Annotated in this window: 53 protein-coding genes and 2 tRNA genes (2 of these 55 only partly in view); 30 read left to right on the top strand and 25 right to left on the bottom strand. The window is 59.6% G+C overall.

Annotated features, from left to right (window positions below; all coding sequences use genetic code 11):
* Positions 1-121 carry the 3' end of a hypothetical protein gene (locus tag EGT36_RS14480; RefSeq protein ID WP_125270496.1) on the top strand. 221 nt of this gene lie to the left of the window's left edge, so 121 of the gene's 342 nt are visible here — the last part of the coding sequence; the start codon falls outside the window, past its left edge; the stop codon is at positions 119-121.
* Positions 122-191: 70 nt separating this feature from the next.
* The gene (locus EGT36_RS14475) at positions 192-2150 is read left to right on the top strand and encodes a L,D-transpeptidase family protein (RefSeq protein ID WP_479829297.1); all 1959 of its coding nucleotides are present in this window, start codon (positions 192-194) and stop codon (positions 2148-2150) included.
* Positions 2151-2449: 299 nt separating this feature from the next.
* Here the strand turns inward: EGT36_RS14475 and EGT36_RS14470 are convergent, their stop codons facing one another.
* On the bottom strand, positions 2450-3151 hold the full coding sequence (locus EGT36_RS14470) for an HAD family hydrolase (RefSeq protein ID WP_037093216.1): 702 nt from the start codon (positions 3149-3151) through the stop codon (positions 2450-2452).
* Positions 3152-3339: 188 nt separating this feature from the next.
* On the opposite strand from EGT36_RS14470, the gene rpiA reads away from it, so the two are divergent.
* The 3 genes from rpiA (at position 3340) to gor (ending at position 6148) form a co-directional block, all read left to right on the top strand.
* Positions 3340-4035 (top strand): ribose-5-phosphate isomerase RpiA, encoded by a 696-nt coding sequence (gene rpiA / locus EGT36_RS14465; protein ID WP_006697397.1) that lies wholly within the window; start codon positions 3340-3342, stop codon positions 4033-4035.
* Between the two features lie 16 nt (positions 4036-4051).
* Complete coding sequence (locus EGT36_RS14460; protein ID WP_006697398.1) at positions 4052-4618, top strand: DUF2059 domain-containing protein; 567 nt, start codon at positions 4052-4054, stop codon at positions 4616-4618.
* Between the two features lie 141 nt (positions 4619-4759).
* Positions 4760-6148, top strand: a complete 1389-nt coding sequence (gene gor, locus EGT36_RS14455) for a glutathione-disulfide reductase (RefSeq protein WP_125270495.1) — start codon at positions 4760-4762, stop codon at positions 6146-6148.
* Here gor and EGT36_RS14450 read toward each other — a convergent pair.
* Positions 6145-7050, bottom strand: coding sequence for a LysR family transcriptional regulator (locus EGT36_RS14450; RefSeq protein WP_037093220.1), 906 nt, complete (start codon positions 7048-7050; stop codon positions 6145-6147). The genes gor and EGT36_RS14450 overlap by 4 nt on opposite strands.
* A 527-nt stretch (positions 7051-7577) precedes the next feature.
* On the opposite strand from EGT36_RS14450, the gene EGT36_RS14440 reads away from it, so the two are divergent.
* Complete coding sequence (locus tag EGT36_RS14440; protein WP_125270494.1) at positions 7578-8954, top strand: class II 3-deoxy-7-phosphoheptulonate synthase; 1377 nt, start codon at positions 7578-7580, stop codon at positions 8952-8954.
* 166 nt (positions 8955-9120) lie between these two features.
* On the opposite strand, the gene EGT36_RS14435 is transcribed toward EGT36_RS14440, so the two are convergent.
* The 6 genes from EGT36_RS14435 to EGT36_RS14410 form a co-directional block, all read right to left on the bottom strand.
* Positions 9121-10854 carry a TadG family pilus assembly protein gene (locus EGT36_RS14435; RefSeq protein WP_034498925.1) on the bottom strand — a complete coding sequence of 578 codons (1734 nt, stop codon included), beginning with the start codon at positions 10852-10854 and terminating at the stop codon, positions 9121-9123.
* Between the two features lies 1 nt (position 10855).
* Complete coding sequence (locus EGT36_RS14430) at positions 10856-11278, bottom strand: TadE/TadG family type IV pilus assembly protein (protein WP_037093222.1); 423 nt, start codon at positions 11276-11278, stop codon at positions 10856-10858.
* 136 nt (positions 11279-11414) lie between these two features.
* Positions 11415-12248: a RadC family protein gene (gene radC / locus EGT36_RS14425; protein WP_004441977.1), complete on the bottom strand. Its 834-nt coding sequence runs from the start codon at positions 12246-12248 to the stop codon at positions 11415-11417.
* A 13-nt stretch (positions 12249-12261) separates the two neighbouring features.
* Positions 12262-13101, bottom strand: coding sequence for a type I methionyl aminopeptidase (map, locus tag EGT36_RS14420; protein ID WP_006697403.1), 840 nt, complete (start codon positions 13099-13101; stop codon positions 12262-12264).
* Positions 13102-13132: 31 nt separating this feature from the next.
* Positions 13133-13852 carry a DNA/RNA nuclease SfsA gene (sfsA, locus tag EGT36_RS14415; RefSeq protein WP_037093223.1) on the bottom strand — a complete coding sequence of 240 codons (720 nt, stop codon included), beginning with the start codon at positions 13850-13852 and terminating at the stop codon, positions 13133-13135.
* Between the two features lie 223 nt (positions 13853-14075).
* A complete protein-coding gene (locus EGT36_RS14410) occupies positions 14076-15935 on the bottom strand; it encodes a PHA/PHB synthase family protein (protein ID WP_004441971.1) in 1860 nt (619 codons plus the stop codon).
* 139 nt (positions 15936-16074) lie between these two features.
* Here EGT36_RS14410 and EGT36_RS14405 point away from each other — a divergent pair, with 139 nt between their 5' ends.
* Complete coding sequence (locus EGT36_RS14405) at positions 16075-16506, top strand: hypothetical protein (protein ID WP_234882047.1); 432 nt, start codon at positions 16075-16077, stop codon at positions 16504-16506.
* A gap of 468 nt (positions 16507-16974) precedes the next feature.
* Here the strand turns inward: EGT36_RS14405 and fnrN are convergent, their stop codons facing one another.
* Positions 16975-17700 carry a transcriptional regulator FnrN gene (gene fnrN / locus EGT36_RS14400; protein ID WP_004441967.1) on the bottom strand — a complete coding sequence of 242 codons (726 nt, stop codon included), beginning with the start codon at positions 17698-17700 and terminating at the stop codon, positions 16975-16977.
* A 212-nt stretch (positions 17701-17912) separates the two neighbouring features.
* Between fnrN and hemN the strand changes: the two genes are divergently transcribed.
* From hemN to EGT36_RS14360, 8 genes are all read left to right on the top strand, one after another.
* Entirely contained in the window at positions 17913-19262 is a 1350-nt protein-coding gene (gene hemN, locus EGT36_RS14395) for an oxygen-independent coproporphyrinogen III oxidase (RefSeq protein ID WP_125270493.1), read from the top strand.
* Between the two features lie 114 nt (positions 19263-19376).
* The gene (locus EGT36_RS14390; protein WP_003495848.1) at positions 19377-19661 is read left to right on the top strand and encodes an acyl carrier protein; all 285 of its coding nucleotides are present in this window, start codon (positions 19377-19379) and stop codon (positions 19659-19661) included.
* Positions 19662-19749: 88 nt separating this feature from the next.
* Positions 19750-20229 carry a 3-hydroxyacyl-ACP dehydratase FabZ family protein gene (locus tag EGT36_RS14385; protein ID WP_037092828.1) on the top strand — a complete coding sequence of 160 codons (480 nt, stop codon included), beginning with the start codon at positions 19750-19752 and terminating at the stop codon, positions 20227-20229.
* Between the two features lie 209 nt (positions 20230-20438).
* Positions 20439-21635, top strand: coding sequence for a beta-ketoacyl-ACP synthase (locus EGT36_RS14380; RefSeq protein ID WP_037092826.1), 1197 nt, complete (start codon positions 20439-20441; stop codon positions 21633-21635).
* Positions 21636-21646: 11 nt separating this feature from the next.
* Positions 21647-22927 carry a beta-ketoacyl-ACP synthase gene (locus tag EGT36_RS14375; protein ID WP_006697408.1) on the top strand — a complete coding sequence of 427 codons (1281 nt, stop codon included), beginning with the start codon at positions 21647-21649 and terminating at the stop codon, positions 22925-22927.
* Between the two features lie 140 nt (positions 22928-23067).
* On the top strand, positions 23068-24096 hold the full coding sequence (locus EGT36_RS14370) for a zinc-binding dehydrogenase (RefSeq protein WP_004441953.1): 1029 nt from the start codon (positions 23068-23070) through the stop codon (positions 24094-24096).
* A gap of 5 nt (positions 24097-24101) precedes the next feature.
* Positions 24102-25031, top strand: a complete 930-nt coding sequence (locus EGT36_RS14365) for a lipid A biosynthesis lauroyl acyltransferase (protein ID WP_172965648.1) — start codon at positions 24102-24104, stop codon at positions 25029-25031.
* 279 nt (positions 25032-25310) lie between these two features.
* Complete coding sequence (locus EGT36_RS14360) at positions 25311-26006, top strand: nitrogen regulation protein NR(II) (RefSeq protein ID WP_125270491.1); 696 nt, start codon at positions 25311-25313, stop codon at positions 26004-26006.
* A gap of 53 nt (positions 26007-26059) precedes the next feature.
* Here EGT36_RS14360 and EGT36_RS14355 read toward each other — a convergent pair whose 3' ends face one another.
* Entirely contained in the window at positions 26060-26863 is an 804-nt protein-coding gene (locus tag EGT36_RS14355; protein WP_022556201.1) for a TSUP family transporter, read from the bottom strand.
* A gap of 181 nt (positions 26864-27044) precedes the next feature.
* On the opposite strand from EGT36_RS14355, the gene EGT36_RS14350 reads away from it, so the two are divergent.
* From EGT36_RS14350 to recJ, 5 genes are all read left to right on the top strand, one after another.
* Positions 27045-28004, top strand: coding sequence for a nucleoside hydrolase (locus EGT36_RS14350; RefSeq protein WP_037092823.1), 960 nt, complete (start codon positions 27045-27047; stop codon positions 28002-28004).
* Between the two features lie 302 nt (positions 28005-28306).
* Positions 28307-29527 (top strand): LL-diaminopimelate aminotransferase, encoded by a 1221-nt coding sequence (locus tag EGT36_RS14345; protein ID WP_125270490.1) that lies wholly within the window; start codon positions 28307-28309, stop codon positions 29525-29527.
* Positions 29528-29588: 61 nt separating this feature from the next.
* Complete coding sequence (locus tag EGT36_RS14340; protein WP_125270489.1) at positions 29589-30899, top strand: homoserine dehydrogenase; 1311 nt, start codon at positions 29589-29591, stop codon at positions 30897-30899.
* A 187-nt stretch (positions 30900-31086) separates the two neighbouring features.
* The gene (locus EGT36_RS14335) at positions 31087-31308 is read left to right on the top strand and encodes a hypothetical protein (RefSeq protein WP_125270488.1); all 222 of its coding nucleotides are present in this window, start codon (positions 31087-31089) and stop codon (positions 31306-31308) included.
* 103 nt (positions 31309-31411) lie between these two features.
* Entirely contained in the window at positions 31412-33220 is a 1809-nt protein-coding gene (gene recJ, locus EGT36_RS14330) for a single-stranded-DNA-specific exonuclease RecJ (protein WP_081950688.1), read from the top strand.
* A 129-nt stretch (positions 33221-33349) separates the two neighbouring features.
* Here recJ and EGT36_RS14325 read toward each other — a convergent pair.
* The 6 genes from EGT36_RS14325 to EGT36_RS14300 all read right to left on the bottom strand — a co-directional run bounded on the left by EGT36_RS14325 (position 33350) and on the right by EGT36_RS14300 (position 38560).
* A tRNA-Glu gene (locus tag EGT36_RS14325) sits at positions 33350-33424 on the bottom strand.
* 447 nt (positions 33425-33871) lie between these two features.
* Positions 33872-33946: transfer RNA gene (locus tag EGT36_RS14320), tRNA-Glu, on the bottom strand.
* 342 nt (positions 33947-34288) lie between these two features.
* On the bottom strand, positions 34289-35062 hold the full coding sequence (locus EGT36_RS14315; RefSeq protein WP_004441935.1) for an amino acid ABC transporter ATP-binding protein: 774 nt from the start codon (positions 35060-35062) through the stop codon (positions 34289-34291).
* A 12-nt stretch (positions 35063-35074) separates the two neighbouring features.
* On the bottom strand, positions 35075-36232 hold the full coding sequence (locus tag EGT36_RS14310) for an amino acid ABC transporter permease (RefSeq protein ID WP_125270487.1): 1158 nt from the start codon (positions 36230-36232) through the stop codon (positions 35075-35077).
* A gap of 2 nt (positions 36233-36234) precedes the next feature.
* Positions 36235-37431 (bottom strand): amino acid ABC transporter permease, encoded by a 1197-nt coding sequence (locus tag EGT36_RS14305; protein ID WP_125270486.1) that lies wholly within the window; start codon positions 37429-37431, stop codon positions 36235-36237.
* Between the two features lie 106 nt (positions 37432-37537).
* The gene (locus tag EGT36_RS14300) at positions 37538-38560 is read right to left on the bottom strand and encodes an amino acid ABC transporter substrate-binding protein (protein ID WP_172965647.1); all 1023 of its coding nucleotides are present in this window, start codon (positions 38558-38560) and stop codon (positions 37538-37540) included.
* Positions 38561-38936: 376 nt separating this feature from the next.
* Between EGT36_RS14300 and EGT36_RS14295 the strand changes: the two genes are divergently transcribed.
* Positions 38937-40124 (top strand): cystathionine beta-lyase, encoded by a 1188-nt coding sequence (locus EGT36_RS14295; RefSeq protein ID WP_125270485.1) that lies wholly within the window; start codon positions 38937-38939, stop codon positions 40122-40124.
* 2 nt (positions 40125-40126) lie between these two features.
* On the opposite strand, the gene EGT36_RS14290 is transcribed toward EGT36_RS14295, so the two are convergent.
* Entirely contained in the window at positions 40127-41308 is a 1182-nt protein-coding gene (locus tag EGT36_RS14290; protein WP_125270484.1) for an FAD-dependent monooxygenase, read from the bottom strand.
* A 28-nt stretch (positions 41309-41336) separates the two neighbouring features.
* The gene (locus EGT36_RS14285) at positions 41337-41582 is read right to left on the bottom strand and encodes a zinc-finger domain-containing protein (RefSeq protein ID WP_004441925.1); all 246 of its coding nucleotides are present in this window, start codon (positions 41580-41582) and stop codon (positions 41337-41339) included.
* Between the two features lie 170 nt (positions 41583-41752).
* Between EGT36_RS14285 and EGT36_RS14280 the strand changes: the two genes are divergently transcribed.
* Positions 41753-42529: an alpha/beta fold hydrolase gene (locus EGT36_RS14280; protein ID WP_004441923.1), complete on the top strand. Its 777-nt coding sequence runs from the start codon at positions 41753-41755 to the stop codon at positions 42527-42529.
* Here the strand turns inward: EGT36_RS14280 and EGT36_RS30525 are convergent.
* Positions 42514-42660 (bottom strand): hypothetical protein, encoded by a 147-nt coding sequence (locus EGT36_RS30525; protein WP_160200347.1) that lies wholly within the window; start codon positions 42658-42660, stop codon positions 42514-42516. The two genes, EGT36_RS14280 and EGT36_RS30525, sit on opposite strands and share 16 nt — an antisense overlap.
* Positions 42661-42729: 69 nt before the next feature.
* Between EGT36_RS30525 and cysE the strand changes: the two genes are divergently transcribed.
* Both cysE and EGT36_RS14270 read left to right on the top strand, forming a co-directional pair.
* The gene (gene cysE, locus EGT36_RS14275; RefSeq protein WP_004441918.1) at positions 42730-43554 is read left to right on the top strand and encodes a serine O-acetyltransferase; all 825 of its coding nucleotides are present in this window, start codon (positions 42730-42732) and stop codon (positions 43552-43554) included.
* Positions 43555-43695: 141 nt separating this feature from the next.
* Positions 43696-43899, top strand: a complete 204-nt coding sequence (locus tag EGT36_RS14270) for a DUF3126 family protein (protein ID WP_003524869.1) — start codon at positions 43696-43698, stop codon at positions 43897-43899.
* Between the two features lie 49 nt (positions 43900-43948).
* Here the strand turns inward: EGT36_RS14270 and EGT36_RS14265 are convergent, their stop codons facing one another.
* Positions 43949-45343, bottom strand: a complete 1395-nt coding sequence (locus EGT36_RS14265; protein WP_037092814.1) for a cytochrome P450 — start codon at positions 45341-45343, stop codon at positions 43949-43951.
* Between the two features lie 111 nt (positions 45344-45454).
* Here EGT36_RS14265 and EGT36_RS14260 point away from each other — a divergent pair, with 111 nt between their 5' ends.
* Positions 45455-46111 (top strand): TetR/AcrR family transcriptional regulator, encoded by a 657-nt coding sequence (locus EGT36_RS14260; protein ID WP_037092812.1) that lies wholly within the window; start codon positions 45455-45457, stop codon positions 46109-46111.
* A gap of 86 nt (positions 46112-46197) precedes the next feature.
* Here the strand turns inward: EGT36_RS14260 and fdhA are convergent, their stop codons facing one another.
* Both fdhA and EGT36_RS14250 read right to left on the bottom strand, forming a co-directional pair.
* Positions 46198-47388, bottom strand: a complete 1191-nt coding sequence (gene fdhA / locus EGT36_RS14255; protein ID WP_004441915.1) for a formaldehyde dehydrogenase, glutathione-independent — start codon at positions 47386-47388, stop codon at positions 46198-46200.
* Positions 47389-47549: 161 nt separating this feature from the next.
* Complete coding sequence (locus EGT36_RS14250; RefSeq protein ID WP_045534977.1) at positions 47550-48422, bottom strand: ATP-binding protein; 873 nt, start codon at positions 48420-48422, stop codon at positions 47550-47552.
* Positions 48423-48629: 207 nt separating this feature from the next.
* Here EGT36_RS14250 and yajC point away from each other — a divergent pair, with 207 nt between their 5' ends.
* From yajC to EGT36_RS14225, 5 genes are all read left to right on the top strand, one after another.
* Positions 48630-48977 (top strand): preprotein translocase subunit YajC, encoded by a 348-nt coding sequence (gene yajC / locus EGT36_RS14245; protein ID WP_004441911.1) that lies wholly within the window; start codon positions 48630-48632, stop codon positions 48975-48977.
* Positions 48978-49057: 80 nt separating this feature from the next.
* Positions 49058-51622 carry a protein translocase subunit SecDF gene (gene secDF / locus EGT36_RS14240; RefSeq protein ID WP_125270483.1) on the top strand — a complete coding sequence of 855 codons (2565 nt, stop codon included), beginning with the start codon at positions 49058-49060 and terminating at the stop codon, positions 51620-51622.
* On the top strand, positions 51622-52014 hold the full coding sequence (locus EGT36_RS14235) for an Mth938-like domain-containing protein (protein ID WP_022556191.1): 393 nt from the start codon (positions 51622-51624) through the stop codon (positions 52012-52014). Before secDF ends, EGT36_RS14235 begins: the two co-directional genes overlap by 1 nt.
* A 23-nt stretch (positions 52015-52037) precedes the next feature.
* Positions 52038-52883 carry a phytoene/squalene synthase family protein gene (locus EGT36_RS14230; protein WP_125270482.1) on the top strand — a complete coding sequence of 282 codons (846 nt, stop codon included), beginning with the start codon at positions 52038-52040 and terminating at the stop codon, positions 52881-52883.
* A 126-nt stretch (positions 52884-53009) separates the two neighbouring features.
* Positions 53010-53468: a hypothetical protein gene (locus tag EGT36_RS14225; RefSeq protein WP_037092806.1), complete on the top strand. Its 459-nt coding sequence runs from the start codon at positions 53010-53012 to the stop codon at positions 53466-53468.
* 18 nt (positions 53469-53486) lie between these two features.
* Here EGT36_RS14225 and EGT36_RS14220 read toward each other — a convergent pair whose 3' ends face one another.
* From EGT36_RS14220 to lipB, 3 genes are all read right to left on the bottom strand, one after another.
* A complete protein-coding gene (locus EGT36_RS14220) occupies positions 53487-54425 on the bottom strand; it encodes a DMT family transporter (protein ID WP_037092846.1) in 939 nt (312 codons plus the stop codon).
* 72 nt (positions 54426-54497) lie between these two features.
* Positions 54498-55565 carry an NAD(P)-dependent alcohol dehydrogenase gene (locus EGT36_RS14215; RefSeq protein ID WP_037092804.1) on the bottom strand — a complete coding sequence of 356 codons (1068 nt, stop codon included), beginning with the start codon at positions 55563-55565 and terminating at the stop codon, positions 54498-54500.
* Between the two features lie 64 nt (positions 55566-55629).
* Positions 55630-55981, bottom strand: partial view of a lipoyl(octanoyl) transferase LipB gene (gene lipB / locus EGT36_RS14210; protein ID WP_037092803.1) — the end only. The gene runs 380 nt beyond the window's last position; the window shows 352 of its 732 coding nt (coding positions 381-732); the start codon falls outside the window, past its right edge; it ends in the stop codon at positions 55630-55632.

The following is a 55981-nucleotide window of genomic DNA, read 5'->3' as shown; positions in this document are numbered from 1 at the left end:
GCAGGGAAACCGGGCTTGTACCGGGGCGGGCGCTCAAAGCAAAGTAAATGAAATAAATAGAAATTTAACCATTCTCACCAATTCTGGAAATTACGTTTTTATGGCTTTGGCTGTATTATGAGGTTCATTTCGGCACGATTTTGGGCTTTGGGCGTTTTCTTTTCAACAGGCCGTTGATCGGCTAGACAGGCATGAAACTAATGCCCGCCGTTTTCCCGGTGGTGCTGGGTGCTACGAGGATCAAATTGCAAGTCACATCTGGAAAATCATCGGCAGCACTGGTGCTGGCTCTCGGTCTTTCCGTTTCCACCGCTCTTCCCGGCACCGCCGGTGCGGTGACCCTGATGGACCTCCTGCGCGGCGGGCCCGGCAAGATCGCGCGGGATCGCGGCGAGTTGCCGCCGGCCGGCATCGTCACCTCGCCATCCGGCTCCGGATCGGGCGCCGGTCAGAGTGCTGATGCTTCCGATCCCGAGCCTTTGCCCCGCGTTTCCGGCCCACGCTATTATGATTACAAGGCGGATGTAGCCCGGGCGGTGAACACCGCGAATTTCGGCGAAGGCCTTGCCAATCTCAAGTTCAGCGCAACGCCCGAGATCGCCAAGGCGCTTGAGGCTTATTATGGCGCTGGCGGAAAGACGTTGTGGGTATCCGGTGGCGAACTGACCGAGCGCGCCAACGCCGCCATCGCTTTCCTGGAGACGGTTGGCGAAAGCGGTCTCGATCCCGCCGATTACAGCATTTCCGCACCGGCCAAGGATGTGACTGCGAGTATCAGCAGCAATGTTGCCGGCACCACATCGAACGGCACACCGGTCGAGACGGCTTCGGCGCCTGTTTCCGATGCCTATCAGCGGGCGCAGATGCAGTTCGAGCTGGCGCTGTCCGCCAAGGTTCTCGCCTATGTGCAGGATACGACCCGTGGCCGCGTCGATCCGAACCGGCTGTCCGGTTACCATGATTTCAAGCGCAAGACGGTGAACCTCGCTCCCGTGCTGAAGCTTGCTGGCCTTAGCCCAGATGTGGCCGCTTATTTGCGCAGCCGCGAGCCCTCCAGCGCCGAGTATCAGGCGCTGAAGGCAGAGCTTGCCCGCCTGCGTGGCGAGGGCGATGCCGCCCATGTCGTTCGTGTTCCCGCCGATCTGGTGCTGAAGCCCGGCAACAGCAGCGCTGACATGGCGAGTGTCGTCAAGGCTATCGAACATCGGGCTTCTCCCGCCTTCAAGGCGGAACATGCCGCAACAATCTCCGCTTACCAGCAGACGCCGGATTACACGCCTGATCTCGTCGAGCTGGTGAAGGCGTTCCAGAGCGAAAATGGCCTGAAGGCGGATGGCGTCATCGGTCGTGCGACCGTGCGCGCCATGGTCGGCGAAAGCAACGACGCGAAGATCGCCAAGGTGCAGGTGGCCATGGAGCAGATCCGCTGGTTGCCGGCCGATCTCGGCCAGCGTTACGTCTTCATCAACCAGCCCGCTTTCATGGCCTATTACCACAATGAAGGCGTCGAACAGTTCGGCATGAAGGTCGTGGTCGGCTCCAAGGCCAATCAGACCTATTTCTTCCAGGATGAAATCCAGACGGTCGAGTTCAATCCCTATTGGGGCGTACCGCAGTCGATCATCATCAACGAGATGCTGCCGAAGCTGCGCCGTGACCCATCATACCTCGATCGCCTGGGTTACGAGGTGCAGGTGAATGGCCGTGCGGTATCGTCTTCCAGCGTCAACTGGTATGGCTCGACCAACGCCGTTTCCGTGCGCCAGCCGCCGAGCAGCGACAATGCGCTGGGCGACCTGAAAATCCTCTTCCCCAACGCACATGCCATCTACATGCATGACACGCCGGCCAAAAGCTTCTTCAACCGCGACATGCGGGCGCTGAGCCACGGCTGTATCCGCCTGGTCGACCCGCGCCGCATGGCGGCTGCCGTTCTCGGCACCAGCGTTGACAAGGTTGGCGAGCAGATTGCGTCAGGCAAGAACCGCGCCGTGCAGGTGCCGGAAAAGATTCCGGTTTATGTGGCCTATTTCACCGCCTGGCCGGATAGGGACGGCAAGGTCCAGTTCTTCGATGATGTCTATGATCGCGACAGCTACGTGCAGAAGGCCTTTGCGGTGACGACGAAGGCAAGGGCCAGCTCGATCTGATTGGGGTCTATTCAAAAGAAAAGCGCCGGAGACGGCGCTTTTTTTGTTTTATGGATCGGTTTTGGAGTAGTTCGGCTGCAGACCCTGTCAGGGATGTTGGGCGTAAATGGGTACTCCGTCACCCCGGACCTGATCCGGGGTCCAGCGCGATCAAGTCCTTGATTGCAAAGGCTCCTTTCACGGCGCAGACACGCCGTGGCTGGATGCCGGATCAAGTCCGGCATGACGGACGGCAGGGAAGTCGTTTAGCTCTCATTGATGTCGAAAATGCCGTTTCCTTGCGTTTGTCGCTCAGTCTCTCAAGCCGCGGCCGCACCCCTTGCAATCAGCTTCTCGAACAATGTCGGTGTCAGCGCATCAAAATTATCGATCACTACATCCGGCTTCAGCTCGGCCATCGGTACATCCGTGTAACCGAAAGTGACGCCGATGGAGGGCACGTTGGCGTTTTTCGCGGCGAGGATATCGTTGATGCTGTCGCCGATCATGACCGTGCGCCTGATATCGCCGCCGGCCCTTTCGATGGTCCCCAAGATATGGCGCGCGTCAGGCTTGCGGAATTCGAACGTGTCGCCACAGGTTATGGCCGCGAAATACGGCGTAAGGCGGAGTTTTTCGAGCAGCGGTACAGCGAGGACTGCGGTCTTGTTGGTGCAGACGGCAAGCGTGATGCCGGATTGCGAAAGCGCATCCAGCGTTTTGACGATGCCGGGGTAGGGGCGGCTTTCGCCGGGCATTTCAGCGCGGTAATGGGTGATGAAGCGTTCGTAGAGCGGATCGATTTCGGCTTCCGGCAGTTCCGTTTCGCGCAGTGCAAAGGCGCGCTTGATCATGACCCGTGCGCCCTGGCCGACGAGATGCGTCAGGTCGTCATAGGTGACGGGCGCAAGCCCGGCTGCGGCAATGGTATGGTTGAGGCTCGAGACGAGATCAGCGGCGGTATCGACCAGAGTACCGTCGAGATCGAAAATGGCGAGCGGGGCGAGCGGGCGGGATGTCACGGAAACGGCCTCTTGTAGAATGCGGGGCTGAGCTATTCATGCTTTCATTCGCGCCAAGCCTAGGCAAAGCCTCCTGTCTTTGCAACCGCATCACAACGTTCTGTTCGTTGCCTTGAAAAAGGCTTTCGTTTGGCTTTCGACCCGTGTAAACAGCACGGCGACGACAAAGCTACCGGAGTTTCAGGCACATGGATGCCCGCCAGATGAAGATCAAGGCCGCCGAGGCCGCATTGTCCCATGTACAGGATGGGATGCGGCTTGGTATCGGCACGGGTTCGACGGCCGAGGAATTCGTCCGGCTTCTGGCCGAGAAGGTCGCCGCCGGCCTCAAGGTCGAGGGCGTGCCGACATCAGAGCGCACCGCGCGTCTGTGCGTCGAGCTTGGCGTGCCGCTGAAATCTCTCGATGAATTGCCGGAACTGGATCTGACCATTGACGGTGCGGATGAGGTTGACCACGCGTTGCGGCTCGTCAAGGGCGGCGGCGGTGCACTGCTGCGCGAGAAGATCGTCGCGGCGGCATCCGCACGCGTGATCGTCATCGCCGACCAGAGCAAGGTTGTGGAGACGCTGGGCGCCTTTCCTCTGCCCATCGAGATCAATCCGTTTGGCCAGGTTGCGACCCGCATCGCCATCGAAAAGCTGGCATCGCGGTCAGGCCTGTCGGGTGAGTTGAAGCTTCGCTCTTCCGGTGACGGCGTCTTCATGACGGATGGCGGACACCTTATTCTCGACGCATCTTTTGGCCGTATTCCTGATGCAGAAGCGCTAGCACGCGAGCTGAACACGATTCCCGGTGTCGTCGAGCACGGACTTTTCATAAATTTGGCATCGCTTGCCATTATCGCTGGCCCTGAAGGCGCCCGCGTGATGCAGGCAGTATAACAGGAGCGAGATTTTCATGATCAAACTAGCGGGACTGGGCAAAGCTGCCGCTGCTTCGATCCTCATTTCCGGCATCGTGTTCGGTACTGCCGCACGCGCCCAGGAAATTTCCGAAGCGCATATTGCTGCCGCGCGGCAGGCGATCGCCTCTCTTGGCGTTACCGACCGTTTCGACGACATTCTGCCGGGACTGGCCGAGCGTCTGAAGGCCGAACTTATTCAGGCTTCGCCGAATGTTCAGGATGCGATCACCGCGACGGTTGACGCCAAGGCGCTTGAGCTTGCACCGCGCCGCGCCGATCTCGAGCGTGAGGCCGCGCTGACCTATGCACGTGCTTTTTCGGTCGAGGAACTGAACGCCATCTCCACCTTCTACAGCAGCGAAGCTGGCAAGAAGCTGTTGAAGGACGGCCCGATTGCGACCCGCGAACTGATGAAGGCTGCCGATATCTGGGCCGCCGGTATCAACCGCGATCTCAACGCTGCCAGCATGACCGAACTGCAGAAGGTCGCCGGCGCTGATCTGAAGCCGCTTCCGGCGGATCACAATGCCACGGGTGGCGCTCCGGCTGCCAAGCCATAAGGCGCTTTTCCAGGTTCAGAAATATTCAAAGCCCGGCCGCAAGACCGGGCTTTTCATTTGTGCGCCGCAGCACCTATATGTGGCGTGAATGCACCGCTGCCCGTTTGCGGCTGATGGCGGTTTTGATCAGGGGTTTTGACTATGACAGCTTATGACTACGATCTCTTCGTCATCGGTGGCGGTTCCGGCGGCGTGCGCAGCGGCCGTGTGGCTGCCTCGCTCGGCAAGCGCGTGGCGATCGCCGAGGAATACCGCTATGGCGGCACCTGCGTCATCCGCGGCTGCGTGCCGAAGAAGCTGTTCGTCTACGCCTCGCAGTTCCCCGAGCATTTCGAGGATTCCGAAGGTTTCGGCTGGAGCGTCGGCGAGCGCAGCTTCGACTGGAAAAAGCTGATCGCGGCGAAGGACAAGGAAATCACCCGTCTCGAAGGGCTCTACCGTAAGGGTCTGGAAAACGCCAAGGCCGATATTTTCGACAGCCGGGCGGAACTCGTGGATGCCCATACCGTCAAGCTGACGAAAACCGGCGAAACCTTCACCGCCGAGCGCATCGTCATCGCTGTCGGCGGCACGCCGAACGAACACAAGGCGCTGCCCGGCCACGAGTTGACGATTTCGTCCAACGAGGCTTTCGATCTCGAGGAGCTGCCGAAATCGATCCTGATTGCCGGCGGCGGTTACATCGCGGTGGAATTCGCCAATATCTTCCACGGGCTCGGCGTTGAAACGACATTGATCTATCGCGGCAAGGAAATCCTGTTGCGCTTCGATCAGGATATGCGCAAGGGCCTGCATGAGGCGATGGAGGCCAAGGGCATCCGCATCATTCTGGAAGACATCATCGAGGAAGTCAGCAAGGACGGCGCCGGCGGTTTCGTGGCCCGCACCAAGCAGGGCGCTTCGCTGCATGTGGGCCTGGTGATGCTGGCGCTTGGCCGCGATCCGAATACCAAGGGGCTCGGTCTCGAGAATGCCGGTGTGGAGGTGGACGCCCGCGGCGCGATCGTCGTTGACGACTATTCGCGCACGAACGTGCCGAGCATCTTCGCACTTGGCGACGTCACCGACCGGGTACAACTGACGCCGGTGGCGATCCACGAGGCGATGTGCTTCATCGAGACGGAATACAAGAACAACCCGACCAAGCCGGATCACGAACTGATTGCGACGGCGGTATTCTCGCAGCCGGAAATCGGCACTGTCGGCCTTTCGGAAGAGGAAGCCGGCAAGAAATACCCGGAACTGGAAGTCTATCGCGCCCAGTTCCGTCCGATGAAGGCGACGCTATCTGGCCGTCAGGAGAAAACGATCATGAAGCTGATCGTCAATGCCGCTGACCGCAAGGTCGTCGGCGTGCATATCCTCGGCCATGAGGCCGGCGAGATGGCGCAGCTTCTCGGCATCACGCTGAAAGCCGGCTGCACGAAGGATGACTTCGACCGCACCATGGCTGTTCACCCAACGGCGGCAGAGGAACTGGTGACAATGTATTCGCCGAGCTATCGCGTCGTAAACGGCGAGCGGGTCTAGCTCATCTTCCGCTCCGGCTTCCAGCTCGTCTCTGCCTGATAATGGCGGCTGCCATCGAATAACGCCTCGTTGCCCTTCAGGAGAGCGACGAGGCGATCTATGGCGAGCCGCATTTCCGGGGCGTGCCGGTCGTCGTCGTTGACGATGATCCAGAGCGGATGGGACAGTTCCTCGATGATCTCGCCGTCGCGGACGAGGCCGGGGACGTTATCACCAATAAAACAGGGCAGGACACCTTTTCCGGCCCCGCTCTGGATGAGGCTCGGCAAAAGGGCAGGGGCATTCGTCCAGGTGTGGATCAGCGGTTCCCGATGCCGGAACACCCATTTTTCGGCGTCGGATTTTGCGACCTCGGTGCCGATCGAAATCCATTGCTCAACATTTTTGCCTGAGCCGTCGCGCGCGCGATAGGCGCAATAGGCAACGTCGACCGATTTCCGGACGGCGAAATTCCCGGCGGCTGGCCTGACGTGCCTGATCGCGATCATGCCGCGCCTGTAGGTCAACTCGTCGTCATTTTCACATTGCTTGCAGCACAGGCGGAAAGCGTCCGACGGGCCGCGAATGGCCGCCGCATTGGTGGCTATGAATCCGGCAATCCAGATGTCACTCGACAGAGAAACGATCGGTAGCGAAAAAGCGTCGCTGTGCCATTGAGTGATTTCCGCCGCGCTGTTGCGCATTGACCTTACCTTCTCGAACAGGACCTGGCCGTCCGGTGCGAGCCGGTATCCGTTCTGACTCCGAATAAAGAGCGTTCGCCCCATTTTGCGTTCAAGAAGCATCATCTTTCGGCCAATCGTCGGCGCACTGAGCCCGGCTTTACCCGCCGCGCCGGCGAGGCCGCCCTCTGTGGCGACAATGTCGAAAAGCCTCAACTCGTCCCAGTCCACTTCTGTCACGGCATCCTCTCCACATCATGGCAGCATCTTAGCCGCATCAGGGCCTGTCCTCTCCGTTCAGATATGAAACGGGTCTTTCAGTCCTGCCTCTATGCTTGCTGCAGGGCGCAACCTAACTCGTCTCCAACAAAGGAGACAGACATGTTACCCGAAACCATGTTCCTTATGGAGAAGATTAGACACATGGAAATCCGCCACGGAAGAGGCGGGTGTGTTTCCGAATGGGAGAACTGGCCTTGCTCGCCACTGGACCGGCTTGTGGTGTTTCTCTTGCATCTGCCTCATTCCGTGCGCCGATATCTCTGCATCAAGCCCGGAAGTCGGTGACTTCGGAGGGATGGGAACCATCCACAAAAACTATTTAAATCGTTTGAAATCATTTTTCTCCTTCGTGGCGGATCAAAACGGTCCGAAAGAGGGCGGGCGGCGCGCGGATGTCTATGCAAAGCCTGTGCTTGGAGCTATAAGCCGCTCAAATTTCCGAGGCGGTCGCGCGGCGGTTGCGCGGTCGAAAGAAGGGTAAGAACATGGCACAGAATTGGACCCCCGGCAGCTGGCGGCAGAAACCGATCCAGCAGGTTCCCGAATATCCTGATGCGGCAGCGCTTGCGGCAACGGAAGCCACGCTTGCAACCTATCCGCCGCTGGTATTTGCCGGTGAGGCCCGCCGCCTGAAGAAGCAGCTTGCCAATGTGGCGGAAGGCAACGCCTTCCTGCTGCAGGGCGGCGATTGCGCCGAGAGCTTCCTCGAGCACGGCGCGGACAATATCCGTGACTTCTTCCGTGCCTTCCTGCAGATGGCCGTGGTGCTGACCTATGGCGCACAGCTGCCAGTCGTAAAGGTGGGACGCATTGCCGGCCAGTTCGCCAAGCCGCGCTCTTCCAACGTGGAAGTGCAGGATGGCGTGACGCTGCCGTCCTACCGCGGTGACATCATCAACGGCATCGAATTCAACGAAGCCTCGCGCATTCCGAGCCCGGAGCGTCAGCTCGACGCCTATCGCCAGTCGGCGGCGACGCTGAACCTGCTGCGCGCTTTCGCAATGGGCGGTTATGCCAACCTCGAAAACGTTCACCAGTGGATGCTCGGCTTCATCAAGGACAGCCCGCAGGCCGACCGTTACCGCAAGCTGGCCGACCGAATCTCCGAAACCATGGACTTCATGAAGGCCATCGGCATCAGCGCGGACAGCAATCCGAGCCTGCGCGAGACCGACTTCTTCACCAGCCATGAGGCGTTGCTGCTTGGTTACGAAGAAGCCTTGACCCGTATCGATTCCACCTCTGGTGACTGGTACGCCACGTCGGGCCACATGATCTGGATCGGTGACCGCACGCGTCAGCTCGACCATGCGCATGTGGAATATTTCCGCGGCATCAAGAACCCGATCGGCCTGAAATGTGGTCCGTCGCTGACGCCCGACAATCTGATCGAGCTGATCGACGCGCTGAACCCGGCAAACGAGGCCGGCCGTCTGACGCTGATTTGCCGTTTCGGCCATGACAAGGTGGCGGACAGCCTGCCGAAGCTCATCCGTGCTGTCGAGAAGGAAGGCCGCAAGGTCGTCTGGTCCTGCGATCCGATGCATGGCAACACGATCACGCTCAACCACTACAAGACGCGCCCGTTCGAGCGTATCCTGTCGGAGGTCGAAAGCTTCTTCCAGATCCACCGCGCCGAAGGCTCGCATCCGGGCGGCATCCATATCGAGATGACCGGCAAGGACGTGACGGAGTGCACGGGTGGCGCGCGCGCCGTGACGGCGGATTCGCTGTCCGACCGTTACCACACCCATTGCGACCCGCGCCTCAATGCCGATCAGGCGCTGGAACTGGCGTTCCTGCTGTCAGAGCGCATGAAGAGCGGGCGCGACGAGAAGCGCCTGGCAATCGCCAGCGCTTGATGGAAGAGCTGAAAGTCTCTCTGCGCTTGCGCGAGGTCTGATCGTGCCGGACTGAAGATCTGGTCCGGCTTCGGGAGTGTGAGGCTCCCGCTCGCGGACGCTTCAGCCTCTGGTAATGATAAAGCCGCCGGATTTCCGGCGGCTATTTTTATCTGTGGCTATAGGCTTACTGTACCAGAGCCGGCTGCTGGCAGCGGACATCGGTAACACGAACATCGGCTTCGCCGATCTTGACGCCGAGAACCAGAAGCGTGTTGTAAAGCAGCGTATCGACCGGTGCGGTGACGAGGGACAGCGTGTTGGCGAGCGCTGTCTGGATGACGCCTAGGCCGCCAAGGTTGAGGAAGAGAATCCTGATGTCGAGATCGAGGTTCTTCAGCAACGAGCTGACGAGCGTCGTGACGGTATCCTTCGTGGAGACGCTCTTGATCTTGCCCTGGGCAATATCCAGCTGCGTGAAGGTCAGCTTGGTCTTCGTCATGTTGGTGGCGTTGATGAGGGCGCTGCCGTTGACGGCAAGCAGGGCAGAATCCACGATTGCCGCCTTTGTCACCCGCGGGTCCCGTCCGAAATTGGCGAAGGCCGTGGTATCGACATTGCCAAGTGCAATTTCTGCAACGCCTGGAACAACTTCGACATCCACGGTTCCCTGTCCGCCGCCCGTGCAGCGAATGTCCGCAAGCCGGGCTTCCGCGTGGGCGACTTCCACATAAAGCGGGACATTGACCTTGAGGCCGGCGATTGCCTGGAGCCCATCCACCACGACATTGACCGCAAGGCGGGTCTGGGCGGTACGGACCACGGTGCCCTGGCCGCCAACGGCGAGCGAAGGCGTTTCGACCGGCGGCTGACCGATGGCGAGTGTCACCTTGGCCGAGGCGAGGCCGAGAACATTAGCGCCGAGATCCAGCGCCAGCTGGTTGCCGCCATTACCGGCAACGGCTGCGGCATTGAGAAGGTCGAAGACGCTGGCATTGACCTTGAGATTTTCCCCGCTGCCAATGAGCTTTTCTGTGAAGGGGCCGAGATTGACGATTTCTTCTAGCTTGAGCTTGATGTTGCTCTTGCCGGCGGTTTTTTCCAATGTCTTCAGAACGGTGACGACGGCTGGCTGCAAGCCCGTCGTTTTCGTCAGCGCGTTCAGGAACTTGCCGTAGGTAATCTCCGTCTGCAGCACGTCCTTGTAGGTGCCGGCGGTGAGGCCAAGATCGATCGCGAGAGCTTCGACGACATGCAGCGCGTTGACATCGGCATCGACGAGGGCCTGATAGTCCATGAGCTTGAGCGAGACCGTGGTGCCGAGCAGACCGCCGAGCAGGCTGTTCAGGAGGCCGTCATTGAGGCTGGCAAGCCGCGATCCCACCGAGAATGCGGCGACTTTCTGAGACGAGGCGGTTCCGGCGGCCGAAATCCTTGGCGGCGTTGTAAAGGCCGAAGCGAAGAAGATCTGGCCCTTTTCGAAGATGTTTACTTTCACCGCATTGGTCGGCTGGGCGTTTTCGACGAACCGCTGTCCGACCGGGAGGCTGGCATCCGGTTCATAATGGCCTTTGACAACCTCGGCGTAGCCGTGGGTTTTGGCAAACTCATTCCGGGGATCGAAAGGCTGCAGCCCGGTTGGCGTTAGCAGCCCCTGCGCCGTCCTGACGCCGAGGTCCAGGCCGTTGAGTGCAAAATATTGCTGCACCGTCTTTTCCGCGTCGGTGACGTTGGCGGCTGCCGAAATGGCCGCGAGATCGGCGGTCTGCTGCAATTGCCGCTTCTGCAGGGTCAGATAACCGTAATCGACGCCAATCGCCAGGATGCCGATAAAAAGCGGCGCCGTCAGGCCGGCGGAGATGGCGATGTTGCCGGCGCGATCCCTCAGGAAACCGGAGAGCAGGGAATGGATGGTCCTCATGTCATGCTCCTCCGATCCGGATGGTGGAAAAACGCCGGATGACCGGCTCGGGCAGGGTGTAGCTGTAGAGGCTCCAGATCGGCAGATCACGGGCGTCATATTCGACTTTCACCGTGAACTGGTTGGCATTGGCGGGATCAGTGGCGACGTCGACCGTGAAGTGTCTTTTATCCAGGAAGGCGTAACCGAGATCGCTCTTGGCGACGAAATCCCGGGCGAGCTGCTGGCGCTCGTTGGTGTTAAGGCCGGCGACCGCCGTTCTTGCCGCGTCGGCGGCGATCTGCTGCACCGAATAGGCCGCCATCAGATAAATGCCGTAGGCAATCATGGTCAGGAGGACGAGAAAGAAGATTGGCGCGACAATGGCGAACTCGACAGCGTTCGAGCCGGACCGATCGCGAAGGAAACGCACTGCATTACGCATAAAGCACCCCCGTTCCTTAAGGCACCAAGGTTCGATGCCTTGATTTATTATTTTCGGAAATGCTAATTTATAGGTGTTAATTTTGTGTTGACGTGCGCTTATGGGTTGCAGGCCTGTGTAAACCTTCGCGTCTGCTTCAGATCAGGCGCAGGCCCTTGAAGCTGGCGTGGCCATCCTTGCCGATGATGATATGGTCGTGGACGGCGATACCGAGCGGCTTTGCCGTATCGATGATGGTCTTGGTCATCTCGATATCAGCACGCGACGGTGTCGGATCGCCGCTCGGGTGATTGTGGATCAAAATCAAGGCTGTAGCGGATAGTTCGAGAGCGCGGCGCACCACTTCGCGGGGATAGACCGGTGTATGGTCCACGGTCCCGTGCCCCTGCACTTCGTCGGCGATGAGGACATTGCGCTTATCGAGGAACAGGATGCGGAACTGTTCGCGTGTTTCATGGGCCATGGCGGCGTGGCAATAATCGATGACCGAGGACCAGGAACTCAGAACCTGCTTGTTGCGGATTTCGCTTTTCAGCATGCGCTGGGACACGGAGGCGACGAGTTTCAGGTCGAACGCCACGGCTTCGCCCACGCCCTTCACCTCCTGCAACAGCGGCAGAGGTGCGCCGAGTACACCGCCCAGCGTGCCGAAACGGGCAAGGAGCGCCTTGGCGATGGGCTTTGTGTCGCGCCGCGGTATCAGCCGGAACAGTAAAAGCTCCAGCAACTCATAATCGGCGAGCGCCGCGTCGCCGCCATCGCGATACCGCGCCCGCAGCCGGTCCCGGTGACCATGATAATGGGCGGCATCCGCCGGCGGCTCGATGACAGGCACCGGCTTCTTCACCGCATTTCGCGGCTCGGCGAAAAAACCGCGCTCGTCCGCCCCTTCGAAGAGATCGCCTTCGCCCGCCTGAAAGCCGGACGTCGTGGAAAGCTCGGCGGGAGGCGGGGCGGGGCGTCTTGCCATGGGCGGTCTGGCCTTATGAAGGGGTTAGCGGCGGCAGGCCCGGACGGTCGAAGCCGCCGGGCGACAGCGTGAAGATTTCGCAGCCGGTGGCCGTGACGCCAACGGCGTGTTCATATTGGGCGGACAGCGAACGGTCGCGCGTCACCGCCGTCCAGCCGTCGGAAAGCACTTTCACATGCGGTTTGCCAAGATTGATCATGGGCTCGATGGTGAAGATCATGCCTTCCCGGATTTCCGGACCTTCGTCCGGACGGCCGTAATGCAGGATGTTTGGCGTATCGTGGAACAGCCGCCCAACGCCGTGCCCGCAGAAATCGCGCACCACCGAGCAACGTTCGGCTTCCGCATAGGTCTGGATCGCCGCGCCGATCGCGCCGGTGCGCACACCGGGCTTTACAGCCGCGATACCACGCAGCAGGCATTCATAGGTCACTTCCATCAGCCGCTCGGCAGCGCGCTTGATCTGGCCGACCGGATACATGCGGCTTGAATCGCCATGCCAGCCATCGAGCACATAGGTAACATCGATGTTGACGATATCGCCTTCCCGTAGCGGCTTCTCATCGGGAATGCCGTGGCAGACCACATGGTTGATCGAAGTGCAGACGGATTTGGTATAACCACGATAATTGAGCGTTGCTGGCAGCGCGCCGTGATCGGCGCCGAATTCGAAGACGAAACGGTCAATGGCGTCCGTTGTCACACCCGGCTTGACGATTGCGGCGAGTTCATCGAGACAACGCGCCGTCAGCTGGCACGCCTTGCGCATGCCGTCGAAATCCTCAGGGGTGTAGAGGCGGATGACGCCTGTATTCTTGAGGGGGGCGGAGGCGGCGTCGATATAGGTGACCATCATAGTGCTTTCTGTCTCTTTACGTCCCTGTTCATAAAACAGCCGGACGCCACTCGTCCATCTTAACCGTTCCGTTGACTGAAATTTGTGCCGGGGTGATCGCGCATTTCACGGCATAGGCCTCCACGCCCCGCGCCATTGCCCGTTGGAAAGCCAGCGCATAGACCGGATCGAGATCGTCGCAGATGCGCATCCGGTCGCAATCGCCGCGCTGGATGAGATAAAGCATCACCGCCCGGTGACCGGCTTCCGCTGCATCGCCCAGTTCCTCGAGATGCTTTGCGCCGCGTTTGGTGGCGGTATCGGGGAATTCTGCAAGGCCCTTCTCGCGCATGAAATGCACGTTCTTGACTTCCACATAGGCGTCCGGCCGACCGGGTTCGGATAGCAGGAAATCGATGCGGGAATTGCGCCCGTATTTCTGTTCTCGGCGGATTATCGAATAGCCGGCGAGTTCCGGGATACGGCCGTTCAGGATCGCCTCTTCCGCCAGCCGGTTCGGCATGCCGGTATTGATGCCGACGACGGTGCCGTCGGCCTCGACCATTTCCAGCATATGACGGTATTTGCGGGTGGGGCTGTCATGTTGCGACAGCCAGATGCGGGAACCCGGCGTCGTCAGCCCACGCATGGAGCCGGTGTTGGGGCAGGACCCGGTTATCGCCGTGCCGTCTTCCAGAACTGCGTCGAAGAGGAAACGTTTGTAGCGGGAGATCAGCGTTGCGGGAACGAGCGGGGGCGTGAAGAACATGATGCCTTGAGGTAAGCTTGTGTGTTGCAGGGTCTTTTTATCCCTCATCCCTGTGCTTGTCACAGAGAACCAGCCAGCCCAAGTCCTTGGGCTGAAGCAAGTCTTTCGCCGCGTAGACCGGCGCCTACTGGATTCCTGTGACAAGCACAGGGATGAGGGTGACGGGGAACGCCTGTGGAAGAGGCCTTTCTGCCGTGTACTGGTCATCTTTTTCACAGATATCCTACAAAAGAACATAGGTTCCCGGCGCATCGCCGAGCACCGGGCGCTTGCCGTCCTCCGGTTTCCGCGCCTTTACCTTCTCGGCGTTCTGGCTTTCGATCCAGTTCTGCCAGTGCACCCACCACGAACCCTTATGAGGTGTGGCGGCGGCCTGCCATGCGTCGAAGTCTCCGGCTGGTGATGGCCCCGTCCAATACTGATACTTCTCGAGCTGCGGCGGGTTCACGACGCCGGCAATGTGGCCGGAAGCGCCGAGCACGAATTCCACCGGCCCGCCAAACAGGGCAGCACCCGTGAACACCGATTTCGCGGGCGCGATATGGTCATCGCGGGTGGCGAGATCGTAGACGGGTATGTTGATATCGCCGAGATTGATGCGCTTGCCGGCAACGCGCATCAGACCGCGGGCGAGATTGTTCTCGAGGTAACAGTTGCGCAGATAGTACGAGTGGCTGGCGGCCGTCACCCGGGTGGAATCGGAGTTCCAGTAGAGCAGGTCGAATGGCAGGGGTTCGGTGCCGCGCAGGTAATTATCGACCACATAGGGCCAGATAAGATCGGAGGCGCGCAGCATGTTGAAGACGGTGGCCATGATCGAACCGTCAAGATAACCGACGGCCTGCATGTGTCTGTCGAGCGCGGCCAGCTGACCTTCGTCCACGAAGACCTTGAGGTCTCCGGCATGGATGAAATCGGTCTGGGCGGCGAGCAGCGTGGCGCTGCGGATGCGCTCATTGTCCTGCTGTGCATGCAGCGCCAGCGCCGAGGCCAAAAGCGTGCCGCCGACACAATAACCGACGGCGTTGATCTCCTTTTCGCCAGTCCGTTCCTCGATGGTATCAAGCGCAAAGTCGATGCCTTCGCTGATATAATCGTCCCAGCCTTTTTCGGCCAGACCGGCATCCGGGTTGATCCAGGATACCATGAAGACGCTGTGGCCCTGTTCGAGGCACCAGCCGACGAAGGATTTCTGCGGGTTGAGATCGAGAATGTAGAACTTGTTGATCCAGGGCGGCACGATCAGCAGCGGCCGTTTGAAGACCTTTTCCGTCGTCGGCTCGTAATGGATGATTTCGCAAAGCGCGCTTTTCGCAACGACCTTGCCTGGCGTGACGGCAATGTTCTGGCCAATGACGAATTTGCTGTAATCGGTCTGGCGAAGCTTCAGATGGCCGTTTCCGGCCGCGACATCCTCCGCCAGCTGCGCCATGCCCTTGACGAGATTGGCGCCGCTGGAGGCTACCGTCTCGCGGAAGACCTGCGGATTGGTGAAGACGAAATTGGCCGGAGAAAGCGCCTCTGTCACCTGCCGCATGTAAAACAGCGCCTTGGTGCGGGTGTGCTCATCCAGCCCCTCCGCCTCCGTCACCATCCGGTCTGCAAAACCGACGGTCGTCTGATAGGCCTTGAGAAGAAAATCGAAGAACGGGTTGGCCTGCCAGTCGGCATCGGCAAAACGTTTGCTTCTGCGCTGTGCAGGGCCGCTTTCGGCCGTTTTCTCCGAGGTCGAATCGGAGGCTCCGGAAAATTGCGCCACCGATTTCGACCACAGATCGTAATAGCTCGACAGCAGATGGGTCTGCGCTTCCAGTGACCGCTTCGGCTCGGCCATCCAATATTCGGCGACATCGGAGAGCGTCTTGACCAGATCGGTCACGGGATCGGCGCTCGTCTGCGGAATTTCGCCGCGTTCGCGTGGCGCCAGCCATTCACCGGCAGCCTTGCCGAGATTTTCGAGCGCGCGTGCGATGTTGATCGCGAAGGTTTCGGGGTCGCGGATCAGGTAGGCCTCGGCGGTACTGGCGTCGAAGCCGGGCGTTTTGTCACCCTTTTTCGTGCCCCCGCCGTCAACACCTGCCATGCACCATCCTCCACCAAATTTGTGTTTGCACATTCTGCATGAAAACGAATACAAGTTCCACCAGCAAGGGGAGGCCGCAAAGGGCCGAACCGCGGTCGAATTCGATATCGGCAGATATCCTTACAGGCGGAACATGACGATGGGCAAGCACATGGGCAAATGCGGCACATGGGGAACATATTCGGAAAGCGCCGCAAGAATAGCGTTCCTCTCGCTCTCCGGCGCCATGCTCGTCACCACGCTTGCCGCCTGCAAGGCCCCCGAGCCGATTGTCGCACCCGCCCATATGCGCCGTCCGACGGCTGAAATCGTCGGACCCCGTCCGGTCAGCGACACCGCGGTAAGCCAGAAGCGCGACACCGGGACCTATCCGACGTTCTCGCAGCCGCTGACGGCCGCTGGCACGCAGATGGGCGACGACGAAGCCTCAACCATGGAATCGAGCCTGTCTCGCCTCGGCGCGGCACGGCGCAACGGCCAGATATCGGAAGCCGAATACAAGCGCCGGGTGGCCGAGCTGCGGGCGCTGGCAGAAAATCAGAAGCCGGTTGCGACGCCTGCATCGCAGTGACGAGCTGGGCGAGTGCATGCCACTTGTTTCTTCTCCCATAGGGGAGAAGTCCGCGGCAGCGGGATGAGGGGCAAGCTCTCCGCATATCTCCGCGTTTGCCCCTTCATCCGGCCCGTCGGGCCACCTTCTCCCCGCCGGGGAGAAGAAACAAGCGGGGATGCCGAACGTCCTACAGCGACAATCACGGCTGAAGTTCCTGTCGGCCCGGCAATCATAACTCCTTCTTTACCCTGCCTTTGAACCTTCCGCTTACCGAAGATGTTAAGCGGATGGATGCGGTTTGCAGCTTATGGTGCAGCCATAACAAACAGGCCGCTGAAAAAGCGGCGCACAGGGTGAAATATCATGAAATGCATCGCCGCTTTGCTGGTCCTTGCCGGTTTTGCGCTCGCACCAGCTCAGGCGCGGGCGCCGCACATCAATTTCGGAACGTCCGCACTTCAGGGGCGATGATCGAGGGGGCGGCTGTCAGTCGTTGCCTGCCGCTTCACTCAGCGCATCGAGATCGGGCACGGTGATGTGACGGTTGTTCTCGATGCGGATAATGCCTTCCTTTCGCAGCTTTGTCATTTGCCGGCTAACGGTCTCGATGGTGAGACCGAGGAAATCGGCAATGTCGGCACGCGAGAGCGGCAGGTCGAAGCATGACTTGTCGTCGTTTTCCGGGTCGATATGGGTGGCGATCATATAAAGGAAGCTGGCAACCTTTTCCTGCGCCGATTTGCGCCCCAATGTCAGCATCCAGTCACGTGCCTCGTCCAGTTCCTTGAGTGACTGGCTGTGCAGCTTGCGTTCCATATCAGGCACTTCGGAGACCATGCGGTCGACGACGCGGCGCGGAAAGAGGCAGATTTCCACATCGGTTGCGGCTTCCGCCGTCATCTTGCTTTCCGCCATGAACGGACGGCCGAGAAAATCCGGTGCGAATTGCAGGCCGACGATCTGCTGGCGGCCATCCGACATCATTTTCGATAACTTTACCACGCCATTCAGGATATTGCCGTAGGAGGTGACGAGCTCGCCCTGGCCGAGAAGCTCATTGCCGGCCTCCAGCTTTTTGCGGCTGGAATGGCGGTTCAGATCGCAAAGCTGCTGCGGTGTCAGCGTGCTGCAAAGACCGCCGTGACGCGCCTCGCAGGAGCGGCAAACAACCGGCTCTTCCGAATTGTGGATGGTCTTCTGCAGCGTGTCCATAAGCCTTTTCCAATGCTGGCTTTGCGGGACGATTGCGACCCTGGATATCAAATCCGGTCTCTTTAAAGGCGTGTGCGCTGTAGCCGTCGTCCCCGCGTCTACTTTAGCAAGAACTTATGGCTCAATTTGATTGAAGTCAAAGTTGCAAACTGTCGCAGCCGCTACTGAAAGAGGGGAAATCGACATTTTCTTGATAAAAGGCAAATCGGGTGATGAATATCGACCTTCTTCACAAATATTCCGGGGCAGTGCCGCGTTACACGAGCTATCCGACCGCGCCGCATTTCCACGAGGGAATCGATAATACGACCTATCGCGGCTGGCTCGGCGCACTCGGTCACAGGAATCGCCTGTCGCTTTACGTGCATATTCCCTATTGCGACCGGCTTTGCTGGTTCTGTGCCTGCCATACCAAGCACACGCTGAAATACGAGCCGATTGCTATTTATCTTGAAGCACTTAAGCAGGAAATTGCTGCGGTCGGCGCACTTGTTTCGCCTGACGCCGTGGTGAGTGCCGTGCATTTCGGCGGCGGCTCGCCGACCATGCTTGACCCGCAGGACATGCAGGACCTGATGGACTGTCTGCGGCGTCACTTCACTTTCGGGCTGGCACCAGAAATCAGCGTTGAGATGGATCCCAACGATCTGGACGACAGCCGCTATGACGCGCTTGCCGCCATCGGCATGTCGCGGGCGAGCCTCGGGGTGCAGGATTTTGATGACAAAGTGCAAAAAACCATCAACCGCATCCAGTCTTTCGAGCAGACGAAATCCGTGGTGGACGTCGTGCGGGCGAGGGGCGTTCACTCAGTCAATTGCGACATTCTTTATGGGCTGCCGTTCCAGACATGCGAGACACTGAAAAGAACCGTCGATCAGATCGTATCGCTTGCCCCTGATCGCATCGCGCTTTTTGGCTATGCCCATGTTCCCTGGATGAAAAAACACCAGTCGCTGATCCCCGAACATGCGCTGCCCGATGTTGCCGAACGCTACCGCCAGATGACGATGGCGGGGGAGATGCTGAGGCAGGCCGGATACAGCCAGATCGGGATCGATCATTTTGCCCGGCCGACCGATACATTATCCCAGGCCGCCGAAGCCGGCGCCCTGCGGCGGAATTTTCAGGGCTACACGACCGATACTGCCGATGCGCTGATCGGGCTTGGCGCATCATCCATCGGCCGGCTGCCGCAGGGCTATGTGCAGAACATGGTGGCAACCGGTGAATATCAGCGCATGGTGGGTGAGGGCGGTCTTGCCGCCGTGAAGGGCATTGAGTTGTCGCAGGACGATCATCTGCGCTCGCATGTGATCGAAAGGTTGATGTGCGATTTCTCTATCGATCTTTCGGACTTGCAGCACCGTTTCGGCAAGGTGAGCCATTCCGTGAGGGACCAGGCGCAGCAGTTTGCCGCAGGCGACAGGGACGGTCTGGTGCGGCTGGATGCCGATATTTTTGCCGTGACGGAGGTGGGAAGGCCGTTTGTACGTAATATCGCGGCAATCTTCGATACCTATCTCGGCAATGGGCGCGGCCGTCATTCGGTTGCTGTTTAGGCAACAGTTTTGGGGCAAATTTCAAAGTTACGTCACGAAACCATTGGCTTTTTTGTGCGACTTGCCTATGTGGTGCGTCAGAAAGAATAATTCATACGAACGACAATAAGGATTATGGGCGTGACAGCTACATTCGACAAGGTTGCCGACATTATCGCCGAAACCAGCGAAATCGACCGCGAAACCATTACGCCGGAGAGCCACACGATCGACGATCTGGGCATCGACAGCCTCGACTTTCTTGATATCGTTTTCGCGATCGACAAGGAATTCGGCATCAAGATTCCGCTCGAGCAGTGGACGCAGGAAGTCAATGAAGGCAAGGTTTCCACGGAAGAATACTTCGTGCTGAAGAACCTTTGCGCCAAGATTGACGAATTGCGCGCGGCCAAGGGCTGACATGACGGTGCCCGCTTCCGGCGGGCATTTTCTTTTGATGCCGCCTGCGGGCAAACCATGACTAACCGACCAGAGACGGGCCGGACGGATGCTGCTTGAATATTTCCAGATGATCGACAAGGTCGAGGCCGTGGACATGACGGCGCGCACGTTGAAGGCGCGGTCCGTTGTTCCCGATAAAAGCCCTGTTTTCGAAGGCCATTTCCCCGGCATGCCGCTGGTTCCGGGTGTGCTTCTGATCGAGACAATGGCGCAGGCCTCCGGCATGCTGGTTCTGGCATTTTCCGATTTCGCGTCCATGCCGTTCCTGATGTCGGTCGATGGCGCCAAGATGCGGACTTTCGTGGAGCCGGGTGCTGTTCTCGACATCGAGGCAGTGCTTGAGCATGACGGTTCGGGCTTTGCGGTTACCAAGGCAAAGATCACCTCCGATGGCAAGAAGGTCTGCGACGCGCAGCTGAAACTGCGCACCATGCCCTTCAGCGAGATCCCGCTTGGGCCTATCGTCAAGAAGCGGGCGGAAGAAGTTGGCCTGATGGCGGCGATTGCCGCCGATGCACTGAAATAAGCTTTTTCATTCGTTTCGGAGAAGACAGTTTTTCCTGTCGGCCCGGTTTTGATGCGCGAAAATCGTGGGCTCGCGACGGTGGATCGGGTCTTCGCCATTGCCAATCCGCACCGCGCGCTTTATTCCGCAACGCATGAAGTGGTTGTTCGCAACCGCTGTTGGATAGCCGTGACCGTTTCGGCGGGGCCGGCTGCAAAGGATGACAGACGATGAAATCTGACAATGATGTGGTGATAACAGGGGTCGGCATCGTGACCTGTCACGGCGTTGGCAGCCAGGCGCATGTGGCGCTTCTTTCGGGAACCGCCGCGCCGGCGACGATTGTCGAGACGGAAAAATTCAAGCCATATCCGGTTCATCCCATGCCCGAGATCGACTGGTCGGCACAGATCGCCAAGCGCGGCGACCAGCGCCAGATGGAAAACTGGCAGCGTCTCGGCGTTTTTGCCGCCGGTCTTGCACTCGATGATGCCGGCTTGAAGGAAAATGCCGAAGCCTGCGCCACCATGGATATGATCGTTGCTGCCGGCGGCGGCGAGCGCGACATCAATGTCGATACGCTGATCGTTGACGAGGCTTTGAAGCGCAACGACCGCGAAAAGCTGCTGAACGAAAAGCTGACGACGGAACTGCGCCCGACGCTGTTTCTCGCCCAGCTTTCCAATCTTATGGCCGGCAATATCTCCATCGTGCACAAGGTTACAGGCTCTTCCCGCACCTTCATGGGTGAAGAAGCGGCCGGCATTTCCGCCGTCGAAACCGCGTTCCATCGTATTCGTTCGGGCGAATCGAGCCACGCCCTCGTGGGCGGCGCCTTCTCTGCCGAACGTCCAGACATGATCCTGCTGTTCGAAGCCATCGGCGCGCATGCGCAGGGCGAATGGCAGCCCCTGTGGTCGCGCGAAGGCCAGGACGGCGGCGGCATGGTTTCCGGCTCGCTCGGAGCCTTCCTCGTGCTGGAATCACGCAAGCATGCCAGCGAGCGCGGTGCGCGCATCTATGCCCGCATCGACGCCATCGAAGGTGATCGCGGCAGCCGCGACGACGGCAAAATGGAAAAGCGCATGGAGCGTCTGCTGGCGCCGGCAACGGACAGCGCCGCGACCGTCGTCTTCTCCGGCGCCAGCGGTTATGACGGCGTTACGGCCCGTGAGAAGCACATTCTCGAAAAGACCTTGCCGAAGGCTGCCATCCGCGGTTTCGGCGGTGTCACGGGCCATGGACTTGAGGCGCAGTTTCCGCTCGGCCTCGCTCTGGCGGCGCTGACGCTTGAAAGCGGTGCCAGGGTTCCTACCTTCGACGCGAATGCGGAAAAGCCAATGGGCGAGGCGGCGACCGAGGCTGTCGTCACCACTGTTGGCCATGTCCGCGGCGAGGGTGTCGCCGTTCTGTCCCGTGACGTGTGAGGAGAAAGACCATGACCAATTTTAAGGATCATCTCGGTCGCCCGATCGTCGCCGTCACCGGCATGGGCATCATTACCTCGCTCGGTCAGGGGCTTGCCGATAACTGGGCGGCGCTGACCTCGGGTAAGTCAGGCATTCACAAGATCACCCGTTTCCCGACTGAAGGGCTTTCGACCCGGATCAGCGGCACGGTGGATTTCATCGATATTCCGGTTCCGAATTCCGTCGAACGTTCCTATGCCTTCGCGCGCGAAACCACCATCGAGGCGCTGGCGCAGGCCGGCATTTCCGGTGACTTTGACGGCCCGCTGTTTCTCGCAGCGCCGCCGATCGAACCGGAATGGAGTGCCCGTTTCGAGCTTGCCGACCGCTCTCCGCCAGCCGCCCAGCCGGGTGATGCCTATGAGCGGTTCCTGACGGCCTTCCGTCAGCGTCCCGATCCGGCATTCCAGGAAGCAGCGCTGTTTGGTGCCATCTCCGAGCGTCTGTCTGACCGTTTCGGTACGCGCGGTCTGCCGGTTACCCTGTCGACCGCCTGTGCATCCGGCGCGACCGCGATCCAGCTTGGCGTCGAGGCCATCCGACAGGGCCGCGCCGAACGGGCTTTGACGGTCGCGACCGATGGTTCTGTCAGCGCCGAAGCGCTGATCCGCTTCTCGCTTCTCTCGGCGCTCTCGACCCAGAACGACCCGCCGGAGAAGGCTTCCAAGCCGTTCAGCAAGGACCGCGATGGTTTCGTGATCGCTGAAGGCGCGGCAACGCTGGTGCTGGAATCGCTCGAAGCCGCCGTTGCACGCGGCGCGAAGGTTCTCGGCATCATCAAGGGCGCCGGTGAAAAGGCTGACAGCTTCCACCGCACGCGCTCTTCGCCCGATGGCGGCCCCGCGATTGCGACGATCCGTGCGGCACTGGCCGATGCGGGCGTGGCCGAAACCGATATCGGTTATATCAACGCCCACGGCACCTCGACGCCTGAGAACGACAAGATGGAATATGGTTCAATGCTGGCCGTCTTCGGCGAAGGCCTGAAGAACATTCCGCTGTCGTCCAACAAGTCGATGATCGGTCATACGCTGACCGCCGCAGGTGCAGTGGAAGCGGTGTTCTCGCTGCAGACCATGCTGACTGGCACGCTGCCACCAACAATCAACTATAACAATCCCGATCCGACCATCACGCTCGACGTGGTGCCGAACGTGAAGCGGGATGCCGAGGTGGGTGCGGTTCTGTCGAATTCCTTCGGGTTCGGCGGGCAGAATGCAAGCCTTGTCATGACGCGGGAACCGGCTTAACCGGTTCGTTACAACAGGGGCGTTTCCGAATGACTTGCGGAAACGCGCCCGTTTCTTTGATTTCGCATTCCAGCCGCAAAACCGTTACAGAGTTTTGCTGGAATGATTTTAGATAACGCCTTCGGGCGAAGGACTGATATATGCGCGCTCTTCAACTCGTCGACGACCGGAAGCTCGAAAAAGTGGATCTGCCCGAACCGGATGCGCCGGCGCCGGGCGAGGTAACGCTGCGCGTCAAGGCCGTGGCGCTCAACCACATCGATGTTTGGGGCTGGCGCGGCATGGCTTTCGCCAAGCGCAAGATGCCGCTCACAATCGGTGCGGAAGCCTCGGGTGTGGTGGAAGCCATCGGTCCGGGCGTATCCAACGTGCTGCCGGGCCAGCTGGTCGCGATCTATGGCGCGCGCACCTGCGGGCTGTGCAAACCCTGCCGCGAAGGCCGTGACAATCTGTGCGAACATGTCCAGGGCGTGCACGGTTTCCATCTCGACGGTTTCGCGCAGGAAAAGATCAACATTCCCGCCCGCCAGCTCGTGCCTGCGCCGCATGGCGTCGACGCCGTCGGTGCTGCTCTTGCGCCGGTGACGTTTGGCACGGTTGAGCACATGCTGTTCGACAATGCCAAGCTGGAGTCCGGCGAAACCATCCTCATTCACGCCGGCGGTTCGGGCATCGGCACGGCGGCAATCCAGCTTGCCAAGAAGATGGGGTGCACCGTCATCACGACAGTCGGTTCCGATGATAAGATCGAACGGGCGAAGGCGCTCGGGGCCGATCATGTGATCAACTATCGCACAGACCGTTTCGAAGGCGTCGTGCGCAAGCTGACGAAAAAGAAGGGCGTCGACGTCGTGTTCGAGCATGTCGGCAAGGATACCTGGGCGGGTTCGATGTTCTCGCTGAAGCGCGGCGGTCGTCTCGTCACCTGCGGTTCCACATCCGGTGTTTCCACCGACATCAACCTGATGATGCTGTTCCAGCAGCAGCTGAAACTGCTCGGCTCCTTCGGCTGCCGTATGGAGAACATGGCCAACGCCATGCAGAAGATGGCACGTGGCATCGTGCATCCGGTCATCGACACCGAAGTGACCTTTGACGATATCGACCGGGCGCTGGAGCGCATGGAGACGCGTCAGGTGTTCGGCAAGATCGTGCTGCGGATGGACTGAGCATCTTGAAGCTGTTCCTGACACGGATCGTCCTGAAACTGGACCACTTCCGGCAGTGGCTGATTGCGACATTCGCCTTCGGCCTTCTCAACCTGCTGAAGCTCTTTCCCGCCGATGCGGGCATTCGCGCCGCTGACAGACTGACACGTTTCGTGGGGCCGAAAACCGGCCGCCACAAGCTGATGCTCCATAATCTGGCGCGCGCCTTTCCGGAGAAGTCCGAACAAGAGCGGCTCGAGATCGCCATGGACAGCTGGGCCAATATGGGTCGGCTGGCGGCGGAATATGTCTTTCTCGACCGGCTGTTCGATTTCGATCCGGAAAAGAACAAGCCAGGACGCATCGAGGTCCAGGGCATCCCGACCTTCCTCGAGCTGCGCGACAATCCGCGGCCTTTCATCGTCTTTACCGCCCATAGCGGCAATTTCGAACTGCTGCCGGTTGCCGGCTCGGCTTTCGGTCTCGATGTGACGGTGCTGTTCCGGCCACCGAACAATCCCTTTGTGGCCGAGAAAGTGTTCAGTTTCCGCAAGGAGCGCATGGGCAATCTTGTGCCCTCGCATGCCGGCTCCTCCTTCGCGCTGGCGCGGCAGCTGGAAAAGGGCGGTGGTGTCGGTGTGCTCGTCGACCAGAAATTCGGCAAGGGACTGACGACGAAGTTCTTCGGACTTGAGGTTCGCACCAATCCGCTTCTCGCCAAGCTGGTGCGGCAGTTCAATTGCGATGTCTATCCTGCCCGTTGCGTGCGCCTGCCCGATAATCGCTACCGGCTGGAAATCGAACCGAAGGTTGAGATTCCGCGCGATGACAAGGGCAATGTCGATATTCAGGCGACAGCGCAGCTTCTGAACGACAAGGTGGAAAGCTGGGTGCGCGAATATCCCGGCCAATGGCTGTGGTATCACGACCGGTGGGACGTTAAGCACCAGATTTGAGGATGCCGGCCGGCTCGTGCTTTCAGAGCAATTTTCACAAAATCAGGCGCGGAAACTGTGCTTTTCGAAATTTTTCCATAGTAGTGGAACCTCATTTTTCGTTCATGGATTATCGAAATTGAAAAAATAGCAGCGGCTGTGATATTTTGAACAACAATCCCCGCCGTGTTTTCGTGCTTCGTTACGTCATTTTTAAGCGCGGAGACGCTATTATCAGGGATAATTGGTCTATCCTTTCGGATTAGGATCGGGATGTTTGCCCGTTCAGGGAGAGTTGGGTTGAAAGATTTGATTGAGCTGTTCTGGCTGCGTTATACGGAACTGCAATCTGCTGTTGGTAAAAACGAGGCCGACAAGATCGCAGTGCTGGAGCGTGAACTGGAGCAGCTTCTCGAGCGCGTCGTCGGACGCAAGACCGAAAGCTCCGAAGACATTCGCGAGCAGTTCCGTTTTGCTATCGATCTCCTCAACCACGAGGCAGAAGACCTTGGCTGCGTGCAGCGCAATTCCGAACTTCTGCGAACGCTCGTCGACCGTTACGTCGGCATGCCGCTCAAGGCGAAAGTGATCGGTGACGAAGATGCGGACACCCTCGAATGGCACCACCGCCATCTGATCCTCGATGAAGATATGCTCAACGATCTCGATGAGCCTGTCGTCATCGTTTCCCCCGGTTACCGCGTGTCCTTTGCCAATGCGCTCGACGCCTTCCAGCGTAATGCGCCGGAAGGGCTCGTCGGCTGCCACATCGCCGAACTCGTCGGTGTCCACCGTTTCCAGAACGCACTCAGGGAAAAGCTCGATAATTGCTTCAAGGGCGATACGTCGAAATATACCTATGCGGAAGACCAGAACGGTCGCACAATCGTCAAGTCGCTCGAAATGTCGCCTTGTTACTCTTCCGCCTACAAGCTCGTGGGTGCCATGGTGGTCATCCGCGAAATTGCCGATCGCAGGCGCCGCGCTACGGGTTGACCCCAAGCTCCCCTGATATCCGAAGGACGGGCTGAACGCGCCCTATCAGTCCCTTATTTCGGGAAGACGGTTTCCCAGATCGTGGCGATGGACCAGGCGGACGAGGCGTCAATCAGAAGCTTCGTCGCCATGGCCAGACACGACAGAACCAGAAGCGGGCGGATGATCTTCGCGCCGTTTTTCATGGCGAAACGCGACCCGATCTGCGCCCCGATGAATTGGCCGAACCCCATTGCCAGTCCAAGCTTCCACAAAACCGCGCCGCCCATCGCGAAGACGACGAACCCGCCGAAATTGGAGCCCAGATTGAGAAGCTTGGTATGGGCTGTCGCCTTCAGCATGCCAAAACCGGCAAGTGCCACGAAGGCGAGCATGTAAAAGGAACCGGCGCCCGGACCGAAGACGCCGTCATAAAAGCCGATCAGCGGCGCGGCGGTAAATCCGAACACCAGCGGCGTGATGCGGCGATGGCTGTCTACATCGCTGAGCTGTGGCTTGAAGGCGAAATAGATCGCTATGGCGATCAGCAGGAAGGGCATGATGGTGCGCAGAAGATCGGCAGGCACGAAGGCGGCCGTCAGCGCCCCGAGCATTCCGCCGGCCATCGCCATCAACCCCATCGGCAATTGCTCTTTCAGATTGACATGGCCACGTCTTGCGTAAGCGAGAGTGGCGGAGGCCGAACCAAACTGTGCCTGCAGCTTATTCGTGCCAAGCGTATCGAGTGGCGGTATTCCCATGATCATCATTGCCGGAATGGTGATGAGGCCACCGCCGCCGGCAATGGAATCGATAAAGCCGGCGAAAATGGCGACGCAGAAGAGGATGAGGAAAACGTTGAGGGCGATGTCTTGCACTTGGCATGTCCGGGCAGGCGGAAGGAGAGGCCCCTTCTTTCACCGAAAACGCGGTCACGCAATATTTTTCTGTATGGTTTGAGGGGCGCCGGGGGATTGCGGTGCTGCCGCTTATCGTTATGTTTCCGTGGCGCGTCGCCGGAACGACGGATGGCGCCTGACACATGTGGATGAGGGCATTATGCATAAAGTGATATTCGATACGGACCCCGGTGTGGATGACGCCATGGCGCTTTTGTTCCTGCACCGCCACCCCGATATCGATCTGATCGGCGTCGCCACCGTTTTCGGCAATGCGCCCATCGACATCACCACCCGCAATGCGCTTTTCCTCAAGCGGGAATGGCAGATGACCGCGCCGGTCGCGAAAGGGGCGGGCGTGACCTTCGATCCGGCCCGCAAGGAAGGCCACTGGCCGACCTTTATCCATGGTGAAAACGGCCTTGGCGATATCGACATTCCAGCGACCATCGACCTGCCGCTCGACCCGCGGCCCGCGCATCGCTTCATCATCGAGACCGTTAAGGCCAATCCCGGTGAAGTGACGCTTATTGCCGTTGGCCGCATGACCAATCTGGCGCTGGCTTTGCGCGAAGAACCTGATTTCGCGGCGCTGGTGAAGGAAGTCATCGTCATGGGCGGCGCCTTCGACATCAACGGCAATGTCTCGCCGGCGGCCGAGGCCAATATTCATGGCGATCCGGAAGCGGCCGATCTTGTCTTCACCGCGCCGTGGCGCGTGGTTGTCGTCGGTCTCGATGTCACGACAAAAACCGTGATGACCAGCGCTTTCATGGCTGAGATGGCAGAGGCGGGCGGCAAGCCGGTGCAGCTGCTTTCGGACCTGTCGCAATTCTACATCGATTTCTACAAGACCCGCACCGGTGACGGCATGGTGGTGCACGACAGCTGCGCCTGTGTTTATCTCGTCGCGCCGGAACTGTTTACCACCCGCAGTGGCCCGGTGCGCGTCGTCTGCGGCGGTCTTGCCGACGGCCAGACCATCCAGAAGCCGGACGGACGCGCCTTTCCGCCGGGCGACTGGGACGGGCATCCGAGCCAGCTGGTCTGCACGGATATCAAGCCGGAGCGCGTGCTTTCGGTCATCCGCGCGGCAATTGTGAAGGGCGAGCGCGGCTGAACGACAGGAATGGCCGTTCTTGAGCATGGCTTGCCTTGCATTTTCCCAGAATCTGGCGTTATGCAAGTTCCCTGATCATAGTGCGCGATCCGCCTTGCCGGAGGGCTTGAAAAGGCGGTGCCGGTAGGACGGGCGGATCACCGCTAGGCGGCGTTGGCCCGAGAAAACCCTTGTGGGTTTTCCCGTGCTTTGCGCTACAATGAATAACGCCTGCCGGGTCGGTTCGTGTCGGCGGCGTTTAACAACAAAAACGAACCTTCGCTATGGACCGGAAGAACCGGTCCATTCCCATGAGGAAAGAGATGGAAGAGTTTCACAAGGTCCGGCGTCTGCCGCAATACGTCTTCGAACAGGTCAACCGTTTGAAAGCGAGCGCGCGAGCGGCCGGGGCCGATATCATCGATCTCGGCATGGGCAATCCCGACCATCCGACCCCGAAGGCCATCGTCGACAAACTTTGCGAGGTCGTTCAGGACCCTCGTACCCATCGCTATTCCTCGTCCAAGGGCATTCCCGGTCTTCGCCGCGCGCAGGCGGCCTATTATGCCCGCCGTTTCGGCGTTAAGCTGAACCCCGACACGCAGGTCGTCGCCACGCTCGGCTCCAAGGAAGGTTTCGCCAACATGGCACAGGCCATCACCGCGCCGGGTGACGTGATCCTGTGTCCGAACCCGACCTATCCGATCCATGCCTTCGGCTTCCTGATGGCGGGCGGCGTTATCCGCTCGATGAAGGTCGAGCCTGACGACAGCTTCTTCGGGCCGCTGGAGCGCGCCGTGCGCCACTCCATTCCGAAGCCGCTGGCGCTGATCGTCAATTATCCTTCGAACCCCACGGCGCATGTCGCGTCGCTCGATTTCTACAAGGACGTCATCGCCTTTGCGAAGAAGCACGAGATCATCGTGCTTTCCGACCTTGCCTATTCGGAAATCTATTTCGACGAAAGCAATCCGCCGCCCTCCGTTCTCGAGGTTCCCGGTGCGATCGACGTTGCGGTGGAATTCACTTCCATGTCGAAGACGTTTTCCATGCCCGGCTGGCGCATGGGCTTTGCCGTTGGCAACGAGCGGCTGATCGCGGCGCTGACCCGCGTGAAGTCCTATCTCGATTACGGCGCCTTCACACCGATCCAGGTTGCTGCGACCCATGCACTGAACGGTGACGGCTCGGACATTGCCGAAGTGCGCAATGTCTATCGCCGCCGTCGCGATGTCATGGTCGACACCTTCGGCAAGGCGGGCTTCGAAGTACCGCCGCCGGCGGCCACCATGTTCGCCTGGGCGAAGATCCCGGAAAAATTCCGCCATCTCGGCAGCCTGGAATTCTCCAAGCTCCTGGTCGAGAAGGCAGATATCGCCGTTGCTCCCGGCATCGGCTTCGGCGAGATGGGCGATGATTACGTCCGTCTCGCGCTCGTGGAAAACGAGCATCGAATTCGTCAGGCAGCGCGCAATCTGAAGCGTTTCCTGTCGACAGCAGACGAGACGATGCACAACGTCGTTTCGCTCAACGCCCACATATAAGGGCAAACCCAGGGCGGCCGGGTCTCGGCCGCCACCATCACCAGCAATCAGGAACATACCCATGGCAGATTCATTGAGAATCGGCATAGCGGGGCTCGGCACTGTCGGCGCTTCGCTCGTGCGCATCCTCCAGCAGAGAAGCAACGAACTTGCGATTACCTGCGGACGCGCAATTGAGATTATTGCGGTAAGCGCGCGCGATCGTTCGCGTGACCGCGGCATTGATCTCACGGGTATTACCTGGTTCGACACGCCGGAACAGATGGCGAGCGAAGCCGACATCGATGTGTTTGTCGAACTGGTTGGCGGTGCTTCCGGACAGGCCGAAAATGCGGTGCGGGCAGCGCTGTCGCGCGGTCTCCATGTGGTGACAGCCAACAAGGCGCTGCTGGCCAAGCATGGTGTCGAACTGGCGACCATTGCCGAAGACAAGGGCGCGCTTCTGAACTTCGAGGCGGCGGTCGCTGGCGGCATTCCCGTCATTAAGGCCCTGCGTGAATCGCTGACCGGCAATCACGTGACGCGCATCTACGGCATCATGAACGGCACCTGCAACTACATCCTCACAAAGATGGAGAAAGAAGGCCTGTCCTTCGAGGCCTGTCTGAAGGAAGCGCAGCGGCTGGGATATGCAGAGGCTGATCCCGCCTTCGATATCGAAGGTAACGACACCGCGCACAAGCTTTCCATTCTGACCACGCTTGCCTTCGGCAACAAGATCGCTGCCGACGACATCTATCTCGAAGGCATCACCAATATTTCGATCGAGGACATCCAGGCGGCTGCCGATCTAGGCTATCGCATCAAGCTTCTCGGCGTGGCGCAGGTCACCGAATCCGGTATCGAGCAGCGCGTCCATCCCACCATGGTGCCGCTCGGTTCCGTCATCGCGCAGGTCGATGGCGTCACCAACGCCGTGGCGATCGAATCCGACATTCTCGGTGAATTGCTGATGGTCGGACCCGGCGCCGGCGGCAACGCCACAGCATCCGCCGTGCTTGGCGATATCGCCGATATCGCCAAGAGCCGTCCCGGTGCACAGCGTGTACCGGTGCTCGGCCGTCCGGCGAAATCGCTGACGGACTATCGCCGCGCCAAGATGAAGAGCCACGAGGGCGGTTACTTCATCCGCCTGACGGTGAAGGATCAGGCCGGTGTGTTCGCCTCCATCGCCAGCCGCATGGCTGACAATAACATCTCGCTGGAATCCATCGTGCAGCGCCAGCGCGTGCACGTGGAAGGCGCGCCGCAGACAATCATCCTCGTCACGCACGCGACAATGGAAGATGCGATCCGCAAGGCGGTAAAAGCGATCAAGAACGAGAAATATCTCGTCAGCGAGCCCCAGGTCATCCGCATCGAGCGGACCTGAAGCGCGACGCTACTGTCGTGAGATCAAAAACCGCGTTTCCATCCGGAAACGCGGTTTTCTGTTGCTTGGGGGACCGGCGCCTTCCTGCGGTCTGGTGGCCGCAAAATTTGAGGGGACGGTGCGTGAAGCGCTGGAAAGCAGGGCGATTCGGCCTTATGGTTAATCGTGTTCACCAAGCGAGGGAGGCGTGGCCGTGACATCGATCATCCTGTTCAAGGACAACAAGCGCCAGGGCGCTCCGGCGAGCCATCACCGGGCGCGGCCGCACAATGCCAATGACAATATTCGCAGCATGGAATATACGGCCGAATATGAGCGTAACTGGTGTTCGCTCGCGGTATTTTCGCTGCTGCTGCTTGTCGCGGCCGTCTCGATTGTCAGCCCTTTTTTCTCGATTTTCTCGACGTGATTTCGTCAAGGCGCGTTTTTGCTTGAAAAACGCAGCATCGCCATTTAGCCCGTTCTAACCATTAGAGCGCCTGTTGGCGCGAATGACAGGACGAATGGACAGGATGGTAATGATGGAGCCGGCCGATACCGTGGCCCGCGCATTTTTAAGCGTGGAGCGGTCGGCAACAGAACAGCGGTGGGTGTCTCGGCTGGATCAGGCCGGGCAGAACCGTGCGCTGGCCATGTCCCAGGTCCACGGTATTCCGGAACTGATCGCCCGGGTGCTCGCCGGGCGCGGTGTAGGGGTGGACGATGCCCTGGCGTTCCTTGATCCCACCATTCGCTCCCTGATGCCCGACCCGCATGTGCTGACCGATTGCGAGAAGGCCGCCGAGCGGCTTGTGCGCGCCATTGAAGCGGGTGAGAAGGTGGCGATCTTCGGTGATTACGATGTCGACGGCGCTGCTTCCTCCGCGTTGATGTACCGGTTTCTTGCACATTTCGGGCTGACGCCCGAGATCTACATTCCCGACCGAATTTTCGAGGGTTATGGGCCTAACCCGGCGGCGATGCAGCAGCTGGCCGCCAATGGCGCGACGCTGATCGTGACGGTGGACTGCGGATCCACCAGCCATGAATCGCTCAAGGCGGCAAAAGAGGCACGAACGGACGTTGTGGTCATAGACCACCATCAGGTGGGTACGGAACTGCCGCCGGCGGTGGCGCTGGTCAATCCCAACCGGGAGGACGATCTGTCGGGGCAGGGGCATCTCTGTGCCGCTGGCGTGGTGTTCCTCGTGCTCGTCGCCACGCTTCGCGTTCTCAAGGACAGGCGGCACCGCCAGGCCTTCACGCTCGATCTGCTGTCATTGCTCGACATCGTTGCGCTTGCGACGGTCTGCGATGTGGTTCCCCTGAAAGGGCTGAACCGCGCCTATGTGGTGAAGGGCCTGATTGCCGCACGCCACATGAAAAATGCCGGCCTTGCCGCGCTGTTCAAGAAGGCGGGGCTGGGCGGGCCTGTGACACCCTATCATTTCGGTTTCCTGATCGGACCCCGCATCAACGCCGGGGGGCGTATTGGCGACGCTGCGCTTGGCAGCCGATTGTTGACGATCGATGATTCCTCGCAGGCCGAGGTGATTGCCGAGCGGCTGGACGAGCTGAACCGCGAGCGACAGGCGATGGAAGCGGCGATGCTTGCGGAGGCCGAAGCGGAGGCCCTGTTCGAATATGGCGACGGCTCGGGTGCCGGTGTTATCGTCACCGCGCGTGAAAACTGGCATCCCGGCATTGTCGGCTTGTTGGCCTCGCGCCTGAAGGATCGCTTCCGCCGCCCGGCTTTTGCCATTGCCTTCGATCCCTCCGGCAAGGGCACCGGCTCCGGCCGTTCGATCGCCGGCTTCGACATGGGGCGGATGGTGCGCGCTGCCGTGGAGGCCGGCCTGCTGGTCAAGGGCGGCGGTCACGCCATGGCGGCAGGCCTGACGGTTGAGCGCGCCAATCTCGGCAAGCTCAGGACCTTTTTCGAAGAAGCCGCGGCAAAGACCGTAAACGAGCTGGTAGAGAGCAGCGTATTGAAGATTGATGGCGCCATCGGCGCTTCGGGGGCTACGTTGCAGCTTGTCGACCAGCTGGAACAGGCCGGTCCCTATGGTTCCGGTCATTCTCAGCCGATCTTTGCCGTTCCGGCGCATCGCCTGCGTGATGTGCGGCTGGTGGGCACATCCCACGTCAAGATCACGCTGGAGGCCATGGATGGCTCACGGCTGGACGGAATCGCGTTCCGCGCCGCCGAGGCGCCCCTGGGACAGATGCTCATGAATGCCCGCGGACGGAATATTCACGTCGCGGGTACTGTGGGCGCCGATCTCTGGCAGGGGCAAAGGCGGGTTCAACTGCGTGTTCTGGACGCCGCTTTCGCGCCCTGAGAGGGGCCACCAATCTATCTCGACTGTCACCGGCCAACGGTTGTCGCTGACCTATGCACTACAACAGGATATCTTTACGCGATGCGTGAAGATATACGTTTATGCTGCTGATTTTAAGGAAGAAGCAAGTGGCACGCCCTAGGGGAGTCGAACCCCTCTTTTCAGAATGAAAATCTGACGTCCTAACCGATAGACGAAGGGCGCGTGCGCTTGTGGTGTGGCGCCCTTATAGTCAGGCTCCCGTTGCTCCGCAAGCGGAAAAACTGATTTTTTTCGCTTTGCGGCGAGTTTTTTTTGCAGGGCGGAACGGGCTGTGGAAAACTCGGTCGGACCGGCCCAAATCCTTGAATTACCGCTCCAATCTCGCGCGGCACGAGACGCGACGATGCGGTGCAAGTGGGCAAAGCCCAGCATCTTGGATGTTGAACTGGCAGTGCTCTGCCGAAGCTCGGGACTTCCTGATGATCTGGGAGAGGGGAAAGGCAAGCCGGGTGAGTTGCGCGGCGGCATTTCGTCCGGCTTGCCTTCCATCGGGGGGACAGGCATCTAACGTGCCGACGGCAAATCGGTTCCGCAGCAATGATGAGATGCTGGAATTATTGCGATTTTATCGAATGATTTCGTCGTGTGGGAGGTAACCAGCAAAGCAAGTGGCACGCCCTAGGGGAGTCGAACCCCTCTTTTCAGAATGAAAATCTGACGTCCTAACCGATAGACGAAGGGCGCGTGCGCTTGTGGTGTGGCGCCCTTATAGTCAGGCTCCGGTTGCTCCGCAAGCGGAAAAACGCATGATTTGACAAAAAAATGACATGGGTGGCCAGAAGCCCTGAAAAACAAGGATTCTTGTTTCGTAACAAAAGGTTAAAGCGTGCTGGGTCCCGCGGTTTTGCGCTTCTAACGGAAGAGAATGATGTGGGGGAACGCGTTGGTGGGCAGTGATTCACTCAAGTGGCTCCGGGACGTGAGAAGCGCAGCGTCATGAGAAGCCCAAAGATCACGCCAGATCTGGAGCTGGGTTGTCGTCATAAAAAAACGGGGCCTAAAGGCCCCGTCCGATGATGCTTGGTCTCAATGCAGGATCTGGCTGAGGAACAGGCGGGTACGCTCGTGCTGCGGATTGTCGAAGAATTCGGCGGGCGAGTTCTGTTCGACGATCTGGCCCTGGTCCATGAAGATAACGCGGTTTGCGACCTGACGCGCAAAGCCCATTTCGTGGGTCACGCACAGCATGGTCATGCCGTCTTCTGCGAGGCTGACCATGGTATCAAGCACTTCCTTGACCATTTCCGGGTCGAGCGCCGAGGTCGGCTCATCGAAGAGCATGATCTTGGGCTTCATGCAGAGCGAGCGGGCAATCGCCACACGCTGCTGCTGACCGCCGGAAAGCTGGCCCGGATATTTATGCGCCTGCTCGGGAATCTTCACGCGCTTCAGATAGTGCATCGCCACTTCTTCGGCTTCCTTCTTGGGCATCTTGCGAACCCAGATCGGCGCCAGCGTGCAGTTTTCGAGGATCGTCAGATGCGGGAAGAGGTTGAAGTGCTGGAACACCATGCCAACTTCGCGGCGCACCTCGTCGATCTTCTTGAGGTCGTTGGTAAGCTCGATGCCATCAACGACGATGCTGCCCGACTGGTGCTCTTCCAGACGGTTGATGCAGCGGATCATGGTCGATTTGCCCGACCCGGAAGGACCGGCGATGACAATGCGCTCGCCCTTCATGACCTTCAGGTTGATATCACGCAGCACATGGAAATCGCCGTACCATTTGTTCATGCCGGTGATTTCGATTGCGACGTCCGTCGCCGAGACGGTCAGTTTTTTTGCCTGGGTTTCTGCCATTTTGAGCGTCCCTTATCGTTTATGCCCGGTGTCGAGGTGCCGTTCCATGAACAGCGAATATCGCGACATGCCGAAGCAGAATATCCAGAATACGAAGCCTGCGAAAATATAGCCAGTCATGGCGGTGACGGGCGTGGCCCAGTTCGCATCCGATTGGTTGAGTGTGACAATACCGAGCAGGTCGAACATGCCGATGATCGAGACCAGCGACGTGTCCTTGAAAAGCCCGATGAAGGTGTTGACGATGCCCGGAATGACGAGCTTCAGCGCCTGTGGCAGCACGATCAGCCTCGTCTTCTGCCAGTAATTCAGGCCGAGCGAGTCCGCACCTTCATATTGTCCCTTCGGAATGGCCTGCAGGCCGCCGCGGATCACTTCCGCCATATAGGCGGAGGAGAATAGCGACACGCCGACCAGCGCACGCAGGAACTTGTCGAAAGTCCAGCCGTCGGGCAGGAACAGCGGCAGCATGATGCTGGCGAAGAACAGGACGGTGATCAGCGGGATGCCTCTGATGACCTCGATGAAGAGGACGCAGAGCATCTTGATGACCGGCAGGTTCGAGCGTCTGCCCAGCGCCAGAAGAATGCCGAAGGGCAGCGACACCGTTATCCCGAAGAAGGACAGGATGAGCGTGACCATCAGGCCGCCCCAGAGCTGCGTTTCCACCTTCGGCAGGCCGAAGACGCCGCCGATGAGCAGGAAGAACGCAATGAAGGGCAGGATGATGAGGAGCGCCAGCGCATTGAGACGCTTGAACGGCGCCTTCGGTATGAGCATCGGGACCAACAGGATCGCGAACGTCACCATCACGAGGATGGGACGCCAGCGCTCGTCAATGGGGTAACGGCCGAAGACGAATTGTCCGAGCTTGGCCGAGACAAAGGCCCAGCAGGCGCCGGACTGTCCGTCCGGAAGCGCGCCGCCCTGTGAAGCGGTGAGACACGCAATACGGTCGCTGCCGGTCCAAACCGCGTCGATAAACAGCCACTCGATGATCGGCGGCACGATATAGACGAGGAGGGCCATAGCAAGGACGGTGAGCACCGTATCCTTGGGCGTGGCGAAGAGCTTGGTGCGCAGCCAGTGGGTTACGCCCACCGCGCTCGATGGCGCGGGGCGGGCTTCCTCAATGGTCTGGCGCACGAAGGCGTGGTTGCTGATCGTCATCGTCATCTCTCCACCAGAGCCATTTTCGCGTTGAACCAGTTCATGACCACGGCCGTGAGCAGGGACAGCGAGAGGTAGATGACCAGCCAGATGGCAACGACTTCAACCGCCTGACCCGTCTGGTTCAGGATCGTACCGCCAACGGAGACGATGTCGGCAAAGCCGACGGCGACCGCAAGCGACGAGTTCTTGGTGAGGTTGAGGAACTGACTTGTCAGCGGCGGAATGATGATGCGCATGGCCTGCGGCACGACGATGAGACGTGTCGTGGTGCTGGAGCGAAGCCCAAGCGCGTCGGCAGCTTCCGTCTGCCCCTTCGCCACGGCCTTGATGCCGCCGCGAACGATCTCGGCGATGAAGGAGGCAGTGTAGAAGGACAGCGCCAGGAACAGCGACATGAATTCAGGCGCGACGACGGCGCCGCCCGAAAGGTTGAAGCGTCCGGCGATGGGGTAATCGAATGTCAGCGGCGCGCCGATTGCGAGGAACGTGGCGAGCGGCAATCCGATGACGAGCAGCGTTATCGTTATTCCGGTGCGGAATTGCTGTCCGGTTTTTTCCTGTCTGGCTTTCGCCCAGCGGTAAACAAGCACGCTGACGACGACGGCGACAAGGAAGGTCAGCGGCACGAGCCAGATTCCGTCCCCCCAGAGCGGTTTCGGAAAGAAGAAGCCACGATTGTTGAGGTAGGTGCCGAGCGGCAGCTCGAGCGATTCGCGTGCCTGCGGCAGGACCGAGATGACGCCCTTGTACCAGAAGAAGATCACGAGCAGCGGCGGGATGTTGCGGAAGATTTCCACATAGGCCTGCGCGAGCTTCGAGATCAGCCAGTTGTTGGACAACCGGGCGATACCGACGATGAAGCCGATGATCGAGGCGGCGATGATGCCAAAAAACGCAACCTGGATCGTGTTGAGAATGCCGACGAGCAGCGCCCGGCCATAGGTCGCATCGCTGGTATAAGCGATCAGCGACTGGCCGATGTCGAAGCCGGCGCGTCCGTTGAGGAACCCGAAGCCGGATGAAATGTTTGAACGTTGAAGATTGGTGATCGTATTCGTCACGATGACCCAGACGAAGGCGGCCAGGATGACGACCGTCAGGACCTGGTAAAAAATGCCGCGTATGCGTGGATCGTAGATAAGTGACGACGCGCTTTGCGCGCGCGATCGTTGCGAACTGACCGCGTTGCCTGCCATAGGCACCTTTCCCTTTTATATGCTCTTTGCGAGCTTATTTATATAATTTGAAGCGGAGGCCGGGTGTTGCCCAGCCTCCTTATGATCTAGCCGATGATGGGGCCGATCAACGGACCGGCGGTGCGTATTGCAGGCCGCCCTTGGTCCAGAGCGCGTTCTGGCCGCGCTCGATCTTCAGAGGCGAGCCGGCGCCGACGTTGCGGTCGAAGACTTCGCCGTAGTTGCCCACCAGCTTGATGATGTTGTAGGCCCAGTCATTGGTCACGCCGAGATCGGTACCGATCTTGGTGCCTTCTTCCGTGCCGAGCAGGCGCTTCACGTCCGGATTTGCGCTGTTCTTCTGCTCGTCGACGTTCTTGGAGGTGATGCCAAGTTCTTCGGCATTGACCATGGCGTAATGAACCCAGCTGACGATGTCGAACCACTGGTCGTCACCCTGGCGAACGGCCGGACCAAGCGGCTCCTTGGAGATGACTTCAGGCAGAACGATGTTTTCTTCCGGGTTCTTCAGCTTCAGGCGGATCGCGTAAAGGCCCGACTGGTCAGTGGTGTAGACGTCGCAACGGCCGGCATCATAAGCAGAGGTCGCGTCGGCTTCCTTTTCGAAAACCACCGGGTTGTACTGCAGATTGTTGGTCTTGAAGTAGTCGGCGAGGTTGAGCTCCGTGGTCGTGCCGGTCTGTACGCAGACGGCGGCGCCGGAAAGCTCGAGAGCGGACTTCACGTTGAGGCTCTTCTTGGCGATGAAGCCCTGGCCGTCGTAATAGTTGACGGTACGGAAGTTGAAGCCCAGCGACGTGTCGCGGCTGATCGTCCAGGTGGTGTTACGGGTCAGAACGTCGACTTCACCGGACTGGAGAGCCGGGAATCGGTCCTTGCTCGAAAGTGCGACGAACTTGGCCTTCGAAGGATCGCCGAAAACCGCTGTGGCAATACTACGGCAATAGTCCACGTCGATACCGGACCACTCGCCCTTGTCATCGGGATTGGAGAATCCCGGAATGCCGGCGCTGACGCCGCAGGTGACGAAACCCTTGCCCTTCACATCCTGAAGCGTCGCAGCCGAAGCGACCGAGGCTCCTCCCAAAACTGCTGCGCCGATGGCGGCCGACAGAATTGCCTTTTTCATTTTTCCCAACCTTTGTTTGTTATCGTCACTTGGAAGAGGACCGGCATGTTTGTTCTGCCCCAGCTCCCCCTTCAGCGAGATCTTTTCGATCCGCTTTTTCTATCACAATCGCAATTGGCAGCGGGGTCAAGACGTGCGGGCAATAATTGTGCCTATAAAACGGAATTTTCCAAAATTTGGTCGTGAAGTGTGCAAAGGGTGAAAATATAAGCATATTTTTGCGGAAATTTGCACTTGCACAGTATTTGTATACTTGTTGTATTCTGGTTGGCGATGGATCAATCCCGGCGGTTGTTGCGTCCCGGCGGGACTTGACCTTGCGGTTCGCTCTCAGCATTGTCGCACGCGTCAATGTTCCTTCGAAAGCTGATCTGAAATGACCAAGACAAATGACCTGCTTTCCGCCGCAGGTGTGAATACGCGCCTCACCCATGGCGGCAATGATCCCGCGGACTGTTTCGGTTTCGTCAATCCGCCAATCGTGCGTGGCTCGACGGTGCTTTTTCCCGACGCGGAGACGCTTTCGACCGAAAACCAGAAATATATCTATGGCACCCACGGCACGCCGACGACCGATGCGCTCTGCAATCTCGTCAATGAGCTGGAAGGGTCTGCCGGAACCATTCTCGTGCCTTCGGGCCTTGCGGCCATCACGGTCCCGTTCCTTGCCTATCTCGGCGCTGGCGACCACGCGCTGATCGTCGATTCCGTTTATTTTCCGACACGTCGCTTCTGCAATACGATGCTGAAGAAGCTGGGTGTCGAAGTGGAATATTACGATCCGGCCATCGGGGAGGGCATAGAGGCTCTCATCCGGCCGAACACGAAGCTGGTGCATCTGGAAGCGCCGGGTTCCAACACCTTCGAAATTCAGGATGTCAGGCTGATCACCGATATCGCTCATCGGCATGATTGCGTTGTGACGATGGACAATACCTGGGCGACGCCGCTTTATTTCAAACCTTTGGATTTTGGCGTCGATGTTTCCATCCACGCTGCCACCAAATATCCCTCGGGCCATTCGGATGTGCTGATGGGCTTCGTTTCGGCCAATGAAAAGCACTGGAAGGCGCTTTATCAGGCCAATACCAATCTCGGGATCTGCGTCACTTCGGACGATGCCTATCAGATCCTGCGCGGCATGCGCACGATGGGAATCAGGCTGGCGCACCATCAGAAAAGCGCGCTCGACATCGCCACATGGCTGGAGAGCCGGGACGACGTCGTGCGCGTGCTGCATCCGGCGCTGCCGAGCTTTCCAGGGCACGATCTCTGGAAGCGCGATTTCAAGGGTGCAAGCGGCGTCTTCTCCTTCGTGCTGAAGGCGGAAGAAGGCAGATACAAGCAGACGGCGGCCGCGTTCCTGAATGCGCTGACCTTTTTCGGGCTCGGTTACTCCTGGGGCGGCTACGAATCGCTTGCCGTTTCGGTCTCGCTTGTCGACAGGACCATCGCCAAGGGTCCCTCGGAGGGACCGGTCATCCGCCTGCAGATCGGGCTTGAGGATGTCGCCGATCTCAAGAAGGACCTCGAAGCCGGCTTTGCAGCCGCGGCCGCGGTTTGACCTCAGCCCGTGGCGCGATAGCCGTAGAGCCAGTCGAAGTCCTTCAGGAAGGCGTCGGTGGGACGCGTGGAAAACACGAAGTCCCGCGCGATACGCACCGGGCCTGTGGCGTGATAGGCAAAACGATTGAGAGAGGCCCGCTTGCGGGCCTTTTCTATGCGCGGCAGGCGCAGGGCCTCGAAGGCGGCAAGAGCCTGCGGCGCGGGCAGGGTGGCTGAAGCATCGCTGCCCACCATGGTTCCCGCGAGTTCAAACGCATCCTCGATCGCCATGGCTGCCCCCTGGGCGGCGAACGGCATCATGGCATGCGCTGCGTCGCCGATCAGCACCGTGTCCCGGCCATTGTGCCAGCGGCCGGGGCCGGCCTGATAAAGCGGCCAGAAGGTCGGGTTTTCGGACGAATCGAGCAACCGGACGATGTCAGGGCTGAAGCCGCGAAACTGTTCAAGAAGCAGGGCTTTCTGCCGCCCGCTCGATTCCGCCCGCCATGTTCCACCGGGATCGGCGCCCAGCGCGATGGCGACGATGTTGAAACCGCCGACTTCTTTCAGCGGATAGGCGACGATATGGCCACCCGAGCCGAGATAGGCCGTGACGGCGCTTTTGTTGATGGCCGACGGCACGGCATTGGCGGCAACGGTGAAGCGCCAGGCGACATTGCCGGAGAAGGTGGCGGTGGGAGCGGCAGGAACGGCAAAGCGGGCCGCCGACCAGACACCGTCCGCGCCGACAATCAGATCATGGTCGCGGAATGTGGTTGCGACAATCACATCGACCGTCGCGTTCTCGATGCGTTTGCCGAGATGCAACCGGCATAGCGGATTATCTGTCACCGTCTGGAGAAGTGCGCTTTGCAGGGTGGAGCGGTGCAGCACGCCATAGGGTGCGCCCCAGCGTGTACGCGCCACCGCGCCCACAGGCAGGGAGAGCAGCGTTGCGAGCGATTTTCCGGAGGCGAGTTCGACACTGACGGGCTCGGTCCAGCGCGCCTCGATGGCAGGCAGCACGCCAAGCGTGGCGAGAATGCGGGCGGCATTGGGCGAAATCTGCAGGCCGGCGCCCACTTCCGTCAGTTCGCCGGCCTGTTCGATGATGTCGCAGTCTATACCGTGCCGGGCAAAAGAAAGGGCAGCGGTGAGACCGGCAATGCCGGCACCGATAATGGCTACGGATTTTATGGGCATGATGCGCCCCGATCAGGAAAAGTGGAGGTCAGGCAGCCTTCACGTGGAAAACGCAGCCCGGAGGATTGGTCTGCTCGGCCTTCAGCGACGGATTGTAGCGATAAAGGGTGGAGCAGTAGGAACAGACCTTCTCATTGTCGTCGCCCATATCGATGAAGATATGCGGATGATCGTAAGGAACGGAAGCGCCGGTGCACATGAATTCCTTGACGCCGATCTCGATCATGCGGTGTCCGCCATCGTTCTGGAAGTGGGGAATGGTATGCCCGGCCATGTTCGTCTCCAAATGCAATATCGTTGTAGAGCCGCAATCCGTCTTCGCATGCCGGCTCGTCGTTGCGGATATGTAGCCTCAAACGCATTGCATCTCCATAAAAATCGTCAGCAAAACATGTTCAACATTGCTAATTCCTGCCATATGGTCCGGCAAAAAGGATGTCCTTGATGAATCTCAACACGCCGCAGTTTTCCGATTTTTTCCATGACGGCCTTCGCCTCGCTTATTTTGACGAAGGCGATCCGGCGGGAGACCCGGTTTTGCTGATCCATGGCTTTGCATCCAGCGCCAACGTCAACTGGGTCCATCCCGGCTGGCTGAAGACGCTGGGAGATGCCGGCTACCGGGTGATCGCCATCGATAATCGCGGTCATGGCGCAAGCGACAAGCCGCATGATACGGAGGCCTATTATCCGTCCGTCATGGCCGAAGATGCGGTGGCGCTGCTCAACCATCTCGGCATCGCAGAGACGCATGTGATGGGTTACTCCATGGGTGCGCGCATTTCCGCCTTCCTGGCCATGGCGCATCCCGAGCGCGTGCGTTCTCTGGTCTTCGGCGGGCTCGGTATCGGCATGGTCGAAGGTGTGGGCGACTGGGACCCGATCGCAGAGGCGCTTCTCGCGCCTTCGCTCGATGTCGTGACCCATGAGCGCGGCCGCATGTTCCGAGCCTTTGCCGATCAGACGAAAAGCGACCGCCTGGCGCTTGCCGCCTGCATCGAGACATCGCGGGTTCTCGTCACACGCGACCAGGCGGCAAAGATAGATGCGCCGACGCTGATCGCGGTCGGAACGAAGGACGATATTGCCGGCTCCGGTGAAGAGCTCGCTGCCATCATGCCGCACGCGCGGGCGATCGACATTCCCGGCCGCGACCACATGCTGGCCGTCGGCGACCGCGTGTTCAAGGCGGCGGTGCTGGATTTCTACCGTTCGTTCTGAGTTGACGCATTTTCGAGGAAAAACCGTGCAGGCTTTCCGCGCAGAAGCGCGGCAAAGCGCAGTTCGGCAAGAAACGGTTTTTCAAGCTGCATGAAGAAAAACTGAAGCCGTGCCGCCTTTAAAGTCGTCATTCGAATCCCATTTCTAATGCACGTCTTTTTCTGTATAAAGAACGACCACTGCAAACGAGGAGACCGTTCATGGTCGCACGTACCGAGGCCCGTCAGCCTGAACAGCTGGCGATCGTCGACCCGATCTGGGGCAGCCTGCTGCATGAAGCGCGCAGCGCCGCCGCACAGGATCCGCTGCTTTCAGCCTTTCTTTATTCGACGATCCTCAACCACCGGTCTCTCGAAGAATGTGTGATCTACCGTATCTGCGAACTTCTCGACCATCCGGACATACAGGCCGTGCTGTTGCGTCAGACCTTCCAGGACATGCTGGATGACTGGCCGGAATGGGGAAGCGTTCTCCGCGTCGACATCCAAGCCGTTTACGATCGCGATCCGGCCTGCACGCGCTTCATGGAACCGCTGCTTTATTTCAAGGGTTTCCAGGCCATCCAGACCCATCGGCTTGCCCACTGGCTGCTGCAGAAAGGCCGCAAGGATTTCGCGCTTTATCTGCAGAGCCGGTCTTCGAGCATTTTCCAGACCGATATCAACCCCGCAGCACGCATCGGCAAGGGCATCTTCCTCGACCACGCCACCGGGCTGGTGGTCGGCGAGACGGCAGTCATCGGCGATAACGTCTCCATCCTGCATGGCGTCACCCTCGGCGGTACCGGCAAGGAAGGGGCGGACCGCCACCCGAAGATCGCCAACGGTGTGATGATCGGCGCGGGGGCGAAAATCCTCGGCAATATCGAAATCGGCAGCTGCTCGCGCATCGCCGCAGGATCTGTGGTGCTGAAGCCGGTTCCGCCGAAGACCACGGTTGCCGGCGTGCCGGCGCGGGTGGTGGGAGAAGCAGGGTGTTCTGAACCCTCGCGCCTGATGGACCAGCTCATCGGAGCCGATATCTGAGCGGCACTGTCGCGTTGACAGGTGGCCGGGTTTTTTGCCGTCGTCCGTGTGGAAGACACGGATGACCTGCCGCTTTCACTTTACTTTGGCCTTTGTCCCATGCCAAAAGCGGGCCAACGCGAACCGCACAGGAGAATAGTGGTGAAAGCCGACGAAATCAAAAAACTCGACGCCTACTTCAAGCGTACCTTCAACCCGACGATGGTGGTCAAGGCGCGTCCGCGCAAGGACGATTCCGCCGAAGTGTATCTTGGCGAAGAGTTTCTCGGCGTCGTTTACATCGATGACGAAGACGGCGACCGTTCCTACAATTTCTCGATGGCGATCCTCGACGTCGACCTGTGATCGTCACCGTTCGGTGACCCAGGGGCCTCCATTCATCGCCCGCGGTGGTTCACGCCGCGGGCGATTTGTTTTTCCGTTGCACGATCCGCATCGTCAGGCGACTTTCCGGCCGCAATGTTACCCGCATCAGCGGTGCCGCAGTTGCCGTTGACCTGTTTTCCAGATGAAGGCCTTGCAGAAGAACGGCCAGGATCGTCACGGCTTCCATCATCGCAAAAGCATTGCCGATGCAGATGCGGGGTCCCGCCCCGAATGGCATATAGGCATAGCGGTGGCGCGCCTTCGCCTTTTCCGGTTCGAAGCGCGACGGATCGAAGCGCTCGGGCTCGTCCCACAAGGCGGCGTGGCGGTGCACGGCATAGATGGGCACGTAGAGAACGGTGCCCGCCGGAATATCATGCCCGCCGAGCCTGAAGTCTTCAAGCGCCGTGCGTGTAATGACCGGAGCTGGCGGGTAAAGCCGCATCGCTTCCGAGAACACCTGTCGGGTGTAGGTCAGGCCGGCGATATGTTCCGCCGCGACCGGTTCACCGGCGGTGACGGTGTCGATTTCCTCGAGAATTTTTCTCTCCGTCTCCCGGTTCTTCGACAGAAGGTGAAACGTCCATGCGAGACCGAGCGCCGTCGTTTCGTGGCCGGCGGTGATGAATGTCAGGAGATTGTCGACGATTTCCGTGTCGGTCATCATGCGTCCGGTCTCAGGATCCCTGGCCTCCAGCAGCATCGAGACGAGGTCGTTCCTTTCGGATGGATTTTTCCGCCGTCCGGCAATCACCTTCGCAAGGCTTTCGCGCAGATAACCGACGGCGATCCGGGCCTTGCGCCGGCCGGGATGAGGTAGCCATTCCGGCGCCCCCAGCATGGTGAGCGCGAAGGTCCAGCCTGTCGGTTTCAGATAATCGGTAATGCTCTGTTCGACCCGCGCAACATCAATTCCGTATCCACCGGACATCATCGTTTCGACGATGATGTCGAACGTGGTTCGCATCATTTCGTGGCCCACGTCGATGTCACCAATGGAAGGAGAGCGCCAGCGCGCTTCCGTGCGTTGTGCCGTCTCGATCATGACCGGAAGCAGATCCAACAGCTTTTCGTGGCGGAAAGCGCCTGCGACGGATTGCCGTTGCCATTTCCAATGGTCCCCGTCGGCGGTCAGAAGTCCCTGACCGAGGGCCGGGCCGAGGACGCGCCGCACATCTTCACCCTTGCCAAGCAGATGGGCGTTCTTGACCAGAGCCTCGTGGATCAAAACCGGGTCGGCGAGATGCACGCGCATCGTGTCGCCAAGGCGAGTGAAAACCGCAGGTTCATGAAAGATTTCCGGCGGCAACGCCTTCAACGGATTGCGGATAATGGAGAGAGCGAGACGCGCGGTGGCGAGCTTCGATACGGTTTGTGTCCCGATCGCCTCGGGCGAGGGGTTGCGAAGGCCGGTGTCGGTCATCTGCGGGTCCTTTATGCGCGTTGAACAATGGCAACATGCTGTTAAGGTGTTTACCTTATACCGGTAATTTAAGGTGTACGCCTTAATTTTCAATGGTGGGGTGAAATTTCTATGATGAACGGCGCGAAACGGCCGGGGCGATCCCTGACACGTGAAAAAATTCTAGATGTTACACTCGGTCTCTTCAACGAACGTGGCCCGGACCGTGTGACAACGGCCGAAATCGCCGGCGATGTGAAAATCAACGAGGGCAATCTCTATTATCATTTCCGCACCAAGGAATCGCTGGTCCTTGCCCTGTTCGCCCGCTTCGAAAACGATGCGCTGGCGCTCGTCGCGACTGTTGACGGAGCGGACGAGGCGGCTGCGGCGACTTATGCCGGCTTTCTGCGGCAGTGGTTCTCTCTCGTCTGGAACTACCGCTTCCTTTTTCGCGATCTTGTCGGTCTGGTGGCGTTGGCACCGGGGCTGGTGGAGCCCGTCCGAACCATAAGCGCCGCCATGCGTCTGGCGGTCGGCCACATCGTCACGCGGATGCAGAATGCGGAGCTGGTGGACATTCCCGAACCGGAGCGCGAGGCGGTTTTGACGAATTTGTGGATCGTCTCGACCTATTGGGCGTCCTATCTTAATCTGCAGGAAGGTGTCAGCGAATTCGGGTCGCAGCAACTGGAGTGGGGGCTGCGGCAGGTATCCAGTCTGTTCAGGCCTTATCTTTCTTCCGAGGCAATGGCCGAGCTGGAGTCACTGGGAGAAGGCGAGAAATAGTGTCTCCGACAGGGGACATTTGCGCCAATGGAAAACCGCCCGTTTATAGCGGGCGGTTTCATTACACCGGTTTTCCGGTGCAGGCGTCAGGCCGCCTTGAGCAGGTCGCCATGCGGATCGAGCACGAACTTGGTGGCTGCGCCCTGGTCGAAGCTCTCATAGCCCTGTACGGCATCATCGAGCGCAATGATCCTGGCGTTGACGATGTCGGCAATCGGCAGGCGGTCGTGCAGGATCGCCTGCATGAGCTGGCGGTTATATTTCAGCACCGGTGTCTGGCCGGTGTGGAAGGATTGCGCCTTCGCCCAACCGAGGCCGAAACGCAGTGACAGGCTGCCCTGTTTGGCAGCATCATCCACCGCGCCCGGATCTTCGGTGACATAAAGGCCTGGAATGCCGATCGAGCCGGCGGCGCGGGTGATTTCCATCATCTGGTTGAGAACGATCGCCGGCTGTTCGCCGCCTGCGTGGCCGCGCGCTTCAAAGCCGACCGCGTCGATCGCGCTGTCCACCTCGTTGGTGCCGACAATCTCGGCGATCATGTCGCCCAGCCGGTCGCCCTTCGAGAGATCGACGGGTTCGAAGCCGACTTTCGCAGCGTGGGCAAGACGATCCTTGTTGAAATCGCCGATCATGACGACCGCAGCACCCAGAATGCGGGCGGAGGCGGCAGCCGCGAGGCCTACCGGGCCGGCACCGGCGACATAAACAGTGGAGCCGACGCCGACACCGGCCTTCACTGCGCCGTGGAAGCCGGTTGGCAGAATGTCGGAGAGCATGGTGAGGTCGCGGATCTTCGACATCGCCTTGTCACGATCCGGGAATTTCAGCAGGTTGAAATCGGCATAGGGGATGGTGACATATTTCGCCTGACCACCGATCCAGCCGCCCATGTCGACGTAGCCATAAGCGCCGCCGGCGCGGGACGGGTTCACCGTGAGGCACACGCCGGTATCCTGCGACTTGCAGCAGCGGCAGCGGCCGCAGGCGACGTTGAACGGCACGGAGACGATGTCGCCAACTTGCAGCATCTCAACATCGATGCCCTTCTCGATGACTTCGCCGGTGATTTCATGACCGAGAACGAGGCCCGGCATCGCCGTGGTGCGGCCGCGCACCATGTGCTGGTCGGAGCCGCAGATATTGGTGGAAATCACCTTGAGAATGACACCGTGCTCGATGCGGCGGCCATCCGGCGCCTCAAGCTTCGGGTCGTCAATGTCGCGGACTTCGACCTGACCCGGCCGCATGTAGACGACGCCTCTGTTCCTGCTCATATCCATCTCCTCCATGGTTTGAACACCGTACCTGTCCGCTCCTCCGCGGGCAGATGACTTCATGGGTGCAGCAAACCATGAGAGGGGAGATGTGGCGTTCGGGAATACGACACGCGGTGTGGTCGTAACGACACCGCGTTTCGCCCGACGTCACGGTGGTGTTATCTGTCGAGCGGTTTCCTGAGGCGGCCGGCGGCGTCCTGAATATATTGCCAGGCGACACGGCCTGAGCGGCCGCCGCGGGTGGTTGCCCATTCCAACGCCTCGTGATGCAGTGTCTCGCGGTCGAGACCCAGATCGAAATGCGTGGCATAGCTGTCGATCATCGTCAGATAATCTTCCTGACCGCATTTGTGGAAACCGAGCCAGAGGCCGAAGCGATCGGAGAGCGACACCTTTTCCTCAACCGCTTCGGATGGGTTGATGGCGGTGGACTGCTCGTTTTCCATCATGTGACGCGGCAGAAGATGGCGACGGTTGGAGGTCGCATAAAACAGCACATTGTCAGGACGTCCCTCGATGCCGCCGTCGAGCGCTGCCTTCAGCGATTTATAGGCGGTGTCGTCATGGTCGAAGGAGAGGTCGTCGCAGAAAACGATGACGCGCTGGCCCGAGGCCTTGAGGATGTCGAGCAGGGCGGGCAGGGTGTGGATGTCCTCGCGGTGCACTTCCACCAGCTTGAGCGAAACACCGCTTGCCGCACGCACATCTTCGTGAACGGCCTTCACCAGCGAAGACTTGCCCATGCCGCGCGCACCCCACAGCAGCACGTTGTTGGCGGCGAAACCTTCCGCGAAACGCAGCGTGTTTTCGTGGAGAATGTCGCGGACATGATCGACGCCGCGGATGAGTTTCAACGCGATGCGGTTGGGGCGGGCAACAGGCTGCAGGAAAGAGTTCAGCGGCGCCCAGACAAAACAATCCGCCGCATTCCAGTCGTTTACGGCGGGCGCCGGTCCCGCCAGCCGTTCGACGGCATCGGTGAGCCGACGCAGTTCTGAAAGAAGCAGGGAGGCCGTTTCTTCTCGAATCATGGTGTTTCTTCCGCTTGTCTGATGTTCAAAACTCTGTTTTGCGCCCGGCCTAGCATGGTGTTTGGCGCCCATAAAGGTTAAGAGGTCCGGAATCGGTACGGCGAGGGCCCTGCATCTGTTGCAATCCCGGCGTTCCCCACTATATTCCGGCGGCTTGAAAGCCGGGGCGGCATACGAGGTCGTGCCGTAATCGTTGAGGAGTTTTATATGTTCATTAGTCAAGCTTTTGCCCAGGACGCAGCGGGCGGCACGTCGGCGCTGGGTTCCGGCCTTGAAATGCTTTTCCTGTTTGCGCCGCTCATGGTGGTCTGGTATTTTTTCCTCATCCGTCCGCAGCGCGCACAGATGAAGAAGCGCCAGGAAACGCTGACCAATATTCGCCGCGGTGATCAGGTCGTTCTCGGCGGCGGCATCGTCGGCAAGGTGACCAAGGTCATCGATGACAGTGAACTCGAAGTCGAAATCGCCGAAGGCGTGAAAATCCGCGCTGCCCGTGCTTACATTGCCGAAGTGCGCGTGAAGGGCGAAGTGGTCAAGACGGAAGCAGCTTCCTGATCCTGCCGGACAACCGAATGCCCGATTGCGAATTTTGACGGGTTGCGCAGAGCGCGACCCCAACCCTGACCGAGATCGAAATGCTTCATTTTTCCCGTTGGAAAACAGTCTTCATCTGGCTGCTTGTGCTGGCAAGCGTCGTCATCGCCTCTCCCAATCTGTTTACGGACAAACAGCTGGAGGGCATGCCTGCCTGGTACAAGGACAACAAGGTAACGCTCGGTCTCGACCTTCAGGGCGGTTCCCACATCATGCTCAAGATCGAGCGTTCCGACATCGTCAAGGAACGGCTCGAAACCATCGTGGGCGATGTGCGAACGCAGCTTCGCGATGCCAACATCCGTTATTCGGGCTTGACCGGCAACGGCCAGCAGATTCAGGTCCGCATCAGCGATCCGGCGCAGCTGGAAGCCGCCAAGAACGCACTTCGCGACCTGACGCAGCCGGTATCCGCCGGTACGCTGGTCGGCGGCTCCATTACCGAAGTGACGATGAATGATGGTGGCGACAATCTGCTGCGTCTCAATCTCACGGATGAGGGCATCGATTACCGCCTGTCATCAGCCGTTTCGCAGTCCATCGAAGTCGTGCGCCGCCGCGTTGACGAAGTCGGCACGACCGAGCCGCTCATCCAGCGTCAGGGTTCCGACCGCATCATCGTGCAGGTGCCTGGTCTTCAGGATCCGCAGCGCCTGAAGTCACTTCTCAACCAGACGGCAAAGCTCTCCTTCCGCATGGTTGACACCACCATGCCGGTGCAGGAAGCCATGAACGGCCGTCCGCCAGCGACGTCCGAGGTTCTCTATTCGCAGGACGATCCGCCGGTTCCCTATCTCGTGGAGCGCCGTGCGCTCGTTTCCGGCGACAATCTCGTCGACGCGCAGGCAAGCTTCAACCAGCAGACCAATGAACCCGTCGTCACCTTCCGCTTCGACAGCCGCGGCGCGCAGCGGTTTGCGCAGGCGACGCAGCAGAATGTCGGCAAGCCTTTCGCCATCGTGCTCGATAATCAGGTCATTTCCGCGCCTGTCATCCGTGAGCCGATCATTGGCGGTTCGGGCCAGATTTCAGGTAATTTCTCGGTGCAGGGCGCGAACGACCTTGCTGTGCTGCTGCGCGCCGGTGCGCTGCCGGCGACGCTGACGGTGGTTGAAGAGCGTACCGTCGGTCCGAGCCTCGGTAACGACTCCATTACCGCCGGTCTGACGGCAAGCGCCATTGGCGCCGTGGGCGTCCTCATCTTCATGTTCGTGTTCTATGGCTTCTTCGGCCTGCTGGCGAATATCGCTCTTGTGGTCAACGTCATCATGCTGCTGGCCGTCCTCAGCGTGATCGGATCGACACTGACACTACCGGGTATCGCCGGTATCGTCCTGACCATCGGCATGGCTGTCGATTCCAACGTTCTGATCTATGAGCGAATACGCGAAGAGGTGAAAAGCGGCAAACCACTGATCCAGTCACTGGATAATGGCTTTACCCGCGCCTTTGCGACCATCATTGACGCCAACCTGACGACGCTGATCGTGGCGAGCGTGCTGTTCTACATGGGCACGGGCCCGGTCAAGGGCTTTGCGGTTACGCTGGCCGTCGGTATCATCACGACCGTCTTCACGGCCTATACACTGACAGCGTGGATGTTCGGTTACTGGGTTCGCCGCAGTCGTCCGAAGCATCTGCCGAAGGGCGTTCGTACCGCCATGTTCGACGGTCGCGACATCCCGTTCATGCGCTACCGTCGCGTGGTGTTCATGATCACCGGCGTCATCATGCTTGCCTGCGTTGGCGGTTTCATCGCCAGGGGTCTGAACCTCGGTATCGACTTCCAGGGCGGCTCCGTCATCGAAGTCCGTGCCAAGCAGGGTGAGGCCGATCTGGCCGATATCCGCGATCGTCTGAACCAGCTAAACCTGGGTGAAATCCAGGCTCAGAATTTCGGTACGCCGCAGGATGTTCTCATCCGCATTCAGGCGCAGGAAGGCGGCGAAAATGCCGAGCAATCCGCCATCACCATGGTGCGCGGCGAGCTTGAGGACAAATATGACTTCCGCCGCGTTGAAGTTGTCGGCCCCGCCGTTTCCGGTGACCTCACCTTCACCTCCACGATCGGCATCCTGCTCGCCATGACGGCGATCATGATCTACATCTGGGTTCGCTTCGAATGGCAGTTTGCGCTCGGCGCCGTCATTTCGATGGTGCACGACGTGGTCTTCACAATCGGCCTCTTCGTGTTCCTGGGGATAGAGTTCAACCTCACCAGTATCGCGGCGATCCTGACGATTATCGGTTATTCGCTGAATGACACCGTCGTCATCTATGACCGTATCCGCGAAAACCTCAGGCGCTATAAGAAGATGCCGCTGTCGATGATTATCGACGTGTCGCTGAACCAGACGCTGTCGCGCACCATCCTCACCGGCTTGACCGTGCTTCTGGCGCTGCTCGCGCTCTACCTCTTCGGTGGCGAGGTCATCCGCTCCTTCACTTTCGCCATGCTCTTCGGTGTCGGTATCGGCGTGTTCTCGTCGCTCTACATTGCCGCTCCGGTGCTGATCGCCTTCAAGCTTCGTCCTGATAGCAAGGACGCGGAAGACGAGAAGGATGAAAAGTCCGGCAACGCCATCGGCGGCAAGCCTGCCGTCTGATGGCCGGCGGGATCGAAATACGCCCGGCCCATTTTCCCGGCCGGGCGCCCATAGATGCTTATGGCAATGGCGGCTTCCGCTTTGCCGACATGTCGCATCGAGGCTCGCTTCTGCTCCTGCCTTCGGGCATTTACGGGTGGGAGCCCGTTGACGCCAAAGAACTGAGCGTCGGGCATTTCGAAAAGGTTCTGGCGGAAGCGCAGGATATCGAAGTGCTGCTGATCGGCACGGGAGATGGTATGCGGGTTCTGCCGAAGGAGCTGCGCGCGGCTTTCAAGGAAGCGGGCATTTCCATTGATCCGATGAGCACGGGTGCCGCCGTACGCACCTACAATATCATGCTTTCGGAATCGCGCGCCGTGGCTGCGGCGTTGATTGCCGTCGAAGGCTGACGTAACGCTCCGCGCGGGGAACCATGGCACCCACAGAAAATCTCGACGTCTGCCTTGCGACGTTGCGCGATACGGATCGTGACCGCTATCTCGCCTGTCTTCTGTCTCCCGCGGACAGGCGCAACGCTCTTGCAGCGCTTTATGCCTTTAACGCCGAGATTGCGCGTATTCGCGATTCCGTGCGTGAAGCGCTGCCAGGTGAGGTGCGCATGCAATGGTGGCGCGATCTGCTCGAGGGAAGTCCCCATGGGGACAGCCAGTCGCACCCTGTCGCGTCGGCGCTTCTGGAAACGATCGAGCGTTACAGACTGCCGCGACCGGTGCTTTCCAACATGATCGAGGCGCGCATCTTCGATCTCTATTACGATCCTTTCGAGGATCGCAACGCGCTTGAAGGCTATGCAGGGGAAACGGCTTCGGCGCTGATCCAGCTTGCCAGCCTCGTTCTGTCTCCGGAAGAGGCCGCAGCAAGCGCGGAAGCGGCTGGACATGCGGGTGTGGCGCAGGCCATGGCCGGCATGATGCTGCTCATGCCACTGCACCGTCGCCGTGGTCAGGTGTATATTCCAGCCGACATGCTCTCGGCCGCCGGGCTTGACCGGGAGACGTTCCTTGAAGGCACGGACCGACAGCGGATCGGCATTGCCATCGAACTGTTCGCGGCCCATGCGCTGGATCATATCGAGAAGGCAAGACGCGCTCGCATTTCGGGCAACGTCTTTGCGGCCTATTTGCCCGTCGCCATTTCCGGACCGGTCATAACGGCCGCGAGAAAGGCTGGCGCGGGCGTGTTTGAAGGCGAAGTGCAATTATCGCAGCTTCGTCGGCAATGGCTGTTGGCAAAAGCATCTTTCCTCAAGCGCTTATGATCGTCGCTCCTGGCGCCGATGCGGGAGCCATACTTCGCGCAAGCCTCGTTTCCTATCAAAGCGAACCGGGTTCGCTTTGTTTCGATTCGCGACCCATGATGTTTGGTTGCTGAGGGAGCGTTCCGGATGAATATGGCGATCTGGATTATCGTTTTCGTGCTGCTTTTGGTCTTTGCCGTTTATGCCTGGCGCATGTCGCGGGCGACGGATGAGGACAACAGCCATGATGTCGGGCAGGCGATCATGGATTTCGCCCGCGCCTTTCCCAATGAGGCGATCAGAAGCCTGTACATGACGGCAGATGGAGGCGCTGCCTTCGTGCGGCTGCACGACAACAAGGCCGGCTTCATGCGCAACATGGGTTCTCATTACGTCTGCGTGATGATCGATCCCGAGCGGATCCGAGTGGAGAGCCTGGAAAGCGGAGACGGTTTCGTCGTTACCTTCTTCGACATGCCGAAATATAGTGGTTCATACCGATTCAAATCGGCAGGAGAGGCGGCCGAAGTCTCTCTCTGGCTGCTCGGCAGTCTCGTCGAGGCGCAGGATCATCACGATGAAGGGCCGCTGCCTTCCGGCACCTGATGGCTATCGCATGGCCCGTCACTGCCCGTCGAGCGGCGGCCGATTGGCCCCCGCCTGCTGGCCTTCGCGCCAGATGATGAACAGGCCGGATGCGACGATGATGAAAATACCGAGCCATTTCGACGGCGTCGGAAAATCCGAGAACAGCGCATAACCGAGGATCGTCGCCGAGATGATCTCGAAATACTGGAACGGTGCCAGCAGCGAGAGCGGGGCCAGCCTGAAAGCCCTGACGATCAGCAGATGCATGTAGCCGGATATCGATCCTAGCAGCACGAGCAGAGCCAGGGCCAATCCCGATTGCGGCAGCGAGACGGCGAAATCCTTGTCGCCGAGCGCATCGCCGGCAAGCAGGGCCGCTCCCATGAATACCGTGCCGGCAATGCCCGACATGGTCTGCATCACAAGCGGGCTGTCGGCGTCGCCGATGGCTCGGTTCAGGAAGAGGTAGAGCGTGTAGAGGAATGCGCAGGCCACCGGCAGCAGCGACGTCCAGCCGAAGATTTCGAAGCTCGGCTGAATGACGATCATCGCGCCGCCGAAGCCTACCACGATCGCCGTCCACCGCTTCCAGCCGACCCTGTCGCCGAGAAACAGAGCCGACATCATCGTCAGCATGAACGGTTCTACGAAATAGATCGCGAACACATCGGCAAGCGGCATGTATTTGACTGCGGCGAAGAACATCAGGCTGGCGGAAGCGTGCAATACGCCGCGCAGGCAGTTCATCCACGGACGCTTCGCGCTGAAAAGCGCGCTGGGTGAGACCATGAGCAGCAGCGGCAGGGTGCAGACCACCTGGAAGAAGAAGCGATAGAAGGTTACCTGCGCCGGTGACATGCCGCCGACCACGGCCATGTATTTGGCTATTGCGTCCATGACGGGCAGCACGAACATGCAGGTCGCCATGATCGTCATGCCCTTGGCGACATCGCTGAAACCGGTCTGGCTGGTCATGGTTCGAATAGCGCTTTCGACCGGAAGGTCCATTGAGAGAAGGGGGCGCTAAAGGCTGCCCCCCTTCGCAGGTCAGGCGGCCTTCTGGCGCGGCAGGCTCTTCATATCAATGACGAAACGATAACGCACATCGCTTTTTATCATGCGTTCATAAGCATCGTTGATCTGATCGATATCGATCATCTCGATTTCGGCGGCGATGCCTTTTTCGGCGCAGAAATCCAGCATTTCCTGGGTCTCGGGAATGCCGCCGATCATCGAGCCGGCAAAGGTCTTGCGGCCCGGAATGAGACTGAACGCCATTACCGACAGCGGCTTTTCCGGCGCACCCACCTGTACCAGCGCGCCGTCTCGCTTCAGCAGGGCAAGATAAGCGTTGATGTCATGGTCGGCGGCGACGGCATCGATGATGAGGTCGAGGCTCGAAGCGGCCCTTTTCATCTGATCCGCATCGCGGGAGACGATCACCTCATGGGCGCCGAGTTTTTTTGCGTCTTCAGCCTTGCCGGGCGACGTCGTGATCATCACCACCGTCGCGCCCATGGCATTGGCGAGCTTCACCGCCATATGACCAAGGCCACCGAGACCGACAACGCCGACCCGCTTGCCGGGGCCTGCATTCCAGTGGCGCAGCGGGGAGTAGGTTGTAATGCCCGCGCAGAGCAGGGGTGCGGCAGCGGCCGGATCGAGACCTTCGGGTATGCTGAGAACGTAACGGTCATCGACCACAACATGAGCGGAGTAACCGCCAAGCGTATGGGCTCCGCCGCCCATCGCCTTGTCAGGCGAATTATAGGTGCCGGTCATGCCGTTTTCGCAATATTGCTCCAGCCCCTCGGCGCAGCTTGCGCATTGCCTGCAGCTATCCACGATGCAGCCGACGCCGACGCGGTCACCCGTCTTGAACCTGGTGACATCCGAACCCACGCGGCCGACACGGCCGATGATTTCGTGGCCGGGAACGCAGGGGTAAAGAGAGCCCGGCCATTCGCTGCGTGCCGTGTGGATATCGGAGTGGCAGACGCCACAGAATTCGATTTCGATTTCGACATCGCGCGGGCCGGGATCGCGACGCTTGATGGTCGCGAGCTTCATCGGTGAAGAACCGTCGTCGCAGGCGTAAGCGGATGTTGTGAACATGGTCGTTCCTCCTCTTGTGGTGATCCGTGCATCAAACACCGGCCTGCGGCAAGGGTTGCGGCGGTCAGCCGCCAGCGCCGGTTTCGGGGACTGCCGGGCCAAAAACCTCCTGGAAGGCCTCGCGCAGCAGGACGTCGACATCACCGATCATAACCGGCAATCCAAGATCGACAAGGCTGGTGACGCCATAGGCGCTGATGCCGCAGGGAACGATGCCGGTGAAGTGCGAGAGATCGGGATCGACATTGATCGCGAGCCCGTGAAAACTCACCCATTTGCGCAGACGGATACCCAGTGCGGCAATCTTGTCTTCTGCCATGCCGCCATCCGGCAGGAGAGGTTTTTCGGGGCGCCTGACCCAGACGCCGACGCGATCTTCCCGCCGCTCGCCACGCACGTTCATCTTATCAAGTGTG

Source organism: Agrobacterium sp. FDAARGOS_525 (assembly GCF_003938925.1).
Taxonomy (GTDB): Bacteria; Pseudomonadota; Alphaproteobacteria; order Rhizobiales; family Rhizobiaceae; genus Agrobacterium; species Agrobacterium pusense.
Note: the sequence above shows the minus strand (reverse complement) of the source record. Positions and strands in the feature narration are given on the sequence as shown.

What these genes read in the sequence shown, in the direction of transcription:
- EGT36_RS14380 (WP_037092826.1), top strand. Translation starts at nt 20,439, where the DNA reads ATGAAATCTGACAATGATGTGGTGATAACAGGGGTCGGCATCGTGACC.
- EGT36_RS14220 (WP_037092846.1), bottom strand. Translation starts at nt 54,425, where the DNA reads ATGACCAGCCAGACCGGTTTCAGCGATGTCGCCAAGGGCATGACGATC.
- secDF (WP_125270483.1), top strand. Translation starts at nt 49,058, where the DNA reads ATGCTTCATTTTTCCCGTTGGAAAACAGTCTTCATCTGGCTGCTTGTG.
- EGT36_RS14440 (WP_125270494.1), top strand. Translation starts at nt 7,578, where the DNA reads ATGGCACAGAATTGGACCCCCGGCAGCTGGCGGCAGAAACCGATCCAG.
- sfsA (WP_037093223.1), bottom strand. Translation starts at nt 13,852, where the DNA reads ATGTTCTTCACGCCCCCGCTCGTTCCCGCAACGCTGATCTCCCGCTAC.
- EGT36_RS14215 (WP_037092804.1), bottom strand. Translation starts at nt 55,565, where the DNA reads ATGTTCACAACATCCGCTTACGCCTGCGACGACGGTTCTTCACCGATG.
- EGT36_RS14410 (WP_004441971.1), bottom strand. Translation starts at nt 15,935, where the DNA reads ATGGCAGGTGTTGACGGCGGGGGCACGAAAAAGGGTGACAAAACGCCC.
- EGT36_RS14370 (WP_004441953.1), top strand. Translation starts at nt 23,068, where the DNA reads ATGCGCGCTCTTCAACTCGTCGACGACCGGAAGCTCGAAAAAGTGGAT.
- yajC (WP_004441911.1), top strand. Translation starts at nt 48,630, where the DNA reads ATGTTCATTAGTCAAGCTTTTGCCCAGGACGCAGCGGGCGGCACGTCG.
- EGT36_RS14235 (WP_022556191.1), top strand. Translation starts at nt 51,622, where the DNA reads ATGGCCGGCGGGATCGAAATACGCCCGGCCCATTTTCCCGGCCGGGCG.
- gor (WP_125270495.1), top strand. Translation starts at nt 4,760, where the DNA reads ATGACAGCTTATGACTACGATCTCTTCGTCATCGGTGGCGGTTCCGGC.
- EGT36_RS14250 (WP_045534977.1), bottom strand. Translation starts at nt 48,422, where the DNA reads ATGATTCGAGAAGAAACGGCCTCCCTGCTTCTTTCAGAACTGCGTCGG.
- EGT36_RS14305 (WP_125270486.1), bottom strand. Translation starts at nt 37,431, where the DNA reads ATGGCAGGCAACGCGGTCAGTTCGCAACGATCGCGCGCGCAAAGCGCG.
- EGT36_RS14285 (WP_004441925.1), bottom strand. Translation starts at nt 41,582, where the DNA reads ATGGCCGGGCATACCATTCCCCACTTCCAGAACGATGGCGGACACCGC.
- EGT36_RS14310 (WP_125270487.1), bottom strand. Translation starts at nt 36,232, where the DNA reads ATGACGATCAGCAACCACGCCTTCGTGCGCCAGACCATTGAGGAAGCC.
- recJ (WP_081950688.1), top strand. Translation starts at nt 31,412, where the DNA reads ATGGTAATGATGGAGCCGGCCGATACCGTGGCCCGCGCATTTTTAAGC.
- radC (WP_004441977.1), bottom strand. Translation starts at nt 12,248, where the DNA reads ATGGCAAGACGCCCCGCCCCGCCTCCCGCCGAGCTTTCCACGACGTCC.
- EGT36_RS14225 (WP_037092806.1), top strand. Translation starts at nt 53,010, where the DNA reads ATGAATATGGCGATCTGGATTATCGTTTTCGTGCTGCTTTTGGTCTTT.
- EGT36_RS14290 (WP_125270484.1), bottom strand. Translation starts at nt 41,308, where the DNA reads ATGCCCATAAAATCCGTAGCCATTATCGGTGCCGGCATTGCCGGTCTC.
- EGT36_RS14345 (WP_125270490.1), top strand. Translation starts at nt 28,307, where the DNA reads ATGGAAGAGTTTCACAAGGTCCGGCGTCTGCCGCAATACGTCTTCGAA.
- map (WP_006697403.1), bottom strand. Translation starts at nt 13,101, where the DNA reads ATGGTCACCTATATCGACGCCGCCTCCGCCCCCCTCAAGAATACAGGC.
- EGT36_RS14295 (WP_125270485.1), top strand. Translation starts at nt 38,937, where the DNA reads ATGACCAAGACAAATGACCTGCTTTCCGCCGCAGGTGTGAATACGCGC.
- EGT36_RS14430 (WP_037093222.1), bottom strand. Translation starts at nt 11,278, where the DNA reads ATGCGTAATGCAGTGCGTTTCCTTCGCGATCGGTCCGGCTCGAACGCT.
- EGT36_RS14300 (WP_172965647.1), bottom strand. Translation starts at nt 38,560, where the DNA reads ATGAAAAAGGCAATTCTGTCGGCCGCCATCGGCGCAGCAGTTTTGGGA.
- hemN (WP_125270493.1), top strand. Translation starts at nt 17,913, where the DNA reads ATGAATATCGACCTTCTTCACAAATATTCCGGGGCAGTGCCGCGTTAC.
- EGT36_RS14435 (WP_034498925.1), bottom strand. Translation starts at nt 10,854, where the DNA reads ATGAGGACCATCCATTCCCTGCTCTCCGGTTTCCTGAGGGATCGCGCC.
- EGT36_RS14375 (WP_006697408.1), top strand. Translation starts at nt 21,647, where the DNA reads ATGACCAATTTTAAGGATCATCTCGGTCGCCCGATCGTCGCCGTCACC.
- EGT36_RS14230 (WP_125270482.1), top strand. Translation starts at nt 52,038, where the DNA reads ATGGCACCCACAGAAAATCTCGACGTCTGCCTTGCGACGTTGCGCGAT.
- EGT36_RS14390 (WP_003495848.1), top strand. Translation starts at nt 19,377, where the DNA reads ATGGGCGTGACAGCTACATTCGACAAGGTTGCCGACATTATCGCCGAA.
- EGT36_RS14315 (WP_004441935.1), bottom strand. Translation starts at nt 35,062, where the DNA reads ATGGCAGAAACCCAGGCAAAAAAACTGACCGTCTCGGCGACGGACGTC.
- EGT36_RS14350 (WP_037092823.1), top strand. Translation starts at nt 27,045, where the DNA reads ATGCATAAAGTGATATTCGATACGGACCCCGGTGTGGATGACGCCATG.
- EGT36_RS14460 (WP_006697398.1), top strand. Translation starts at nt 4,052, where the DNA reads ATGATCAAACTAGCGGGACTGGGCAAAGCTGCCGCTGCTTCGATCCTC.
- EGT36_RS14265 (WP_037092814.1), bottom strand. Translation starts at nt 45,343, where the DNA reads ATGACCGACACCGGCCTTCGCAACCCCTCGCCCGAGGCGATCGGGACA.
- fdhA (WP_004441915.1), bottom strand. Translation starts at nt 47,388, where the DNA reads ATGAGCAGGAACAGAGGCGTCGTCTACATGCGGCCGGGTCAGGTCGAA.
- EGT36_RS14405 (WP_234882047.1), top strand. Translation starts at nt 16,075, where the DNA reads ATGGGCAAGCACATGGGCAAATGCGGCACATGGGGAACATATTCGGAA.
- EGT36_RS14260 (WP_037092812.1), top strand. Translation starts at nt 45,455, where the DNA reads ATGATGAACGGCGCGAAACGGCCGGGGCGATCCCTGACACGTGAAAAA.
- EGT36_RS30525 (WP_160200347.1), bottom strand. Translation starts at nt 42,660, where the DNA reads ATGACGACTTTAAAGGCGGCACGGCTTCAGTTTTTCTTCATGCAGCTT.
- EGT36_RS14475 (WP_479829297.1), top strand. Translation starts at nt 192, where the DNA reads ATGAAACTAATGCCCGCCGTTTTCCCGGTGGTGCTGGGTGCTACGAGG.
- cysE (WP_004441918.1), top strand. Translation starts at nt 42,730, where the DNA reads ATGGTCGCACGTACCGAGGCCCGTCAGCCTGAACAGCTGGCGATCGTC.
- EGT36_RS14340 (WP_125270489.1), top strand. Translation starts at nt 29,589, where the DNA reads ATGGCAGATTCATTGAGAATCGGCATAGCGGGGCTCGGCACTGTCGGC.
- EGT36_RS14280 (WP_004441923.1), top strand. Translation starts at nt 41,753, where the DNA reads ATGAATCTCAACACGCCGCAGTTTTCCGATTTTTTCCATGACGGCCTT.
- EGT36_RS14385 (WP_037092828.1), top strand. Translation starts at nt 19,750, where the DNA reads ATGCTGCTTGAATATTTCCAGATGATCGACAAGGTCGAGGCCGTGGAC.
- fnrN (WP_004441967.1), bottom strand. Translation starts at nt 17,700, where the DNA reads ATGGACACGCTGCAGAAGACCATCCACAATTCGGAAGAGCCGGTTGTT.
- rpiA (WP_006697397.1), top strand. Translation starts at nt 3,340, where the DNA reads ATGGATGCCCGCCAGATGAAGATCAAGGCCGCCGAGGCCGCATTGTCC.